Origin of the sequence: Rugamonas brunnea (assembly GCF_014042345.1) — a bacterium.
GTDB lineage: Bacteria > Pseudomonadota > Gammaproteobacteria > Burkholderiales > Burkholderiaceae_D > Rugamonas > Rugamonas brunnea.
The window spans coordinates 226,979-277,884 of record NZ_JACEZT010000008.1 but is presented as its reverse complement, the minus strand read 5'-3'; the positions used below and the strand labels follow the sequence as shown (position 1 = coordinate 277,884).

The following is a 50,906-nucleotide window of genomic DNA, read 5'->3' as shown; positions in this document are numbered from 1 at the left end:
GTGATCGGTCCGATACCAGGGACAGTCATCAGGCGTTGGCCCAGATCGTCCTCGGTTACCTGCCGTGTCAATTCCCTTTCAATGTCGGCGATTTGCGACTCAAGGTACTTGAAATGGGTCTGCAGCCTCTCCAGCACTTGTACCAGTCTTGGTGGCAACGCCTGTTCCGCCAGGATGGCGGGCAGGCGGCGGATCGCCGCGTGGCCAATAGGCAGACTGATGCCAAACTCCAGCAGAAAACCATGGATCTGGTTGCTGGCCTTGACTCGGTCGCGCACCAGGGAATCACGCACCCGGTGCAGCGCCGCTAAAGTTTGTTGGGCCTCATTTTTGGGCGTGACGAAGCGCATTGCAGGGCGGCACGCAGCCTCGCAAATCGCTTCTGCATCAATAAAATCATTCTTGTTGCTCTTAACAAAAGGACGCACAAACTGCGGCGAAATTAGCTTAGGCTGGTGTCCCAGCGCTGCCAGCTGCCGCGCCATGTGATGGGCGCCGGCGCATGCCTCCATCACAATGGTACAGGGTGGGAACTGGGCGAGAAATTCCATGAGCTGCTTGCGCCCGAACTTCTTGCGCAGCAGTGCTTTGCCCTGACGATCCTGTCCGTGGAGATGGAAACTGTGTTTGCCAAGGTCGATACCGATCAACGTTACGCTGTCCATGATGGCGCCCTCCAGAAATGAAAACACCCTATAAGATTAGGACTTATAGGGTGAGGGTGACCATCTCATTAACCGGGGTCAGGTCATGAAAAAAGGCAACATGCGCGCATGTTGCCTTTTTTCATGACCTGACCCCGGTTCTTTTGGACGGCGGTGTTAGCTGATGTAGTTGAACAGCGACAGGCCCGACAAGGTCTTGAACGATTTTTGCGCCGCGTCCAGGTTGATCTGCTGCTGGGTGAACGAGGAGATGGCCTTGACCGTGTCCACATCCTGCAGGTCCGACAGCGTGCTCGCGTATTGCAGGTTCAGGTCGTCGCCGGCGCTGTCGAGGTAATCGAGCTCCTTCAGCCGCGAGCCGACCGAGGCGCGCACCGACAGCACGTTGTCGAGCGAGTTGTCGATGCTGGCGTTGGCCTGGTTGAGCTTGTTGGTCAGGCTGGCCTGGCCGGCCGGGCCGTCGCCGGGCGCGCGCAACGCACCGATCAGGTCGGTCAGCGTGGTGAAGATCGATTCGCGCGTGGACGGCTGGATCGTGAACTTGTCCTGGTCGGCGGGCGCGCCCTTAATGTCGAACTGCATGCCGTCGAAGGTGATGTTCTGCCCGCTCACATACGGGATCGGCGTGGCCGGCACCGGCGCCGGCGGCACCGGCTGGCCCAGCGTCACGTCGGTGACGGTGTAGGTGGTCACGCTGGGGGTACCGGGCGTGGCCGGCGTGACGGCGAAGTCGATCTGGTACTGGTGGCCCGTGAGCTGGGTCGGGTCCTTGACCGAGCCGGGCGAAATGATGCCGCTGCCGCCGCGCGCATAGTTGCCCGGATCGGCGCCCGTGACGAAGGTGCCGTTGCCGTTCACGTTGTTCTCGAACACGGACGAGCCCGAATCGCTGACGGCCAGCTTGCGGGTCGAACCGACCTGCAGCTCGCGCTGGCCCTGGTCACCCTGGTAGGCGGCGCCGGTGGCCGTCTGGGTGAAGGGCAAGGTGGTCGACTTGTAGCCGGAGAACAAATAGCCGCCGGCGCCATCGGCCGTGTTGGCGATGCCCAGCAGGTCGGTCAGCCGGCCCTCCAGTTCCACGGCCAGCGATTCGCGGTCCTTCTGCGTCATCGAGCCATTGCCGGCGTTCACGGTCAGCGTCTTGACGTCCTGCAGCAGGCTGGTGGTGCTGGCCAGCGCCACCTCCTCCTGGCCCAGGCCGCTCTTGGCGTTCTGGCGGTTGGTCACCAGCTGGGTGTTGATCGCTTGCGACTGCGTCACCTCCAGCGCGCGCGCGGTGGCGATCGGGTCGTCGGCCGCCGTCAGGTTCTTGCGGCCGGTGGACAGTTGCTGCTGGGTGCGCGCCAGCGCCGTCTGCAGGGTGCCGATCTGGTTGACCCCGATGTCGTAGATCGTCTTGGAACTGATGCGCATGTTCATGATGCTATCCCGTCAAAAATACTTTAGCCGCCAATGTTCATCAGCACGTCGAACAGCTGGCTGGCCACCTGCATCACCTTGCCGCAAGCCTGGTAGGCCTGCTGGTAACGCAGCAGGTTGGCCGCTTCCTCGTCCAGGTTGACGCCCGACACGCTTTGCTGGGCCGCCGTGGCCTGCTGCACGGCCGCGTCGCTGGCCTGGCCGCTGATCTGGGCTTCGCGCGTCTTGTTGCCGACGAAGTTGACCATTTGCGCGTACGACGACTGGAACGTGGCGTTGCCGCCATCGAGCACGTTCTTGGTTTGCAGGCCGGCCAGCAACTGGCCGTTGCGGTTGTCGCCCACGCCGGCCGTGTTGGGGCCGACCGTGAAGGTGTCGTTGTCGGCCGGTGCGCCGCTGATGGAAAAACTGATGCCGCCGAAACTGATGCTGGCGCCATCGGTGTAGGGTATCGATGGCGTGCCGGCCGGATACACGGTGGGCACGCCGTTGACGGTCACCGTCACGTCCTGGGTGGCTGGAAAACCGGACAGCGAATTGGCCGCCTTGTTGTAGGTCAGCGTCAGCGGCGCCGTCAGCGCGTTGCCCGGCGTCAGGTAGTTGACGTCCACGCTGCCGGCGCTGATCTTGGCCGTGCCGGCGTTGGTGGTGGGCGCGGCCGTGGCGATGGGCGCGGCCAGCGCCACCTTGGTACGGTCGCTCAGCACCACCTTGACGCTGGCGGCCGCGTTGACCGTGGGCCGCACCAGGAAATCGTCGCCCGGCTGCGGCGCGCCCGTGATGGTGTAATCGACGCCGTCGATGGTTTGCGGCCCCGTCTGCGGGAACGGGTTGATCTGGGTCTTGGTGCCGTCGGACTGGCGGGTCACGTAGAAATTGGTGCCATCGTAATCGACGCTGTAGTCGCTGGCCGTGAGCGCGCTGGCGTCCGTCACCACGGCCGTCACGTTGGCCGTGCTGAGCGGCGAATTGCGGGTGCTGGCCGCCACCGAGGCCTGGATAGGCGCGAAGAAGTCGCCGCCCATGGCGCCGTTCTGGTCCTGGCCCAGGTGGTGCTGCTGGTTGAACGCGGTGACCAGGCCGGCCGCCACCTGGCCCAGTTCGTTTTGCGCCTTGTCCAGCGCGCCGCTGCGGAAATCAAGCAAACCACCCAGCTGGCCGCCGGCGAACACGCTCTCGGGCAAGGCGTTGACCACGCTGCCGGTCTGGTAACCGACGGTCACGCGGGTCACGTCGGTGGGCGAGGTGGTAGTGGCCAGGTTGTAATTATGGTTACCCACCACCAGCGGCTGGCCGGTGCCGATCGACACGGTCAGCATGTGGTTGTCGCCGGGGATGACGGTGGTCTTGACCAGCTTGTTCAATTCCGTCAACAACTGGTCGCGGTGGTCGAGCAAGTCGTTGGGCGCCTTGGATGGATCGCTGCTGAGGCCGGAAATGCTGTCGTTCAACTGCGCGATCTGGCTGGCGTAGGAGTTGATCTGGGTGACGGTGGACGTGATCTGGCTGTTGACCCCGTCGCCAATCTCCGACAACCGCGCGCTCAGGCCCTGGAAGCGCCCCGCCAGCGAATCGGCGCTCGACAGCATGGCCTGGCGCGAGGCGGCCGAAGCCGGATTGGAGGCGGCGTCGTGCACGCCGTTGAAGAAATCCTGCATGGCCGGCGACAGGCCGGCCGTGGGATCGGCCAGCAGGTTGTCGATCTGGCTGATCTGCGAATAATAGGTGTCCAGCGACGCCTTGTTGGTTTCCGCGCCGCGCAGCTGGTTGTTCAGGAAGTCGTCGTAATAGCGCTTGACCTGGACCACGTCGGTGCCGGTGCCGACGAAGCCAAAGCCCATGTCCTGCGTGCCGGTGTCGGACTGGATCGCCACCTGGCGGCTGTAGCCGGCCACGCTGGCGTTGGTAATATTGTTGCCAGTCGTCGACAAACCGACCTGGGCCGCCAATAAACCGCTTTTTCCGATGCTCAGTAGGGACATGATGTGTTCTAACGCTCTGTGTGGTTAATTTACGGCGGCATGGGCCAAAACTTGAACCGGGCCATGCCGTCCCCGTCAGCCGACCAGCGAATGCTTGATGATGTTGGTCAGCTTGCGGGCGTAATGGGGGTCGGTGGCGTAGCCGGCCCGTTGCAAGCCCTGGGCGAAGCTGCTGGCGTCACCCGCGCTGGCCAGCACTTTCTCGTAGCGGGGATTGCTGGCCAACAATTTGGCGTAATCCTTGAAGCTGTCGGCGTAGCTGTCGTACGCGCGGAAGCGCTCGACCCGGGTCTGGGCCTTGCCATTCACATATTCCGTGGTGACGGCCTCGGCCACCTTGCCCTTCCAGTCGGGGCCGGCCTTGATGCCGAACAGGTTGTGGCTGTTGCTGCCATCGCGGCCCTTGATCTCGCGCTTGCCCCAGCCGCTTTCGAGCGCCGCCTGGCCCAGCATGAACTTGGCCGGGATGCCGGTGGCGCGGCTGGCCTCCTCCGCGTGCGCGCCCAGCTTGGCCTGGAAACTGCGCACGTGGGCGGGGCCGCCCTTGGCCGCGTCAGCCGTGCTGGCCGTGCCCGCGGCGCCGTCGGTGGCGCTGGTGCCGCTGGCGCCGCCGGCGGCCGCGATGGCCCGCTGCAGCAGGGCCGGGTCGAAGCGGCTGGTGGCGGCGGGCGCGGCCGTGGCGGACGGGTCGGTGGCGGCGCCGTCGCCGCCGAGGGCCAGCGCCTGGGCGTTGGTCGTCTGCTGCGACAGTTGACGGATCAGCACGTCGGCCAGGCCGATGCCTTTCTTGGCGATGCTCTGGCTGGATTGCTGGTCCAGCATGGTGGTGAACATCTTGGTCTGCTGGCTGTCGAGCATGCCGTCCTGCGGCGTGGCGTCGCGCATGCTCTTCATCATCATGTTGACGAACATGGCCTCGAACTGGGTGGCTGCGCTTTTCAGCGCCTCGGGCGAGCCGGCCTTGGCCGACTGGCGCAGCGCGCCCATGCCCTGCACGTCGAGCGCGAGCTTGCCGGTCAGGTCGTTCTGGGTGTTCATGGGCGTGTCCTTAAATGATTTCCAGCTCGGCCCGCAGGGCGCCGGCCGCCTTCATCGCCTGCAGGATGGCCAGCAAGTCTTGCGGCGTGGCGCCGATGGCGTTGAGCGCCTTGACCACGTCGGCCAGCGAGGCGCCGCCCTTGACCAGCATCACCTTGCCGCTGTCCTTCTTGATGTCGACCTGGGTGTTCTGGGTCACGGTGGTGCGCCCGCCCGACAGGGCGTTGGGCTGGCTCACCTGCGGCTCGGCCGAGACGGCGATCGACAGGTTGCCGTGCGAGATGGCGCAGGTGTCGAGCGTGACGGCGCGGTTCATCACCACCGAACCGGTGCGGGCGTTCATGATCACCTTGGCCGGTTGCTCGGCCGGGTTGACCTGCATGTCCTGCAGGGTGCCGATGAAGGTCACGCGCTGGTCGCTGCTGCTGGGCGCCTGCACCCGGATCACGCGGCCGTCGAGCGCGTAGGCGATGCCGGGGCCGTACTTGTCGTTGATGGCTTCGACGATGCGGCTGGCGGTCGAGAAGTCCGTGTTGTTGAGTTCGAGCTTGATGATGTTGTTCTCGCCCAGCGACGAGGCCACGGCCCGCTCCACGGTGGCGCCGCCGGAAATCTTGCCCACGCTCAGGTGGTTGACCTGCAGCGAATTGCCGCCGGCGGCCACGCCCACGCCGCCCACCAGCACATTGCCCTGGGCCATGCCGTAGACCTGGCCATCGGCGCCCTTGAGCGGCGTCATCAGCAAGGTGCCGCCGCGCAAGCTCTTGGCGTTACCCATGGACGAGACCGTGATGTCGAGCGTCTGGCCCGGCTGGGCGAACGGCGGCAGCGAGGCCGTCACCATCACGGCCGCCACGTTCTTCAGTTGCAGGCTGGAAGCGGCCGGCAGGTTCACGCCCAGCTGCTGCAGCATGGACACCACGCTTTGCACCGTGAACGGGGTCTGCGTGGTCTGGTCGCCGCTGCCGTCGAGGCCGACGACCAGGCCGTAGCCGATCAACTGGTTCTGGCGCACGCCGGCGATGCTGACCAGGTCCTTCAGGCGTTCGGCGCTGGCCAGCGGCGCGGCCAGCAAGGTCATGGCGACGCCGAGGCCCAGCACGGTGGCGGCGCGGCGGAGGAAAGAGGTCGTGTTCATGATCAGAAAGGCAGCAAGCTCTGGAAGAAGCGCGACGCCATCGACGTCATCTCGGCGCGGTCGATCTGGCTGTTGGTGCGGTACTCGACGCGCGCGTCGGCCACGGCGGTGGAGGCCACCGTGTTGCCGGTGGCAATGTTGTCGGGATTGACCATGCCGGAGAAGCGGATGAATTCCGTGCCCTTGTTCATGGCGATCTGCTTCTCGCCGGCCACGATCAGGTTGCCGTTGGCCAGCACCTCGACCACCGTCACGCCCATCGTGCCGGTGAAGGTGTTGCTGGCCGACTGGTTGTCGCCATCGGCGTACTTGCTGGCGCTGTTGGCGGACGCGGTGGCGCCGAAGGTGCCCTGCAGCGGATGGGGAATGCTGGCGCTGACGCTGCCGGACTTGTTGCCCGAGCTGGCGCCGGCCTTCACGGCCGAGGTCTTCTCCGTGATGACCAGGGTCAGCACATCGCCCACGTGGCGCGCGCGGCGGTCCTCGAAGATGGGGCGGAACGCGGCCGGCTGGTAGATGGCGCCGTTGTTGCCGGCCAGTTGCTCGGACGCCAGCGGGCGCGCCGTCAGCGGCGTCTGCACGATGGTGGTGGGGATGGCCGTGCAGCCGGTGAGCGCGGCCGCGCTCAGCAGCAGGGCCAGGGTAGCGAAGGTTTTCATGGCGCGTCCTTACATCTGCGTCAGTTTTTGCAGCATCTGGTCGGAGGTGGTGATGGCCTTGCTGTTGATCTCGTAGGCCCGCTGGGTCTGGATCATATTGACCATCTCCTCCACCACGCTCACGTTCGACGTTTCCACGTAGCCTTGCATGATGGAGCCGGTGCCGTTGGTGCCGGGCGTGTTGGTCTGGGCATTGCCGGAGGCGCCCGTCTCCACGTACAGGTTCTCGCCCTTCGATTCCAGCCCGGTCGGGTTGATGAAGGTCGACAACTGGATCGAGCCGATCTGCGACGGCGCCGTCTGCCCCGGCAGCGTGACGGACACGGTGCCGTCGCGGCCGACGGTGATGCTGGTGGCGTTGACGGGGATGGTGATGGCCGGCTGCAGCACGTAGCCGCTGGAGGTGACCATCTGGCCGTTGTTATCGCGCTGGAACGAACCGTCGCGCGTGTAGGCGGTGGTGCCGTCGGGCAGCAGCACGTTGAAGAAACCGTTGCCGTTGACCATCAGGTCCTTGTCGTTGCCCGTCGATTGCGGATTGCCCTGGGTGAAGATACGCTCCACGGCCACGGGGCGCACACCGGTGCCGATCTGCATGCCCGACGGCAAATTGGTCTGCTGGGACGACTGGGCGCCCGGCTGGCGCACGTTCTGGTACAGCAAGTCCTCGAACACGGCGCGCGATTTCTTGAAACCGTTGGTGCTGACGTTGGCCAGATTGTTGGACACCACGTCCATCTGCGTCTGCTGCGCCTCCATGCCAGTCTTGGCAATCCAAAGTGAACGTATCATTTGCTTCTCCCAGTCGCTTGGAGCGCGGCGGCCGGTACGACCACTGCTTATCCCATGCCACCATTATGGAGGAGCAACACTCAACTCAAAGCGAGGATCTGGGTGGCTTTTGCGGCGTTATTCTCGGCGTTCTTCAGCAAGCTCATTTGCATCTCGAACTGGCGCGCCAGGCTGATCATGTTGACCATGGAATCGACAGCGTTCACGTTGCTGCCTTCGAGCGCGCCGTCGACCAGGCGCACGGACGGGTCGTTGTCGGCCGGCGTGCCGCTGTTCAGGCGGAACAGGCCGTCGTCGCCGCGCACCAGGGACTTGGGGTCGGGATTGACCAGCTTGATGCGGCCCAGCACGTTCGACGGGCCCGGCTTGAATTCGGTCGAGATGGTGCTGACCGTGCCGTCGCTGGCGATGGCCACGGTGGTGTCGGGCGGCACGGCGATCGGGCCGCCCTCGCCTTGCAGGGTCTGGCCGGCCGACGTTTGCAGCAAGCCGTTCTCGCTCACCTTCAGGCTGCCGTTGCGGGTGTAGGCTTCCGAACCGTCGGCCGACTGCACGGCGATCCAGCCGTCGCCGCGCAGCGCCACGTCGAGCGCGCGGCCGGTGGTCTGGATCGGGCCGGCGCGCATGTCGGCGCCGGCCGTCGTGTCGACCACGAAGGTGCGGGTGGGCAAGCCCTCCGACATCACGGGCACGGCGCGGAATGCGTCGAGCTGGGCCCGGAAGCCCGTGGTGGTGGCGTTGGCCAGGTTGTTCGACACGGTGGCCTGCTGGTCCAGCACGTGGCGCGCGCCTGTCATGGCGGTATAGACGAGACGGTCCATGGTGTTCGGTGACTCCGGTAAGGGGACGGGCGCGGCCGGCTGGCCGCGCCCTACGCGTCAAACCAGCTTTAACGCAGGTTGACCAGGGTCTGCAGCACCGAGTCCTCGGTCTTGATGGTCTGGGCGTTGGCCTGGTACACGCGCTGCGCCGTGATCATGTTGACCAGCTCGGCCGTCAGGTCCACGTTCGAGGTTTCCACCGAACTGGCGCGCAACTGGCCCAGGCTGCCCGTTCCCGGCACGCCGATCTGCGGCACGCCCGAGTTCGAACTTTCAGCCCAGGCATTGTTGCCCAGCGGCGTAAGGCCGTTGACGTTGGAGAAATTGGCCAGCACCACCTGCGCCAGCGGACGCGACTTGCCGTTGCTGTACTGGCCCAGGATCACGCCGTCGGAACCGGCCGCGAAACGCTCCAGGTGACCCGACGAGTAACCGTCCTGGGTCGAGGCCTTCTCGCTGGTGCTGCTGCCGTATTGCGTGGTGCCGACCCAGTTGGCCTTGATGGTCAGCGGCTGCAGGGAACCGGTGTCCGGGAAGATCGGCAGGCTGATGGTCAGCGGCAGCGTCTGCGGCGTGGGCAGGTTGGCCATGGCGGCCGCGCTCAGCGCGCCGTTGTTGTTGAACACCAGGCTGCCCACCTTGACGGCCGGCACGCTGACGGCGGCCGCCAGCGCGGCGTCGATCTGGTCCAGGTTGGTGCCAGTCTTGGTGCCGGCGCCATTGACAGGGTCGAACGCGGCGGTCAGCGCGTCGAGCTGGGCCTGGCTGGCGCCGGCGGCAGCGGCGGCGGCCAGCATCACGGGACCGGCGGCCTGGGCATAGGCCAGCGCGTCGGCGTCGATGGTGGCCTGCACGGGCGGCAAGGCGTTCACGTCGGCCTGGTATTGGGCCCGCGCGGCCTGCACGCCGGGGTCGGCCAGGATGGAGGTGGCCACGGCCTTGGCGGTGATCTCGGTGCCGTCCACGCCCGCGTACACGTCCCAGTTGTTGGCGCTGGTCTTGACGTAGTAGGTCGACATGGTGTGCGCGTTGCCCAGGCTGTCGTACACGTCGAGCACGGTCTGCTTGTTGTAGGTCTGCGGATCGTTGGCGTCGAACGGCACCTTGGTGGGCGCCAGCGTGTTGGAATTGAGGTTGAGCGAGAAGTTGGCCTGGGTGGTGGCCACCGGCGTCAGGTCGGACGAATCGATGGTGATGGGCACCGGCGCGCCCTGCAGGATCACGCCCGAGGAATTGGTCAGGTAGCCCGTCACCTGCGCGCCCTGGGCATTGATCAGGGTGCCGTTCTTGTCCATCTGGAACTGGCCGTTGCGCGAATACTGGATCGCGCCATCGGGGGTGGTGGTGCGGAAGAAGCCGCCGCCGTTGATGGAGATGTCGAGCGGGTTGTTGCTCGTTTCGATATTGCCCTGGGTGAACTGCTGGGCGATCTGCGACACGGACACGCCGATACCGGCGTTGTTGCCGCTCACCCCGTTGAGCGAATTGGCGTACAGGTCGGCGAACTGGGCCTGCGAGCCTTTGAAGCCCACCGTGCTGGCGTTGGCGATGTTGTTGCCGATCACGTCGAGCGATTTAGACGCGCCGTTCAGGCCGCTGAGTCCTTGTTGGAACATGGTATTCCCCTATCTGATGAGGTGGCTTACGAGGTGAGTTACAGTACTTGCTTACAGTACTTGCTTAATGTCGGCCATGGTCAGCTGGCCGATCGCGGGTACGTTCAGTTTGACGCCGGCGCTGCCGGTGGACACGCTGGCCACCGTGCCGAAGGTGAGCGCGGTGGCGTCCGTGAGCGCCTTGCCGCCCGTGGTGGCCGTGACGGAGAACGAGTAATTGCCGTCCGGCGCGACGGTGGTGCCATCGTCGAGCTTGCCGTCCCACACCAGCGGCAGGGTGCCCACGTCCACGCCTTTCATGGCGATGCTGTGCACCACGGCGCCGCTGCCATTCTTGACATCGATCTGCACGGTGTCGGCGGCCGTGGCCAGGTCCACGCCGAACACGGCCTTACCGCCGGCCAGGGTGATCTGGTTGCCGGCCGCCAGCACGCCGTGGTTGATCAGGCCGGTGGCCTGCATGGCTTCGCCGGACTGGTAACTGGACTTGAGCGATTCCAGCGTCGTGTTGAGCTTGTTCACGCCCGTCACCGTCGAGAGCTGGGCCAGCTGGCTGGTCACTTGCGCGTTGTCGAGCGGATTGAGCGGGTCCTGGTTCTTCAGCTGCGTCACCAGCAGGGTCATGAACTTATCGGTGTCGGCCTGGGTGGCGTCCGTGGCGGCCGGTTTCTGCGGGTTGACGGCGTTGAGCAGCGCGGACGACGGCGCGGCGGTGGAACTGGTTACGGTGGACATGGGAGCCTCGGATTAAATGGCGAATGGGCGACCGGCTTACTGGCCGATGGTCAGGGTTTTCAGCAACAGCGTCTTGGCCGCGTTCATGGTTTCCACGTTGGTCTGGTAGGAACGCGAGGCCGACAGCATGTTGACCATTTCATCGACCACATTGACGTTGGGCATGGTCACATAGCCCTTCTCGTCGGCCAGCGGATTCTTGGGGTCGTACTTGAGCTTCATCGGCGACTGGTCCTCGACCACCTGGCGCACCCGCACGCCGGTGGAGGCGCCGCCCTCGGTGGACGGGGTGGCTTCGAACACCACCTGCTTGGCGCGGTAGGCTTCGCCGCTGGCGCTGGTGGCGCTGTCGGCGTTGGCCAGGTTACTGGCCACCACGTTCAGGCGCTGGGCCTGGGCGCTCATGGCCGAACCGGAAACATTAAAAATACTGAACAGCGACGACATGATTAGTTACCTCCCTGAATGGCCGCCATCATTTCCTTGATCTGGGCGTTGATCATCGTGATGCCGGCCTCGTAGCGCAGGCCGTTGTCGGCGAACTGGTTGCGCTCGACGTCCATGTCGACCGTGTTGCCGTCCACGGCGCCCTGCACCACGCCGCGGTACAGCAGCGGCGTGCCGTCGGGCAAGGCCGCGCCATCCTTGGGTGGGTTGGGAAAGTGCTGCGCGGCCGTGGTGCGCAGCGGCGCCGGGGCGCTGGCGGCCAGCGCGTTCTGCAGCGCGCTGGAAAAATCGATGTCGCGGGCCTTGTAGTTAGGGGTGTCGCCATTGGCGATGTTGGACGCGAGCACCGTCTGGCGCTGCGAGCGCAAGCTCAGCGCGGCTTCGTGAAAGCGCAGGTAATCGTCGAGTTTCCCTAACATGACAGGCTCCAAAGTGTGCGTCCGGCCCGTGGGGCATGGACGAACTGGTGATGACAGGAGCCATCATACGGCCGCTTGCCCGGCGGCAATCGAACGATAAGGCTGTGCTTTTCCGTCCTATTCCGGGCTTGCTCGCTGGCGGGCCGGACTATCATGGCATCATTCCAGGGACACCCACACCATGAAACGACCATTGACCACTACCTTGCTGCTGACCTTACTCGCCGCCGGCGCCAGCGCCGCCGAGGGCAACGGCGCACGCCAGGACGCCGCCGTCCTCCGGCAAAGCGTGGAACAATTCCTGCAGACGCAGACGGCCGGCCTGCCGGGCCAGGCCAAGGTGAGCGTGGGCGCGATCGACGCCCGCATGGCCCTGCCCGCCTGTCCGGCGCCGCAAGCGTTCCTGATGCCGGGCAGCCGGGCCTGGGGCAAGACCACGGTGGGTGTGCGCTGCACGGCGCCGCAATGGACGATTTATGTGCAAGCCAACGTCAGCGTGGTGGCCGACTACATCGCCAGCGCCGTGCCGCTGGCCCAGGGCCAGACCATCGAGGCCGGCCAGCTGGTGGCCGTGCAGGGCGACCTGACCACCATGCCGCCTGGCATCGCCACCGACATGGCCCAGGTGGTGGGCCGCTACCCCAACGCCTCGCTGCCGTCGGGCACGCCGCTGCGGCTGGACACGCTCAAGAGCCGCCCCGTGGTGCAACAGGGCCAGCTGGTGCGCCTGGTATCGAGCGGCAACGGCTTTTCCGTCTCGGCCGAGGCGCGCGCCGTGAGCACGGCCGGCGATGGCCAGGTGGTGCAGGTGAGAACTGCCGGTGGGCAACAAATTAGCGGGATCGCCAAAGCGGGCGGCCTGGTGGAAGTCGCGTTCTGAAGAAATATGGGTTCTTTGCGGCAAGACGCGCTAAAGTTTATTCAAGCGGCGCCGTTATAGACTCATATCCCGGAGTCCAGGACTTCGATCAGACGAGGATGATGCTGTGAAAATCAACGATACGCTCAAGAGCACCCCCGGCTTGCCGACCTCGCCTGCGGGCGCGTCCAACGCCCGCGGTGCCGACAAGACGGCCGCCACCCCGGCCGCGACGGACAATGTACGCCTGTCGCCGCAAGGCCAGGCATTGGCGGCCAGTGCGGCCGGCGGCGGCAGCGCCGTGTTCGACACCAAGAAAGTCGAACGCATCAAGCTGGCCATCGCCGACGGCCAGTTCCAGGTCAATTCGGAAAAAGTGGCGGACGGACTGCTGGACACGGTCAAGGATCTGCTGCACTCCAGGAAACGTTAGGACTACCCCATGCAAACCGTCGACCCGATGCAGCTGCTGCGCGAAGAACAGCGCCTGATGACTTCCCTGCTGGACGTGCTCAAGCAGGAACAGCAGCATCTGGTGGCGGCCCACATCGACGCGTTGACGGCCTTGACGCCGGAAAAATCGGCGCTGGTCGGCCAGATGGCCAGCCTGGCCAAGCAGCGCCACAGCGCGCTGGGCGCGGCCGGCTTCGCGCCGCAGGAAGCGGGCATGACGCAATGGATCGCCGCCCGCGGCGACAGCGGCGCCGACGCCCTGTGGCAAACCCTGCTGGACCAGACGCGCGAAGCGAAAGAACTGAACCGCATCAACGGCATGCTGATCAACAAGCACATGAGCCACACCCAGGGCGCGCTGCAAGCGCTGCGCCCGCGCGCGGCCGCCAGCAGCAGCTTCTACGGCCCCAGCGGCCACGCCACCACCTCCACCACCAGCCGCGGCTTCTTCGCCGGCTAAACAACAATCGCAAAAAACCGGGGTCAGGTCATACGATCAGGCAACTTGCGCGCAAGTTGCCTGATCGTATGACCTGACCCCGGTGTTGATGCTGATTCCTGTTGCTTATTGCGGCTTGACGGCCGGCGTCGGCAATTCCGTCACCGTGTCCGGCAGGCCGGACAGGATGGTCACGGCCACGCGCCGGTTGCGGGCCCGGCCCTCGGACGAGGCGTTCGAGGCCACCGGATGATTGGCGGCATGGCCCACCGCCGTCAGCCGCGCGGGCGCCACGCCGGCGTCGATGAACAGCCGCACCACGCTGGCCGCCCGCACCGACGACAGTTCCCAGTTCGACGGATACAAGGTGTTGCGGATCGGCTGGTTGTCGGTGTGCCCTTCCACCTGCACGTCGTGGCCGTCGTCCTTGAGCAGCACGGCCACGGCCCGCAGCGCTTCCGTCGACGCGGCCGTCAGGCGCGCCTCGCCCGGGTCGAACAGCACGCTGGCGTTGATTTCGACGCTGACCCCGCGGCTGTTCTGCGTCACCCGCACCTTGCCTTCCTTGACCAGCGGCGCCAGCGTGGACAGCAGGTCCTGCGCCAGCTTGGTCATGTGTTCCTTTTCCTTGCGCAGCAATTCGGTGCGGCGGCGCAGGCCGGGATTGGGGATGGGCAGGTTCTGCACCTGGGTAGTGACGGGCTTGGCCGCGCCGGCCCCGCCGAAGGCGTCGCCCAGCGCGTCCGAAAACACCTGGTACTTGCCGATGTTGACCGAGGACACGGCGTACATGACGACGAAGAAGGCGAACAGCAGCGTGATGAAATCGGAATACGAGATCAGCCAGCGCTCGGGGTTCTCCACCTCCTCGTCGAACTTCCTGCGCGCGCGCCGGTATTGCATGTCAGTGTTCCCGCAGCAGCGTGGCCACGCGCTCGTCGATCACGCGCGTGTGGTCGCCGGTGGCGATGTCGTGGAACACGGCGGCCGCGATCTCCTGCTGGTGCACGGCCTGGGTGACGATGGCCTTGAGCTTGTTGGCCACCGGGTACAGGAACAGGTTGGCCAAGCCCACGCCATAGATGGTGGACACGAAGGCGACGGCGATGCCCGCGCCCAGCTTGCTGGGGTCGGTCAGGTTTTCCATCACGTGGATCAGGCCCAGCACGGCGCCCAGGATGCCGATGGTGGGCGAATAGCCGGCCGCCGATTCCCAGATCCGCACGGCTTGCCGCTGCTCGGTTTCGTAGGCCGTGATTTCCGTGTCGAGGATGTGGCGCAGCTTGTCGGGCGCGATGCCGTCGACGATCAGGCGCAAGCCCTTGGCGTTGAACTTGTCCTTGGAGGCCAGCATGTAGCGCTCCAGCGCCAGCAAGCCATCGCGCCGGGCCGCCAGGTTCCAGGCGTTGATCTCGCGCGCCAGCGCGGCGCGGTTGTCGGGCGGCGGCGAGAACACCAGGCGCAGCATGCGCAGCCCGCGCCAGAAAGTGGGCGGCCGGGTCTGCAGCAGCACGGCGCCGAAGGTGCCGACGATGACGATGGCGAACGCGGCCGGCTGGATCAGCGAACCGAGCTTGCCCCCTTCCAGTCCCTGGCCGATGATGATGCCGGCCAGCGCCAGCAGCACGCCGGCTACGCTGGCCCAGTCCAAGACCGCTCCCGTAAGCTGGCGCGCAGCCGCGCCACGGCCTGCGTGTGCAATTGCGACACGCGCGATTCCGATACGCCCATGACGGCGCCGATTTCCTTCAAGTTCAGTTCCTCTTCGTAGTACAAGCCCATCAGGATCTTCTCGCGCGGCGGCAAGGCGTCGATGGCGTCGATCACGGCCTGGCGGAAGTCGCCGTCGAGCAAGGAGCGCAGCGGGTCGCTGTCTTCGTCAGAGCAATAGCGGTCGAGGAAGCTGTCGTTGCCGTCGTCGTCGTGGAAATCCTCGTAGTAGACCAGCTGGTGGCCACCGCCGTCGGACAGCATTTCCTGGTACTCGGCCAGCGACAGCTTGAGCATCTTGGCCACTTCCGATTCCGTGGGCGGATGGCCGAGGCGTTGTTGCAGCGTGCTCATGGCCGTCTCGATCTTGCGCATGTTCTGGCGCATGGAACGGGGCAGCCAGTCGCTGTTGCGCAACTCGTCGAGCATGGCGCCGCGGATGCGCAGCACGGCGTAGGTTTCAAACTGGGCGCCATGGGTTTCCTCGTAACGGCTGATGGCGTCGAGCAAGCCTATCATGCCGGCCTGGACCAGATCGTCCACCTCCACGCTGGGCGGCAGCTTGGCCTTCATATGGTGGGCGAGACGCTTGACCAGCGGCATGTGCTCTGTCAGCAAGCTATCTCTGCTCGGTTTCCCTTTGACCGTGTACATAAATTCTTGTTATTCGTTAGGCGCTGAATTGGTGCTGGCTCCCCGCGCGCATGGAGGGCGAGCCGGCCAGCGCAAACCGCCCCGCCAGTTGACGAAACGCGACCGAGGCGCCGGCCAGCGGGAAGGCGTCGACCACGGCCCGCCCCAGGCGCGCGGCCCGCTGCAGGTATTCGTCGGCCGGCACCGAACCCATCGATACCAGGTTGACCGCCAGGTAGCGGCTCGCCGCTTGCGCCATGTTATCGTATACCACCTTTGCTTCCGTTTCGGAAGCCCCGGTGACGAGAATTCCGAATGGGCGCCGGCCCAGTTCGTGGTTCAGGCGCTTGATCATGGCGTAGGCGGCCGTAATGGAACGGGCGTTGTTGGATACCTGCACCACGATCTCGGCGCTGGCCATGACGGGCACCGGGAAAGCGCCGCCATCGAATTCGCCATCGACCAGCACCATGCCGGTCTGGCGCACCAGCACGTCGAAGGCCTTGGCCAGCCGGCGCGCCTCGTCGGGGCCGCGGCGCGCTTCGCCGCGCGTCATCGAGGCCACCGTGAAACCTTGCGGCGCTTCATACAACACCTGGTTCAGCGCGCATTCCTGGCGCGCCACGTTGAGCAGGCTGGCGCCATCGTCCAGTCCCAGGCGCGAGGCCACGCCATGGGCGCTGGCGCAGGCATCCATCAGCAGCACGTCGTTGCCGGCCCGGGCCAGCGAGGCGCCCAGGTTGACCAGCATGGCGGCCTTGTCGTCCTGCGGCGTGGCCGACAGAAAAGTGACGATGCGTGGCGTGGGGCCGGCCAGCATCCGGCGCAGGCCTTCGGCCTGGTCGAAATCGAAGTTAGCCAAGGTGCACCTCGCGCAGCGAGCCGTCGGCGCCGGCGTTGGACATCAACAGCGGCAATTCCGCGTCCAGGTACTGGCCGGGGATGGCGTCGCGCTTGAGCTTGAAGGCGCGGTCGATCAGCCAGGCCGGGTCGGCCAGGTGCAGGTCTTCCGGCACGCGCTGGCCGTTGGACACATAGAACAGGTTCAGTTTCTGGCGGATCACCACGTCGAGCACATTGCCGATGGCGGCCGCCTCGTCCAGCTTGGTCATGATGCAGCCGGCCAGGCCGCTGCCCTGGTAGGCGCGCACCACTTCGTTCAGGGTTTCCTGGGTGGCCGTGGCGTTCAGGCACAGCACGCGCTTGACGTCGGCGCCGGCGCCTTGCAGCATGGCCACCTGCTCCGTCACCATCTGGTCGCGCTGGCTCACGCCGACCGTGTCGATCAGCACCGTGTGCTTGTTCTTCAGTTCTTTCAGCGCGATGCGCAGGTCGGCCTCGTCCTTCACCGAGTGCACCATCACGCCCAGGATCTTGCCGTAGATGCGCAGTTGCTCGTGGGCGCCGATACGGTAGGCGTCCGTCGTGATCAGGGCCAGCTTGTCGGCGCCGTGGCGCATCACGCAGCGCGCGGCCAGCTTGGCGGTGCTGGTGGTCTTGCCCACGCCGGTCGGGCCCACCAGGGCGAACACGCCGCCCTGGTCGATCAGGGCGTCCTCGTTGGCCATGGTGCTCAGGTTGCGGGTCAACACGGTCTTGATCCAGCGCATGCTGTCGGCCGCGTCGCGGCTGGCCGGCAGTTTTTCGATCAGGTAGCGCGCCAGGCTGGCGGAGAAACCGGCGGCCAGCATCTCGCGCAACACGGCGGCCTTGTGCGGTTCGCGCTGCTGGGTCGACCCCCAGGCGATCTCGGCCAACTGGGTTTCCATCATGCCGCGCATGGCGCGGATCTCGTTCATCATGCCGGTCATTTCAGCGGCCGCGTTCTGCTTGGCGCTGGCGACGGCGGCGGCCACCATTTCCGAAATGCGTTCCATGTCGAGCGCGGCGGCGCGCGGCTGGGCCGGCGCGGCTGCTGCGGCGGCGGTGGCCGATGCATACGACGAGGGCGACGCCACCACGCGGCGGGCCGGTTGCGCCGGCATCATGGGCGCCGGCGCGGCCGGCGGCAGCTCCAGTTGCGGACGCGGGGCGGCCATCGGCGATTGCGGCGCGGGCGACGCGAGCGAGGCGGCGTCGTCATTGGCCAGGGCCAGGATCTCGACCTCGCCGTCAGCCTGGCGGTTGGACAGGATCACGGCGTCGGGGCCGAGCGCCTCGCGCACCTTGCGCAGCGCCTCGCGCGACGTGGGCGCAGTGAATTTCTTGACGTTCATGGCCGGCTCCCCTGGGCAAGGGCAGCACGTGGTTGGGAAAGTGGTTTGGCCATCATCATCGACTCCTGTTACTTGAGCGCTGCGCCTTCGACATGAGGCGCCTTTGCTCTGACAGTGTCATTATTGACGATGCACCATGGAAACGATCCGATGAACAACGGTGGAAATGGGCCGTATTTCACGGTTGCGTCCGGCGTACCGGATGCGGGCACCGCAAGCGGCAGAAACGGCACGGCCCCCTGCGCGCGCGCAAGGGGCCGTGCGACGGCCTGGCCGGCGTCAGGCTGGCTGGCCGCCCACCAGCGAGGTCACGCGGATGGTCTTGGTTTCCGGGATCTCCGCGTGCGACAGCACCTTCAGCTGCGGCAAGGCGCGGCGCAGGAAGCGCGACAGCAAGGCGCGCAGCGGACCCGGCACCAGCAGCACCGGCGTCAGGCCCAGCGCTTCCTGCTGGGTGGCGGCCGCCTGCGCCTGCTGGGCGATGGTGTCGGCCAGGCCCGGCTCGATGCCGGCGCCATCCGGACCGCTGGCCGACAGCGCCTGCATCAGCAAACGTTCAAGGCGGTTATCGAGCGTCATCACGGACAGCTCGCCCGCGCCGGGGAACAGTTGCTGCACGATGGCCCGACCCAGCGCGATGCGCACCAGCGCCGTCAAGTCGTTCGGGTCCTGCGTGTGCACGGCGTGCTCGGCCAGCGTCTCGATGATGGTGCGCATATCGCGGATGTGCACGCCTTCGACGAGCAGGTTCTGCAGCACCTTCTGCAGGGTCGACAGCGACACCATCTTCGGCACCAGGTCCTCGACCAGCCGTGGCGCTTCCTTGCCCAGGTGATCGAGCAAGGCTTGCACCTCGGCCCGGCCCAGCAGTTCCGACGCGTGGGTGGTGATCAGGTGGTTCAAATGGGTGGCCACCACCGTGCCGGCGTCGACCACCGTGTAGCCCATGGTCTGGGCCTGGTCGCGCAAGCCGGCGTCGATCCAGGTGGCCGGCAGGCCGAATGCGGGATCGGTGGTCACCAGGCCCGGCAGCGTGCCGCTGGCCATGCCGGGATTGATGGCCAGGAACTGGCCGTTGAACGCTTCGCCCGTGCCCACTTCCACGCCCTTGAGCGTGATGCGGTAGGCCGACGGCTTCAATTCCAGGTTGTCGCGGATGTGCACGGGCGGCGCCAGGAAACCGACTTCCTGCGCGAACTTCTTGCGGATGCCCTTGATGCGCTTGAGCAGTTCGCCGCCCTGGGTCTTGTCCACCAGCGGGATCAGGCGGTAGCCCACTTCCAGGCCCAGCGTGTCGACCGGCATGATGTCCTGCCAGGTCGCCTCTTCCTGCTCGGGCGCGGTGGGCGGCGGCGCTTCGGGCGCGGCCTCGGCGGCCGTGGCGGCGCTGCTGGCGCGGCGCGACAACAGCCAGCCGGCGCCGATCAGGATGCTGGCCAGCAGCAGGAACACCAGGTTGGGCATGCCGGGAATCAGGCCCATGCCGCCGATGATGCCGCCCGTGATGTAGAGCACCTGGGGCTTGGCGAACAACTGGCCGATCACCTGGCCGCCGATGTCCTGCTCGCTGGCCACGCGCGAGACGACGATACCGGCCGCCGTCGAAATCACCAGCGAGGGGATCTGCGCCACCAGGCCGTCACCGATGGCCAGCAGCGTGTAGTTCTTGATCGCGTCGCCGAACGACATATCATGCTGCAGCAAGCCCACCAGCAGGCCGCCCACCACGTTGATGACGGTCACCAGGATGCCGGCCACGGCATCGCCGCGCACATACTTACTGGCACCGTCCATGGCGCCGTAGAATTCCGCTTCCTGCGCCACTTCGCTGCGGCGCTTGCGCGCTTCCGCTTCGCCGATCAGGCCGGCGTTGAGGTCGGCGTCGATCGCCATCTGCTTGCCGGGCATGGCGTCCAATGCGAAACGGGCGCCCACCTCGGCGATACGGCCCGCGCCCTTGGTGACGACGGTGAAGTTGATGATGGTGAGGATGATGAACACGACGATACCGACCGCGTAGTTGCCGCCGATCAGGAAGTGGCCGAACGCTTCGATCACCTTGCCGGCCGCGTCGGCACCGGTGTGGCCTTCCGTCAGCACCACGCGGGTGGAGGCCACGTTCAGCGACAGGCGCAGCATGGTCGACACCAGCAGGATGGTGGGGAAAGCCATGAAGTCCAGCGGCTTGACCGTGTACAGGCTGGTCAGCAGCACGATGATGGCCAGCGCGATGTTGAAGCTGAAGAACAGGTCGAGCACGAAGGCCGGCAGCGGCAGCACCATCATCGCCAGCAGCATGACGATCAGGATGGGCGCGGCCAGGCTCTTGTTGGCGCCCTTGGCCAAGCCCTGCATCCAGGCAGGCAGTTTCAGATTGCTCAAGGCGTTCATGCAGGTGCTCCGTTATTCGTATCGTTAAGCTTGCCACGGCCGGCGTAGGCGGGGTTGAGCGGGTCCAGCTCGGGTGGCACATCCAGCTTGGTCGGGGTGTCGGGACGGTGGCCGCCCTGCTTGCTGAACATGCGCAGCTGGAACACGTAGGCCAGCACTTCGGCCACGGCCGCGTACAGCGCCTCGGGGATCTCGTCGCCGATTTCCGTGTGCTTGTGCAGCGCACGGGCCAGCGGCGGCGCTTCCAGGATGGCGACCTTGTTTTCCTTGGCGATCTCGCGGATCTTGGCCGCCACCTCATCGGTGCCCTTGGCTACCACGCGCGGCGCGCCGCGCGAACCGTCGGCGTATTTCAGCGCCACCGCATAGTGGGTCGGGTTGGTCACCACCACGTCGGCGGTCGGCACGTCGGCCATCATGCGGCGCTTGGCCATCTCGCGCTGCATCTGGCGGATCTTGGCCTTGATCTGCGGATTACCGTCGGACTCCTTGGACTCCTGGATCATTTCCTGGCGCGTCATCTTGAGCTTGTTGGCGTAGTGCCACATCTGGTACGGGCCATCGACGGCGGCGATCAGGCCCAGCGCGCCGACGATGAACAGGAAACTCATGGCGATCATGTCGAGCAAATGCACGCTGCCGAGCTTGAGCGGCTCCACGGCCAGGCCCAGCACGGCATCCTTTTGCTTCATCACCACCAGCCAGGCCACAAAGCCCACCAGCAGCGTCTTGGCTATGGCCTTGAGCAACTCCACCAGGGCGTTGGGCGAGACCAGGTTGGACAGGCCCTTGATCGGGTTGAGCTTACCGAAATTGGGGGTGATGGCCTTGCCGCTGAACAGCCAGCCGCCCACCAGCAACGGCGAGGCCAGCGCCACCACCATCACGGCCAGGCCCAGCGGCAAGCAGGCCAGCAGCACGCGGCCGACATCCATGCCGATGCGGGTGAGCAGCACGTCGGCATGGAAAATCTGCTCCTGGTCCAGCGCCAGGCCCGACACCATGGCCGAGCGCAGCTGGCGCACCAGCGAGGAACCGGTCAGCCACAGGCCGGCGCCGGCCACCATCAGCACGGTGAACGTCGCCACTTCACGCGATCGGGGAACGTCGCCTTCTTCTCGCGCCTGCTCGAGGCGCTTCGCTGACGCCGGTTCTGTCTTTTCTGCGTCGCTTTCTTCAGCCATCGCCTGCTCCTGTGGATACGCTAGCCATCATAGGCGATATTGCCCTATGGCTATTCGCGGAACAGGATGGAAAAAGGGGCCTTATTTCCCGCCCCCGGCCGCATCAGCCCGCGTCACGGTCTGCTCGATGGCGCCGAACACGGACTTGCCGTCGCCATTGAGCATCTCGATGCGGATGGTGTCGCCGAACGCCATGTACGGGGTGACGGGCGCGCCGCCGGCGATGGTTTCCAGGCAACGTTGCTCGGCGATACAGGAATAACCGCGCTTGCTGTCCTTGTTCGACACGGTGCCCGAGCCGATGATGCTGCCGGCCCGGATATTGCGCGACTTGGCCAGGTGGGCCAGCAACTGGGGAAAGTTGAAGATCATGTCCACGCCCGCGTGGGGCTGGCCCACCAGCTTGCCGTTCCATGTCGAGCGCAGCGGCAGGTGCACCTTGCCGCCCTTCCAGGCATCGTCGAGCTCGTCGGGGGTGACGGCCACGGGCGAGAAGCTGGTGGCCGGCTTGCTCTGCAGGAAGCCGAAGCCCTTGGCCAGCTCGTCGGGAATCAGGTTGCGCAGCGACACGTCGTTGACCAGCGCCAGCAAACGGATCTGCTGGTAAGCCTGGTCCGGCGTCGCCCCCATGGCGATATCGTCGGTGATCACGGCCACTTCCGCTTCGAAATCGATGCCCCACTCTTCGTGGAACAAGGCAATGTCGTCGCGCGGGCCGAGGAAATCGTCGCTGCCGCCCTGGTACATCAGCGGCTCTTCCCAGAACGAGGCCGGCAACTCGGCGCCGCGCGCCTTGCGCACCAGCTCCACGTGGTTGACGTAGGCCGAACCGTCGGCCCACTGGTAGGCGCGCGGCAGCGGCGCCATGCACTGCGCCGGATCGAAGTCGAACGTGCGGCGGCCCCGGCCATTGCTCAAGTCCTGGTACAGCTGCTGCAACTGGGGCGCGATGAAGGCCCAGTCGTCCAGCGCGCGCTGCAAGGTGGGCGCGATGCCGTCGGCCAGCTGGGCCGTTTTCAGGTCGCGCGCGACGACGGCCAGCTGGCCGTCGCGCGTGCCGTCTTTAAGAGTGGCAAGTTTCATGGCGATGCGAGAGAAAGTGGGCGCGCCGGTGCCGCACGGTGGCGGCGCCGGTGACGGGGATGCGGTTCAGACGGGGGCCAGCAAGGCCAGCTGTTCAGGCGTCAGGTAGCACCATTCGCCCTCGGCGATGCCCAGCGTGTCGAGCTGCAGGGTGCCGATGGCCGAACGGTGCAGCGCGCTGCAATGATTGCCGGCGGCCGCCAGCATGCGCTTGACCTGGTGATACTTGCCCTGCTCCAGCACGATTTCCAGCTGATGCTCGCCGCGCTGTTCGCACACGAGGGCGGCCAGCGGCGCGGGCTCGTCATGCAACTGCACGCCGGCCAGCAATTGCGCGATCAGGGCCGGCGTCACCGGATCCTGGGTGGTGGCCTGGTAGACCTTGGGCACATGGCGCTTGGGCGAGGATTGCGCATGGATGAACGGGCCATCGTCCGACATCAGCAGCATGCCCGTGGTGTCATGGTCGAGCCGGCCCACGGGCTGCACTTCGCGCCACGTGAACTGCTCGGGCAGCAAGGTCAGCACGCCCGGATGGTGGCTGGGCTTGCGCGAACATTCGAAATTGGCGGGCTTGTTGAGCGCGATGTACACGTGTTCGCGGTATACCCACTCTTCGTCGAACACCGTCAGCACCAGGCCATCGGTTTCGACGGTGGTGCGGTAATTGTCCTGCACCTGGCCGGCGATGCTCACTTCGCCGTCCTCGATCAGGGAGCGGCAGTACTTGCGGGTTCCAAAACCCTGCGATTGCAGGATGCGGTCTAGGGATAATTTACTCATGGCGAGACTTTAACAGATGCGGCTGCGAGCGTGAAGGCAAGCGCCGCCGCGCCGGATTGATGCCGCACGCGTCGCATCATTGATGCAAATCAATAAGTCCCCGTCTGGCGTTGATACACTGAAACTTCATTAGGAATCGGCCTAACACCGATTGGGAATAATGGAAGAGGTTGTTAGAACGGAGCGGCTGCCCGCAGAAGGATGGATCATGTTAAAACGCGCCCCACCCCGCCCGCGTCCCCCTGGCGACCAGGACACGCCCGCCACTCCCCATCGGCAGGCAGCCGCCGAGGCCGCCGCCGCGCACCGCACCGCGCTGGCCATGTCGCGCTGGCGCAGTGGCGACACGGCAGCCGACCTGCGCACCGCCGCCGCGCTCCACCCGGGCCCCCAGGCCCAATGGCAAGCGGCCCTGCAACGCCAGTTCTGCGCATGGCTGGACGCGGGCGGCTTCGCGGCCCCGGAACCGGCACAGGAACAAAAACAGGCAACGGCGCAGCCGGCGCCACCAATGAAAACAGCGGCATTGCGCCGCTGTTCTCAGCCCCATTGCGGGACTATTGACGAGGAATTGAAATTCTCTCTACTCCGCATTCGCGATGCGGTTGAGTAGTTCCATCAACTGCTGAGCAAGACAGTGCTGACAACAATGTGAACTGTTAATCTGGCCTCCCTTGGAAAGAACTACAACACCACTATAGACCAAGGTGAGCGATATACAAGGCTATTCCCGACCAGATTAATAATGTTAATCGTCGTGCCATAGTCGCTCAATGGAGCAGTGGGCGCGCCCCCGCGTAGACGGATTTGACGGCGCCGGCCCCCATGGCCGCGCCGAATTTCTTCAGCACCCGCTCGGGCAAGCCTTCATGCTGGGTATAGTCGATGATGTCTTCCGCCTTGACCACATCGCGCGCCACGCTGTCGACCGTGCCCAGGCCATCGGCCAGGCCCATGTCGATGGCGCGCGCACCGCTCCAGAACAGGCCGGAGAACATGTCCGGCGTTTCCTTCAGGCGCTTGCCGCGGCCGCTGCGCACCACCTCAATGAACTGCTGGTGGATCTCGTTCAACATGGCCTGGGCGTGCTGCTTGTGCTTTTCCGTCAGGGGACTGAAGGGGTCCATGAAGCCCTTGTTCTCGCCGGCCGTCAGCAGGCGCCGCTCGACGCCCGCCTTTTCCATGATGCCCGTGAAGCCGAATCCATCCATCAACACGCCGATCGACCCGACGATGGACGCCTTGTCCACATAGATACGGTCGGCGGCAGCCGCGATGTAATAGCCGCCCGAGGCGCAGATCTCGTCGACCACCACGTACAGCGGCTTGGCCGGATAACCCTTGCGCAGGCGCCGGATCTCGTCGACGATCATGCCGGCCTGCACCGGGCTGCCGCCGGGGCTGTTGATGTGCAACACGACGGCCACCGAGCCATCGTCGGAAAACGCCTTGTTCAGGGCCGGGATCACGACGGCGGCCGAACCGCTGCCTTCGCTGTCGATCTCGCCCTCGATCTCGATCAGGGCCGTATGGCGTCCCAGCGCCTCGCCGTCCACGCCGGGCCAGCTGAAATCGAAATAGGCGGCCAGCCCCACCAGCACCACCAGCAGGAACAGGAACTTGAAGAAGATGCCCCAGCGACGGTGCGCGCGCTGCTCCTTGAGCGTGGCGAACACCAGCTTTTCCAGCACCTCGCGCTCCCAGTTGGTGGGCGGGGCGGCCGGCTTGGCCGGCGCGGCCGGCGGGATGGGCGCGCGTTCGGATGCGCTATCGCTTGTGTTTTCGCTCATGGTTGCTGCCAGGTGGATGACATGGAGGGGGAAGTTGACGGCGCTCAGGCGCGGGCCGGCCGCACATAGTCGTCAGGTTGCCAGTAGATATGCTGGTCGCGTTCGACCACGGTGATCGGGCGCAGCCGCCCGCCCCGACAGGGTCCGCCGGCGCAAAAGCCGCTGTCGGGCACATAGATGGCGCCGTGCGTGGAACACATCAGGTACAGGCCGCTGGACTCGAAGAACTCGCCCTCGGCCCAGTCGAGTTCGATGGGCACGTGGGCACAGCGGTTCAGGTAGCCGTACACGATGCCCTGGTAGCGCACCACGAAGCCGGTGCCATCGTCGCCGCCGGCCGTGACGGGAAAGCGCACGCCCTTGCCGCCTTCCTGCACGGCATCGGCCGCGCACACCAGGATCTGGGTCGCGTTCGCGTCGCTGCTGCTGGCGTCGGTACTCATGCGTGCTCGTTCAGCCAATGGTGGAGCTCGGCCACGGAAGCGGCCGAGAACAGCGGCTGGCAGGCGGCCAGCTGGTCGACCGGATGGGCACCATACTGGACGGCGATGGCCGCCGCCCCCGCGTTGTTGGCCATCAGCAAGTCGTGGGTGGTGTCGCCTATCATCACCGTGCGCTTCATGTCCTGCCCCAGTTCCCGCGTCAGCTCCTGCAGCATGGCTGGGTGTGGCTTGGAAAATGTTTCATCTGCGCAACGCGTGGCGTCGAACATGGACAGCAGGCCGGCGTCGTTCAGGGCGCGGTTCAGGCCGACCCGGCTCTTGCCGGTGGCCACGGCCAGGAAATACGCCTGCTGCGACAATTCCTCCAGCATGTCGCGCGCGCCCTTGAACAGGGTCAGCTCGTGGTCGCGCGACAGGTAGTGGTAGCGGTAGCGCTCCACCAGCCGCGGATAGTATTTGGGATCGATGCCGGGCATGGCCGCCTGCATCGCTTCGGACAAGCCGAGGCCGATCACGTGGGCGGCCGCGTCATCCTTCGGGATCGGCAAGCCAAGATCCTTGGCCGCCGCCTGTATGCATTTCACGATCGCTGACGTGGAATCCATCAGCGTGCCATCCCAATCGAATACGATTAAGTCAAATTGCTTTCTTGCCATGTCTCCCGGCTGCGGTCGCTGCCGGCTCCTTGAGTCCGTGCCCGGCGACGACGGATTGCCGTGCCCGACTATATATTAGGTTGATGCGTTAAGCGGTTTCCCCAAGCTTAACAAGAAACGCTCGCATTCGGCGGCCAATGGCGCATTTAATGTTAACAATTTGCCAGTTTCCGGATGGGTGAACGTGATTTGATGGGCGTGCAGGAACATGCGCTTGAGCGCGCCGCGCGTGGCGTCGGCCTTCAGCAAGGCGCGGTTGAGGGCAAAATCGCCGTACTTGTCATCACCTGCGATCGCGAAGCCCGACGATGCCAGATGAACGCGGATCTGGTGGGTACGCCCCGTTTTCAGCTCGGCCTCCAGCAGCGCGAAATCCTTGAATTTGCGCAGCAAGGTGAACACCGTGTGCGACGGCAAGCCGTCGGCCTGCACCGCCACCCGGCGTTCGCCGTCGGCCGTCGTGTATTTATGCAATGGCAACTTCACATGCTGGCGCGCGTTCTTCCAGTCGCCGGCCACCAGGGTCAGGTAACGCTTGTCCGTGTGGCCTTCGCGCATCTGCTCGTGCAGATTGGTCAGCGCCGAACGTTTCTTGGCGAGCAACAACAGGCCGGACGTGTCGCGGTCCAGCCGGTGCACCAGCTCCAGGAATTTCGCTTGCGGACGGGCGGCCCGCAACTGCTCGATCACGCCGAACGACACGCCCGAGCCGCCATGCACGGCCACGCCGGCCGGCTTGTCGATCACCAGCAACTGGCTGTCTTCATAGATGATGTCGAATTCGGCCGCCGGCACCGTGTTGGTGTCGGCCTTCTCGGCCACCCGCACCGGCGGGATGCGGACGATATCACCCTGTACCAATCGATACAATTGGTCGATACGGCCCTTGTTGACCCGCACCTCACCCGAGCGCAGGATGCGGTAGATATGGCTTTTCGGCACGCCTTTGCATACGCGCAACAGGTAGTTATCGATGCGCTGACCGGCCTCTTCTTCAGTGATTGTGACGAATTGTGCTTGCGGCGGAACCTGTGTTGAAGGGGGAACAACATCGTTTTGCATCTTCATTTGCTCTGTCTTCCCAGAAAATCTCTCTAAGTCCTTCATTTTGAATATATAATCATTTAGCGGCGGTTCTAGCTGCTGCAAGTGTAAGAATAAAAGCACATTTTACACAGGGGCGTCTCCACTGGCCTCGCCAAATTGCAAATTCAGAGGAAAAAATGTATATGCACCACCCCTGCGCGGATCAAGGTTGCACCGTCGTTGTAATCGGATGGCGCGCAAGAGTGCTGAATTAGGATGGTTGGATAGTAAGGATAACGCCGGCAAGCATGATCAAGAGTTGTGCTCGCTGGTTAATGAAGTTGATAACGCTTGCCGTTTTCGCCAGACCCCATGCTTAGTAGCAAGCTAATGACGGAAGGCTGAAACAAGCCTAATAGGAAGTTGTAGTACTTGTCATGTAAGCAAGGCCAGGATCTGGCTCATCGACGCTGCCCACCGCCTGCGTTCTCTGCCCCCCGCCCACGCGGGCCGCATGGAAGAATCGCAGGCGACGCGGGTACTCGGCATGTCGATCGACTTCATGCGCCCAGTGGCGGCCGCAACCCACGTTGCTGCGCCGCCCCTCAGGGCATACCCACCGCAACCATGTTAATTCTCGCGTATATCCCTGTAGCTTCGCTGTTCCACGGAACAGCATTGAGATGGCCCATAGGGTCGCGGAGTTAATAAAAATGAAACGCATGTTGTTTAATGCTACGCAACAAGAGGAGCTGCGTGTCGCAATCGTCGACGGTCAGAAACTGATCGACATCGACATCGAGACGGCCGGACGCGAGCAACGCAAGTCCAATATTTACAAAGGCGTGATCACCCGCATCGAGCCGTCGCTGGAAGCGTGCTTCGTCAGCTACGGCGAGGACCGCCACGGCTTCCTGCCGTTCAAGGAAGTGGCCCGTACCTACTTCCGCGAAGGCGTGGACGTGCGCAACGCTTCCGTCAAGGAAGCCCTGCGCGAAGGCCAGGAAATCATGGTGCAGGTCGAGAAGGAAGAGCGCGGCAACAAGGGCGCGGCCCTGACCTCGTTCGTCTCGCTGGCCGGCCGCTACCTGGTGCTGATGCCCAACAACCCGCGCGGCGGCGGCGTGTCGCGCCGCGTCGAAGGCGAAGAACGCCAGGAACTGCGCGAAACCATGGACAAGCTGGACTTGCCGCCAGGCATGTCCGTGATCGCCCGCACGGCCGGCATCGGCCGCAATGTGGAAGAGCTGCAGTGGGACTTGAATTACCTGATGCAACTGTGGCGCGCGATCGAGGGCGCCGGCAAGTCGGCCTCGGGCGCGTTCCTGATCTACCAGGAATCGTCGCTGGTGATCCGCGCCATCCGCGATTACTTCCAGCCCGACATCGGTGAGATCCTGATCGACACCGACGAGATCTACGAGCAGGCCCACCAGTTCATGAGCCACGTGATGCCCGACATGGTGCACCGCGTGAAACGTTACAGCGACGACGTGCCGCTGTTCTCGCGCTTCCAGATCGAACACCAGATCGAGACGGCCTACTCGCGCACCGTGCCGCTGCCATCGGGCGGCGCCATCGTGATCGACCACACCGAAGCGCTGGTGTCGGTGGACGTCAACTCGGCCCGCGCCACCCGCGGTTCCGACATCGAGACCACCGCCTTCAACACCAACTGCGAAGCGGCCGAGGAAGTGGCCCGCCAGCTGCGCCTGCGCGACCTGGGCGGCCTGATCGTGATCGACTTCATCGACATGGAAGTGGCCAAGAACCAGCGCGAAGTGGAACAGCGCCTGAAGGACGCGCTGCACCACGACCGTGCGCGCGTGCAGATGGGCAAGATTTCGCGCTTCGGCCTGATGGAACTGTCGCGCCAGCGCCTGCGCCCTTCGCTGTCCGAAGGTTCGCACGTGACCTGCCCGCGCTGCTCGGGCACCGGCCACATCCGCGATACGGAATCGTCGGCCCTGCAGGTGCTGCGCATCATCCAGGAAGAGGCCATGAAGGAAAACTCGGCCACCATCCACGTGCAAGTGCCGGTGGACGTGGCAGCCTTCCTGCTCAATGAGAAGCGCGGCGAAGTGCTGAAGATCGAGAACCGTCACCGCATCGCCGTGATCCTGATCCCGAACAAGCACCTCGACACCCCGCACTACAAGCTCGAACGCATCAAGCACGACGACCCGCGCCTGGAAGACAGCCAGGCCAGCTACACGCTGGCCGAGCAGGCTGAAACCGACATGGCCTACAGCAAGCGCCAGAAGGAAGAAGCCAAGCCGCGCCAGGAAGCCGTGGTCAAGACCATCACCCCGGACCAGCCGGCGCCGATGGTCGAGCGCACCGCCAAGCCGGCCGAGACGGTCAAGGCCGCCGCCGCGCCAGCGCAGCCCGTGGCCGAGCCAGGCTTCTTCGAGAAACTGTTCAGCTTCTTCCGCGCCAAGCCGGCAGCGCCGGTCATGCCGGTGGCCCCGACCATCGTGGTCAAGCCCGTGCCGACCGACCGTGGCGAGCGCAACGCCCGTGGCCCGCGCGGCCGCAGCCGTAACGGCAAGCCAGGCAGCCGCGAGCGCGACGAGCGCGAACCGGGCGCCCGTCCAGGCCAGGAGGAAGGCGCCAAGGCCGCCGACAACGGCCGCCCAGCCCGTCCGCCACGCCCACCACGCGAAGGCCGTGAAGGCCGCGAGGGTCGTGAACCACGTGAAAACCAGGCGACCGAAGGCCAGCGCGAGCGCGGCGAACGGGGCGAGCGCGCCGAGCGCCCACCACGTCCACCGCGTGAGCCACGCGGCGAGAAGCCACAGGTAACGGAAGCGAAGGTCGAGGAACTGGCGCTGACGGCCGCCGCCGTACCGGCAGCCGCCGGCACCGGCCCGGTCGTGGAAGCAACGGCTATCGTGAAAACGGCCCCGCAGGCCGGTCCGGAAGGCGAAGAAGTGGAAGCGGCTGAAGGCGAAGAGCCACGCCGCCGCCGCCGCCGTGGCGGTCGCAACCGTAACCGCCGCGAACGCGAAGGCGGCGAAGGCATGGAAGCGGGCGCCAACGAAGGCGAAGCACCTGTCGTGACCTTCACCGTGGCGCCGGAAACGAGCGCTGAAACGGTCGCCGCCGTGGCACCTGTTGCCGAGGCCGCACCAGTGGTGGAAGCCGTCGCCGCACCAGCCGTTGCCGCCGAGCCGGCAGCGCCAGTGGCAGCCGTCGCTGAAACGGCCGCTCCGGTGGTGGAAGCAGCGCCGGTCGCTGAAACCGCCCCGGTCGCTGCGCCTGTGGCTGAAGTGGCAGCGGCAGAACCGGCGCCTGTGGTGGAAGCCGCCGCCCCTGCCGTGGCTGAAACCGCCGCGCCTGTCGCAGTGGAAGTCGCCGCCCCGGCCGCCGTCGAGGTTGTTGCACCAGTGGCAGAAGCCATCGTCGCTGCACCAGTCGCCGCGCCCGTCGTCGCCGAGCCTGTGGCCGCCGCGCCAGTCGTAGCTGCACCAGCACCTGCGCCTGCCGCCGCACCGGCACCAGTAGCCGCCGCCCCGGCCGCGCCTATCGACCTGCAAGCCGTGCTCGGCTCCGCCGGCCTGACGCTGGCCGCGACCGACCCGGCCAAGCTGCGTGCCGCCCAGGAAGCAGCCGCCAAGGTGGTGGCGCCGGTGCGTGTGCCACGCGAGCGCAAGCCGCTGCCACCGCAAGTGGACGAGCCGCTGGTGCAAGTCGACACCCGCCGCTGATGCCAGCGTAGTGCGCCGCGCGGGTCCGCCCGCGCCGGCCACAAGCAAAAAGGGAAGCTGCGTGCTTCCCTTTTTTTCGCCCTTCCCAAGCCAGCCAATTACAGGCAGACTTGGAGGCGCATTGATTTCCTGCCAACCACAATCCCCCCCACGCCCATGAGCTTGCCCGACCTGACCCGCCCCGCGCCCGTGAGCCTGCGCACCGCATTCTGGTACTGGCTCAAGCTCGGCTTCATCAGCTTTGGCGGACCGGCCGGCCAGATCGCCATGATGCACGCGGAACTGGTGGAGCGGCGGCGCTGGATTTCCGAACAACGCTTCCTGCATGCACTGAACTACTGCATGCTGCTGCCCGGCCCGGAGGCGACCCAACTGGCCATCTACATCGGCTGGCTACTCCACAAGACCCGTGGCGGCATCGTGGCGGGCATCCTGTTCGTGCTGCCCTCGCTGGTGTTCCTGATCGCCTTGTCATGGATCTACATGGCCTATGGCAGCGTGCCGGCGGTCGCGGCCGTGCTGTACGGCATCAAGCCGGCCGTGGTCGCCATCGTGCTGGCGGCCGCCTGGCGCATCGGCAAACGGTCGCTGAAAAACGGTGCGCTGATCGCCCTGGCCGCCGCCGCTTTTATCGCCATCACCGTATTTCATCTGCCATTTCCGCTCATCGTCGCCGGCGCGGCATTGGTCGGCCTGCTGGGCGGCCGCTACTGGCCAGCCTTGTTCCAGGTCGGCGGCGGCCACCCCGGCCAGGCGGCCAGCTATGGTCCTGCCCTGATCGACGACGACACGCCCACGCCCGGGCACGCGCGCTTTTCCTGGCCCGGCCTGGCGCGCGTGGCAGTGTTCGGCTGCACGCTGGGCGTGGTTGCTTGGCTGGCGCTGGCCCTGGCGACAGGCGCGCACCAGCCGCTGGCGCAAATGGGCTGGTTCTTCACCAAGGCCGCCATGCTGACCTTCGGCGGCGCCTATGCGGTGTTGCCCTACGTCTACCAAGGCGCCGTGACCGGCTTCCACTGGCTGCTGCCGGCGCAGATGATCGACGGGCTGGCGCTGGGCGAGACGACACCGGGCCCGTTGATCATGGTGGTGGCCTTCGTGGGCTTTGTCGGCGCGTGGAGCAAGGCCGTGTTCGGCGGCAGCCTGCTGGCGGCCGGCGCGGCGGGCGCCAGCGTGGCCACCTTCTTCACCTTCCTGCCGTCGTTCCTGTTCATCCTGGCCGGCGGCCCGCTGGTGGAAGCGACGCGCGACAACATCCGCATGACGGCGCCGCTGACGGCCATTTCCGCCGCCGTGGTGGGGGTGATCGTCAGCCTGGCCGTGTTCTTCGGCATGCATGTATTCTGGCAAGAGACGCCGGCGCCCCACCTCGACCTGCGCGCGGTATTGCTGGGTGTGATGGCCAGTATTGCCCTGCTGCGCTACCAGGTGGGCACGATCAAGCTGATACTGGCCTGTGCGATCTCCGGCCTCGTGCTATCGTATCCCGGTTAGCGCGCATCTTGACGCGCGTGTTTGTGCCATGACTTTATGCTGTGCCCGGTAGTAACTCATCATTCATGACTGAAAAAATCATTTTCGTGGCGGACCAGCGCCAGCGTGCGCCGGCCATCCCCGCCGTGCCGGAGGCCCCCACCGGCCGCGTGACGGACCAGCTCGCCCGCCCCCTGCACGACCTGCGCATCTCCGTCACCGACCGCTGCAACTTCCGCTGCGTGTACTGCATGCCCAAGGCCGTGTTCGACCAGAACTACAGCTATTTGCCGCACAGTTCGCTGCTATCGTTCGAGGAAATCACGCGCGTGGCGCGCCTGTTCGTGGCCCACGGCGTCGAAAAAATCCGGCTCACGGGCGGCGAACCGCTGTTGCGCAAGAATGTGGAACGGCTGGTCGGCATGCTCAGCGAAATCCCCACTCCCAGCGGCCGGCCGCTGGACCTGACGCTGACCACCAATGGCTCGCTGCTGGCCAAAAAGGCCCAGTCGCTCAAGGATGCCGGCCTGCAACGCGTCACCGTGTCGCTGGACGCGCTCGACGACGCCATCTTCAAGCGCATGAACGACGTCGATTTCGCCGTCGAGGATGTGCTCAAGGGCATCGATGTGGCCCACCAGGTGGGCCTGGGTCCGATCAAGGTCAACATGGTGGTCAAGGGCGGCATGAACGACAGCCAGATCCTGCCCATGGCGCGCCATTTCAAGAACACGCCCTACATCCTGCGCTTCATCGAGTACATGGACGTGGGCGCCTCGAACGGCTGGAACCTCGATGAAGTAATTCCCTCGGCCGAGGTGCAGCGGCGCATCCACGCCGAACTGCCGCTGGTGGCGGCCGACGCCAACTACACGGGCGAAACGGCGGCGCGCTGGCGCTACGCCGATGGCGGCGGCGAGATCGGCCTGATATCAAGCGTGAGCCAGGCTTTTTGCCGCGATTGCACGCGCGCCCGCCTGTCGACGGAAGGCAAGCTGTATACTTGCTTGTTCGCCAGCCATGGCCACGACTTGCGCGCCCTGCTGCGCGGCGGCCACAGCGACGACGACATCGCCGGCGCCATCGCCTTGCTGTGGCGCGCGCGCGGCGACCGCTACTCGGAAACGCGCACGCAGCACACCAGCGGCCTGGTCGAGCGGGCCAAGAAAGTTGAAATGTCTTATATCGGGGGGTAGTTTGTCTGTGAACAGCAAGGTAAGTGGCCTGATCCTGGCCGGTGGCCGTGGCACCCGCATGGGCCGCGTGGACAAGGGCCTGCAGCCGTTCCGGGGCGCCACGCTGGTGGCCCATGTGCTGCAACGGCTGGCGCCGCAAGTGGCCAGCGTGGCCATCAATGCCAACCGCAACCTGCCCCAGTACGAGGCTTACGGCTGCCCGGTGCTGGGCGACGAGCTGGGCGGCTTCGAAGGCCCGCTGGCCGGCCTGCAAACCGGCTTGCGCCACTGCGCCACGGAACTGCTGCTGACCGCCCCTTGCGACTCACCGTTCCTGCCGCCCGACCTGGCCCAGCGCCTGGCCGGCGCGCTGGACTCGCAAGATGCCGACGTGGCCGTCGCCGTCACACTGGAAGCAGACGAGCACGGTGTGGTCCAGCGCCAGCTCCATCCCGTGTTCTCGCTGCTGCGCGCCAGCCTGCTGCCGCAACTCGATGCCTACCTGGCCACCGGCGCGCGCCGCATGGAGGGCTGGTACAAGACGCTGCGCCTGGCCGAAGTGGTGTTCGAGGACGCGGCCGCGTTCCGCAACATCAACACGCTGGGCGAGCTGCAACAACTGGAACATGCGGGCGCCCAGCCCGAGCAACCGCTCACGCTGGCCGCCGTGGCCAGCTGCCTCTCTGCCTACGACCCCGAAGCCATGTCCGTGCGCGACGCCCAGCGCATCATCGGCGACTTCATCACGCCGATCCAGTCGTCCGAAAAAGTGGCGCTGCGCAGCGCGCTCGACCGCGTGCTGGCCCAGGACGTGATCTCCCCCATCAACGTGCCGGCCTATGACAACTCGGCCATGGACGGCTATGCCCTGCGCGGCGCCGACCTGCCCGCGGAAGGCACGGTCACGCTGGAAGTGATCGGCATCGTCTACGCGGGCCGCCCCACGGCGCTGGCCTGCGGCCCCGGCCAGTGCGTGCGCATCATGACGGGCGGCGCCATGCCGGCAGGCTGCGACACCGTGCTGCCGCAGGAGCTGGCGGCCGCCATCGGCGACGGCAGCGTCACCATCGCGGCCGGCGTGCTGCGCGCGGGCGACAACCGCCGCTTCAAGGGCGAAGACCTGGCCGAAGGCGGCGTGGCCATCGCGCGCGGCAAGGTGGTGCGCCCGGCCGACCTGGGCCTGATCGCCTCGCTCGGCCTGGCGGAGGTGGCCGTGCAGCGCCGCCTGCGCGTGGCCTTCTTCTCCACCGGCGACGAGCTGCGCTCGGTCGGCGAACCGCTCGACACGGGCTGCGTCTACGACAGCAACCGCTACACGCTGTTCGGCATGCTGCAGCGCTTGGGCTGCGACGTGATCGACATGGGCATCGTCAAGGATGACACGGTAGCACTGGAAGCGGCGCTGCGCAGCGGCTGCGAAAACGCCGACGCCATCATCACCTCCGGCGGCGTGTCCGACGGCGCGGCCGACTACACGCGCGCCATGATGGCGCGCCTGGGGGACGTGGCGTTCTGGAAGCTCAACATGCGCCCCGGCCGCCCGCTGGCCTTCGGCAAGATCCACTCCAACGGCCGCAGCGCCTGGCTGTTCGGGCTGCCCGGCAACCCGGTGGCGACCATGGTGTCGTTCTACTTCTTCGCCCGCGCGGCGCTGCTGCACATGATGGGCGCCAACGCCCCGCTGCCGCTGCTGCGCGCGCGCGCGCAGGCCGGCATCCGCAAGCGTCCCGGCCGCAGCGAATTCCAGCGCGGTGTGCTCAGCACGGACGCGGACGGCCAGCCCCAGGTGCGCCTGACGGGCGCCCAGGGCTCGGGCATCCTGCGCTCCATGTCGGAGGCCAATTGCATGGTGGTGCTGCGCGACGACCAGGGCAACGTGGCCCAGGGCGATCTGGTCGAGGTGCTGCCGTTCGAAGGCTTGCTGTAAGCGGCGCCGCTGTTCGTCCCTATTTCTCCCTATTCGTCCTTCTGCAGGCGCGCCAGCGCCTCGGCCGGGTCGGCGTACAGCGCCGGCTCGGTGGCCGCGCGCCGGAACGCCCGTCCCAGGCTGGCGCGCATAAAGGTGCTGTGGGCGAAGCGCGTCACCTTGCTGTAATAGCGCTCGTGCAGGCCGTTCACCATGGCCACGTAATCATCCATCAAATCCGGCGCGATCGAGAAGTTGTCGTAGTTGATCACGGCCGGCACCTTGCGCCCCAGTCCTTCCAGCCGCTGCGCCACCAGGGCCCGTATCGCCTCGATGGTGGCCCGGTCGGCCACTTCGTAGCCCTCGAAATTGGCGAAGAACAGTTGCTGCTGCGGGTCGTAGACCAGGCGTTCCTCCAGCGGCCGCGCCAGGAAATCGGCGCGCCAGCCCATCGCCTGCGTGCCGAAGATACGCGCATCCATGGTCTTCAGGCCGGCGCTGATGGCGGGCCGGAAGCTCATGTGGGCCAAAATGTCACGCTCCAGGTCGATGCCGGGCGCGATCTCGATCAGCTCCAGTCCCTGCGGCTGCAAGCGGAACACGCAGCGCTCCGTCACGTACAGCGCGCTCTGGCCGCGCCGCAGCGCGTATTCCCCGCTGTAGGTGCGGTGCTCGACCTCGTCAACGAACTTGCGCGCCTGCCCTTCGCGCAGGATGCACAACTGCCCGTCGCGCACGGCCACCTGCAGCGCGCCGGCCGTGAACGTGCCCACGAACACCACCTTCTTGGCATTCTGGCTGATGTTGATGAAGCCCCCGGCGCCGGCCAGCCGCGCGCCGAATTTGCTCACGTTCAGGTTGCCATGGCGGTCGGCCTGCGCCAGCCCAAGGAAGGCCACATCGAGCCCGCCGCCGTCGTAGAAATCGAACTGGTAGGGCTGGTCGATGATGGCGTCCGCATTGGTGGCCGCGCCGAAATTGAGGCCGCCGGCCGGCAAGCCGCCGATCACGCCCGGCTCCGCCGTCAGCGTCACCAGGTCGAACACCTTTTCCTCGGCGGCCACGGCCGCCACACCTTCGGGCATGCCAATGCCGAGGTTGACGACGTGGTTGGGCTTGAGCTCCATCAGCGCGCGGCGCGCGATGATCTTGCGCTCGGACAGCGCCATAGTGGCCAGCGTCCCCAATGGCACCCGCAATTCGCCCGCGAACGCGGCGCTGTACGGCTCGGCGAAGGTCTGCATGTGGTAGTCGGGCTGCTCGGCCACCACCACACAATCGACGAGGATGCCGGGGATCTTGACCTCGCGGGGCGGCAGCGTGCCCCGCTCCGCGATGCGCTCCACCTGCACGATCACGATGCCGCCCGAATTGTGGGCCGCCATGGCGATGGCCAGCGCCTCCAGCGTGAGCGCCTCGCGCTCCATGGTCACGTTGCCGTTGGCGTCGGCCGTGGTGCCGCGGATGATGCCCACGTGGATGGGCTGGGCCTTGTAGAACAGATGCTCCTTGCCGCCCACCGTCAGCAGCTCCACCAATTCTTCCGTGGTGCGCTCGTTGATCTTGCCGCCGCCGTGGCGCGGATCGACAAAGGTACCCAGGCCCACGTGCGTGAGCAGGCCGGGTTTGCCGGCCGCCGTGTCGCGGAACAGCTGGCTGATCACGCCCTGCGGTAGGTTGTACGCTTCGATCTTGTTGGACGTGGCCAGTTGCTGCAGCTTGGGCACCAGTCCCCAATGCCCGCCCACCACACGCTTGAGCATGCCCTCGTGGGCCAGGTGGTTGAGCCCGCGCTCCTTGCCGTCGCCCTGCCCGGCCGCGTACACCAGCGTCAGGTCGCGCGGATGGCCACCGCCATCGGGCGAGAGGAAGCGCCGCTCCAGCGCCACCGCGATGTTCTCCGCGAAGCCCACGCCGACAAAGCCGCCGCTGGCGATGGTGTCGCCGTCGCGGATCAAACCGACAGCGTCGGCCGCGCTCACGATCTTGTTGCGCCGCACGGCCGGCATGGCCAGCGACGAGAAATCCGGGCTACGAACAGGCATGACAGTCTCCGTTCAGAAAAACATCGGGGGATACGTCCCCTCTGGTGATCCTTACCGCTGTACTCTCAGCGCAGCTACTACGCCTGCTACGCCACTTCCGATTCGTTCACATCCTGGTCCGGCCCCAGCAGCAGCTGGGCCGCCTCGCTGGGCAAGGCCTCCACCGACTTGAGCTTGCGCGCCATCTGGCGGCTGCGCGTCTCGGCCGATTCGATGTTCTTGGCGGCCCGCTCCAGCGTCAGCTTGGTGGCCGACAGCACGTCGCCGAACTTGGCGAACTCCGTCTTCACGGCGCCCAGCACCTGCCACACCTCCGACGAGCGCTTTTCCAGCGCCAGCGTGCGGAAGCCCATCTGCAGGCTGTTGAGCAGGGCCGACAGCGTGGACGGGCCGGCGATGCTCACGCGGTTCACGCGCTGCAGTTCGTCGGCCAGGCCGGGACGGCGCATCACTTCCGCGTACAAGCCTTCGGTGGGCAGGAACAGAATGGCGAAGTCCGTCGTGTGCGGCGGCGCCAGGTATTTGTCGGCGATGGTCTTCGCTTCGCCGCGCACGGCCCGTTCCAGTTCGCGCCCGGCCGCCGCCACACCGTCGGCGTCGGCCCGGTCGGCCGCTTCCAGCAGCCGCTCGTACTGCTCCTTGGGGAACTTGGCGTCGATCGGCATCCATACCGGCGGGCCGCCCTCCACGTGGCCCGGCAGGCGCAGCGCGAACTCCACGCGCGCGCCGCTGCCGGCGATGGTCTCCACGTTGCGCGCATACTGCTCGGGTGTGAGCACCTGCTCCAGCAGCATCTCCAGCTGCACCTCGCCCCAGGTGCCGCGCGTCTTCACGTTGGTCAGCACCCGCTTCAAGTCGCCCACGCCCAGCGCCAGCTGCTGCATCTCGCCCAAGCCCTGGTGCACCCGCTCCAGCCGCTCCGACACTTGCTGGAACGAGGCCGACAAACGCGATTCCAGCGTCGCGTGCAGCTTCTCATCGACCGTCTTGCGCATCTCCTCCAGCCGGGCGCCGTTGTCGGCTTGCAGGTCGCGGATCTTCTCTTCCAGCGTGGCGCGCACTTCCAGCATGCGCTGCGCGTTCGATTCCGTGAGCCGGATCAGGGCCAGGTTCATGCTCTCGCCAAAGCGCTTCAGGCTTTGCGCCTGTTCCTCGCGCCCGCTCTGCCCCTGGTTGTCGATCTGGCGCCGCATCGCCTCCAGTTGCTGGGCGCTGGCGGCCTGCGCCTGCGCCAGCAACTGCGCCATGTCCTGGCGGCTGGCCTGGGCCGTGGCCTGCAATTGCATGCGCACTTCCCGTTCCACGCGCTCGATGCGTTCAGCCAGTCCGGCCTCACCCGGCCCTGCGCCCGCCCCTGCGCGCGCGCGCAGCAGCGCCAGCACCTGCAGCGCCAGCACGACGAGGCCCACGGCCAGCAGCACGGCAAATTCGATGGTGGTCATGGTCAATCCGGCTTGTTGCGCATCCAGTCGGCCGTCTGGTAGAACGACTCCATCAACCGCAGCCGCAGGTCTTCGGGAATGCCCACGTCCTCCATGGCCCACGCCATGGCGCGCAGCCACTGGTCGCGTTCCTGGGTGCCGATGGCGAACGGCATGTGGCGGGCCCGCAGGCGCGGGTGGCCGAAGCGTTCGATGTAGGCGTCCGGCCCGCCCATCCAGCCGGACAGGAACCAGAACAGGCGGTCGCGCGCGTTGTCCAGCGATGGCGGGTGCGTGGCGCGCAGCAGCGCGAACTCCGGCTCCAGTTCCATTAGGTCGTAAAACCGGTCGACCATCTCGCGCACGCGCGTTTCGCCGCCGATCACTTCGTAGAGAGTTTGAGGTTCAGTCATACCGCCATCATAGCGCACCGCAGCCATGGCCGGTTGCGGTGCGCGATGGGGTGGGCGATGGTCTTAGACCAGCGCCAGCCGGCGCGAGCGGCGGCTGGACGACCAGCTCTCCAGTTCCACCTGCTCGCGGATGGCGGCGCAGCCGGCCAGTATCCGCGCCTCCTGCGCCGCGTCCAGTTGCGCGTTCAGGGTCAGCCGCACCAGCGCGCGGTTCTTGGCCGTGGCCGGGGCACAGAACATGGCGCCGTACACGCCCTGGCGCTCCAGCGCCTTGCGCAGCGCCAGCGTGCGCGGTTCGGTGCCCGGTTCGAGCGCGATGATCTGCTCGGTGCCGTCGCTGACGTTGTAGCCCAGCGCATCGAGCCCGCTGCGCACGCGCGCGGCGATGCCGGCCAGCGCGGCGCGCCGGTCGTCGGCCGCCGCCACGAAGTCAATGGCCGCGTCGAACCAGGCCAATTCATGCTCCAGCAGGCAGGAACTGAAAATAGCCGGGCGCGACTCGGACAGGAAATAGCCCTTGAATTTGCTGGAGCAGGTGATGATGCCGGCGCGGCCCGCAAACGCCTTGGCCAGCGACGCGGTGCGGAAGTGCACGCGCTCGGCCAGGTCCAGTTGCGCCACCAGCCCGGCCCCGCGCGGGCCATGGGTACCGAGCGAGTGCGACTCGTCGACCACCAGCAGGCAGCCGGTGCGCTCGGCCAGCTCCACCAGCCCGGCCAGCGGGGCCACGCTGCCGTTTGTGCTGTACAGCGCATCGACAGCGATGATGCCCGGCCCGTGCCGGCTCACCTGGCGCCGCAGGTGCTCCAGGTCGTTGTGCAGGAAGGAGATGGCTTCGGCGCCGGCCGATTGCACGCCTTCCCATAGCGAGGCATGGGCTTGCATGTCCAGGAACACGGGTACACCGGGACCGGCCAGGCATTGCACCAGCCCCACGTTGGCGGCCCAGCCGGACTGGGTCAGGATGCCGTCCTCGGCCCCCATCAGGCGCGCGAACTTGTGTTCCAGCCGGTGCTGCGGGCTGCCCTCTTGCAGGTAAACGGCCGACATCAGCAGCGCGGCGCCGCCGGCCAGCCGGTTGGCCTGGGCCCGCACCAGGGCGGGCTCGCCCCCCAGGCACAGATAGTCATTCCCGGCCAGGAAGATAGCGCCGGCCGGCGTCGGTTGCCAGGCGTGCGGATGCTCGCCACCCAGCAGTTGTTCGATGCGGGTCACATAGTGGGCATCCATACGGCAGGTGACGTAGTCGGGCAAATTGTGTTCGGCGGCAGCCAGGCGCGCACGGGCGGGGGCTGAGGCCGGGGCGATAGCAGTGGACATAATTTTCCTCTTTGAAATGGTTGTTTTATTTGCACTACGCCCAAGACATTGCCGTTTTGTTACAAAATAGGGTTGATGCGGATCAACCGTACGGTCAAAAGCCCCTGCGCCGTTGTAATTTTGGAGGAAGATGAAATTTTGATAAAAATCAAACGGCCATGACCCTCTCTCCGTATGCGCACTGGAAGCAATGGCGCCACCGCCTGCTGCTGTCGCTGCGCCGTTACCACTGCCACCAGGAGCACGCCACCGCGCGCGTGCTGGTGCTGGCGGCCATGGGCACGGTGGGCATGCCGCTGTATTACGTCATCTGGCACAACTTCTTTCCGCAGGAGTACGACAGCCTGCCCTTGCGCGGAATCGGCCTCGTGCTGTGCGCATTGGGGCTGTGGGCACGCCATTTCAGCCGGCGCTGGCTGGAGCGCTACCTGCTGCTGACGCTGAGCTACGTGTTTTCCTTCTTCTTCAGCTATATGTTTCTGATGAACCATGCCTCGGGTGTGTGGGGCGAATCGCTGCTGATCGCGCTGGTGGTGCTGTTCCACTTCGACACGGGCCTGGCCTGCCGCGCCTACGTGGCCGGCACAGTGGCCGCCTGCCTGGCCGTGGTGGTGCCCGGCCACGGCGACATCCTGCTGAGCCGCAGCGTGCTGCAGCAATTGCCTATCCACTGGTTCACCATCGCCGTGCTGTCGGTCGCCAAGGTCAGCCGCGACGTGCTGGAGCAGGAAAAGCTGGCCGGCCTGGGGGCTGGCCTGGCCACGGTGGCGCACGAATTGCGCACCCCGCTGGCCAGCGTGGACGCCAACGTGCGCGGCCTGGGCCGGCTGGCGCGCAGCGCGGCCGGCGCCGATCGCGCCCACCGCCTGGACGCGCTGGGCCGCATCCAGTTCGAAGTGCGCCATATGCACCACATGATCGACCTGTTCCTGCTCAGCGCCACGGCCGTCAACCGCAACCTGCGGCCCACGGAATCCGTGTGCATGGGCGATGCGGTGGAAGCGGTGCTGGCGCGCTATCCGTTCACCAGCGCGGCCCAGCGCCAGGCCGTGGTGTGCGAGCTGCGGCACAATTTCCGTTTTCCCGGGCAAAGCGAGCTGACCGTGGTGATCCTGCTCAACTTATTGCGCAACGCCCTCAAGGCCATCCACCGCGCCGGCAAGGGCCGGGTGCGCATCGTGATCGACGGCGCCCGACCCACGCCGCGCCTGCTGTTCATCGACACGGCCTGCGGCGTGGCGCCACGCCAGCTGCCGCTGATCTTCCGCCGCTTTTATTCCTATCCCGCGCATAACGGCACCGGCATCGGACTTGCGTTATGTAAAGAAATCATGGAGGCTTGGGATGCTACTATTCGTTGTGTCTCGCGGGAAACCGCCTACGCGATCTTTGTCCTGGAATTTCCCACGTCTAGCGGACTGTAAAACTTAGGTGAACCATGCAACTGCCCGTTTATGCCCATCCCACCCTGACCGTCCTGGTGGACGACAGCGACTCGTTCCTGAAAAGCCTGTCGTTCCAGCTCGACCCCATGCTCGCCAGCAAGACCTTCCATGACACCAGCGTGGCGCTGGACTGGCTGACCCAAAGCCAGCCCCACGACGACGTGCCGCTGCACGTCAATTTCGACACCCAAAACCAGCCGCCCGACCAGTGCAACGTGGCGCTGGACCTGGAGCGCATCTACCGCATCAGCGAGCAGCGCCAGCGCTTCGCCACCCCGTCCGTGCTGGTGGTCGATTATTCGATGCCGCAGATGAACGGGCTGGAATTCTGCCAGGCCGTGCAGCACCTGCCGTGCAAGAAGATCCTGTTCACCGGCGCGGCCGACGAGAAGATCGCCGTCACCGCCTTCAACCGCGGCCTGATCGACCGCTACATCAAAAAGAGCGACGACAACGCGCTCGACATCCTGGAAATCGAGATCGCCGCCCTGCAGAAGGCCTACTTCGCGGAGCAGTCGGAAACGCTGCGCGAGCTGGTGGTGCTGCACAACTACCAGTTCCTGGGCGACCCGGCGCTGGTGCAGCTGGTCGAGGAACTGAGCCGCAGCAAGGGCTTCGTCGAACACTACATCTTCCCCAACCCGACCGGCATCCTGTTCTTCGACAAGGCCGGCCGTCCGACGCTGATGATGATCGAGACGGAACAGGGCATGAGCGCCCAGTACGAGATCGCGCGCGACAGCGAGGCGCCGCCCTCGCTGCTGAACGCGCTGGAGGAACGGCGCGTGATCCCGTTCTTCTGCGACGCCGACGGCGACGGCATGTATTCGAGCGCCGTGGGCGAGCACTGGCACCGCTACTGCCAGCCGGCCCAGGTCTGCCATGGCAGGGAAGCCTATTACTGGGCGCTGTTCCCGCTGCCCCAGCATTACTTCGACGGTCCGCTGTTCTCCTACGCGCAGTTCCTGCAGGAGCAGCACGAGACGGCCTGAGCGCTGCGCCGTCGTTCTCGCTTACATCGCCGGCCTGACGCGCCTCACGCCGCCTCGCGCAGCGTCAGCAGCGGCGGCCGGCGCAACACCCGGCGCAAGCCCAGCCAGCCGCCGGCCATGGCGCACAGCGCCCCGGCCAGCAGACCCGCCAGCCACACGGTGGGATCAAACGTCCAGTCGAACTTGAACTGGTAGGTGGCCAGCCCCCAGCCCATGACAGCCGCGCCGCTGGCCGCCAGCAGGCCGGCCAGGCCGCCCACCAGCGCGAACTCGATCAACTGCGCCTGCGACAACTGGCGCCGCGTGGCGCCCAGCGCCCGCAGCAAGCCCGCCTCGCGGCTGCGCTCATCCTGCGATCCCATCAGCGCCGCATACAGCACCAGCACGCCCGACGCCAGCGTGAACGCGAACAGGAACTCCACGGCCGCCACCACCTGATCCAGCACGGCCTGCAACTGGCGCAGCAAGCCGCCCACGTCGACGATGGTCAGGTTGGGATAGTCGCGCGTGAACGCGTTCATCAGCGCGCCCTGCCCGGCCGGCAGATGGAAAGCCGTGATCCAGCTTTGCGACGTGCCTTGCAGCGCATGCGGATTGAGGATGACAAAGAAGTTGACCCGCATCGAACCCCATTCGAGCTTGCGCAAGCTGGTGATGGTCGCTTCCACGGGCGCGCCGGCGATGTCGAAGGTCAGCTTGTCGCCCAGCTTCCAGCGCAACGTCTTTGCAATGCCCTCCTCGACCGACGCCTCGGCCGTGCCGGCCCGGTCGCTGAACCAGGCGCCGGCGCTGATGCGGTTGCCCTGCTGGAGCTGGGTCATGGTGGACAGGTTGAATTCGCGGTCGGCCAGGCTTTTCGCGCGGTCTTCCGTGTAGGTGTCGGCCGTCACCGGCTGGCCGTTCACGGCCGTCAGCCGGCCCCGTATCATGGGGAACTGCGGCGCCTCCCGCACGCCCGCGCGCGTCAGGCGGGCCGCCAGCTCGTCGCGCTGCTCGGGCTGGATGTTGATGATGAAGCGGTTGGGCGCGTCGGCCGGGGTGGCATTGCGCCAGGCCGTCATCAGGTCGCCGCGCACCACCGTCAACAGCAGCAGCGCCATCAGGCCCAGCGCAAGCGACACGATCTGCACCAGCGTGGCGCCGGGCCGGCGCTGCAGCGAGGTGATGGCGAAGCGCCAGCTTTGATGGTCGATGAGGCCGCGCAGCGGCTTGAGCGCGGCCAGGCCCAGCCAGCCGGCCAGGCCGAACACGGCAAACGCGCCCACGAAGCCCAGCGCCGTGTACAGCGCCAGTTGCGTATCGCCGGCCTGCCACAACAGCAGCACGATGAAGCTGGCCAGTCCCAGGCCATAGGTGACCAGCGCCAGCGGCTGGGGCGCCGCCTGCTCGCGCCGGATCACGCGGTTGTGCGGCACGTTGCGCAACTGGAGCACGGGCGGCAGCGCGAAGCCGACCAGCAGCAGCATGCCGGCCGCCAGTCCCTGCAGGGCCGGCGCCAGGGTGGGCGGCGGCAGCGCCACGGCCACCAGGCTGCCCAGCGCCTGCAGCAGCACGTGGTGGGCAGCGTAGCCCACGGCCACGCCCAGCGCGCTGCCGGCCAGGCCCACCAGCAGGAATTCGGTCAGGTACAGCGCCGTCACCTGGTTCTGGCTCAGGCCCAGGCAGCGCAGCATGGCGCAGGCGTCCAGGTGGCGCAGCATGAAGCGGCGCGCGGCCATCGCCACGGCCACGGCGGCCAGCAGCGCCGACAGCAGGCCCACCAGCGCCAGGAAGCGCTCGGCCCGGTCCAGCGTGGCCCGCATCTCGGGTCGTCCCGTTTCCAGCGATTCGATCCGCACGCCCTTCACGTTGCGGGCCTGGATCTGCTGCTGCAGCCACTGGCCGTAAGCGGCAGCCACCTCGGACTGGGCCGGCGTGGGCGCCGCCACCAGCAGCCGGTAGGTGACGCGCGAGCCGGGCTGGATCAGATGGGTGGCCTCCAGGTCGGACAGGGCCAGCATCACGCGCGGTGCGAAATTGAGGAAGCCGGCGCCACGGTCCGGCTCCGAGGCGATCAGCCGCGCCACCGTGAACGCGCGGTCGCCCAGGCGCAGCGTGCCGCCCAGGTCCACGTTCAGTGCGCCCATAAGACCGGGATCGATCCAAACGGTGCCGGCGGCCGGGATGCCGGCGGCCGGCTGCCCGATGCTTTGCTCGGCCTGGGCCGGATCGTCGCTGAGTTTGAGTTGCCCGCGCAGCGGGTAGCCGGGGCCGACGGCCTTCAGCGCCGCCAGCTGCGATTGCGACCGTTCGCCCTCCCCGGCCTGCGCCATGCTGGCGAAACCGACCGTGTCGGCCAGCGTCAGGCCGCGGCGCAGCGCTTCGGCGCGCCAGGCCGGGTCCACCGGCAGGTCGGCGTTGATGACCACGTCCGCGCCCAGCAACTGGTGCGCGTCGCGCTCCATGCCCGTGCGCAGGCGGTCGATGAAAAAGCCGGACGCGGCCAGCGCCGCCACCGCCACCGTCAGCGCCACCAGCAGGAAGCGCAACTGGCCGGCGCGCCAGTCGCGCGCCGTCATCTTCAGGGCCAGGGTCAGCATGCCGCGTCCGCCCGTGTCACAGCTGGGCGAAGAAGGCGTCCACCTCGTCCAGGTAGCGCTGCTTGACGTCGGCCGGCAGGAAGGCGGCCGCGAAGCTGTTGCGCGCCAGCCGCTGCGCGTGCGACAGGCCCAGCGGCAGCGCCTCGAACGTGGCTTCGAAATTGGCGTTCATGTAGCCGCCGAAGTAGGCCGGGTCGTCGGAGTTGATGGTGGCCATCAGGCCGGCGTCCAGCAACTGCACCATGTTGTGCTGCTCCATGCGGTCGAACACGCACAGCTTGACGTTCGACAGCGGGCACACCGTCAGCGCCACCTGCTCGCGCGCCAGGCGGGCCGTCAGGGCCGCGTCCTCCAGGCAGCGCACGCCGTGGTCGATGCGCTCCACGTGCAGCACGTCGAGCGCCGTCTCGATGTAGGCTGGCGGACCTTCCTCGCCCGCGTGCGCCACCAGGTGGAAGCCCAGCTCGCGGCAACGCGCGAACACGCGCGCGAACTTCTCGGGCGGATTGCCCACTTCGGACGAATCGAGGCCGATGCCGATGAACTTGTCGCGGAACGGCAGCGCCGCCTCCAGCGTGGCGAACGCGTCCTCCTCCGACAGGTGGCGAAGGAACGACAGGATCAGCGTGGCGCTAACGGGGCTGTCCTGGCAGGCGCGGTAGATGCCATCGATCACGGTCTGCATCGGCACGCCGCGCGCCGTGTGGGTCTGCGGGTCGAAGAAGATTTCCGTGTGGCGCACGTTGTCGGCCTCGGCGCGGCGCAGGTAGGCCGCCGTCATGTCGTAAAAGTCCTGCTCCTTGAGCAGCACGCTGGCGCCGGCGTAGTAGATGTCGAGGAACGATTGCAGGTCCGTAAAGGCATAGGCGGCGCGCAGCGCCTCCACCGAGGGATAGGCCAGCGCCACGCCGTTGCGCTCGGCCAGCGCGAAGATCAGTTCCGGCTCCAGCGAGCCTTCGATGTGGATGTGCAGTTCGGCCTTGGGCATCTGCCGCAGCGCGGCGCGCAATTGGTCGTTCATCATGGTTTGTTCCTTGTTCTGATAGGGCTGACGCGGTGGTCGGACAGCCATCTTAGCGCATGCGCGCCGCGGCCGTGGCGCGGCGGCGCTGTTGCTGCCCCATTTCACATTTTGCGGCGCGTGATGCGCGCTCTCGGCAGCCGTGATAAGGTGCTATCCATGGGTGGGAAATATGCACGAAAAGCCATTGAAAATAGCATAAAGTAGTCATTTTTATCTTTTAAAATCAATGACTTACAAAGTATTTTTAAGAATGTAATGACATAGCGCTTGACTTCCTGAACCAATAGAGCAATGATCAATTTCATCAACGTAAGATGCGTTACGACGAACTAACATAAAGCCGGCCAACATCCATCGCGCGGCGACAATAAACGTGCGCTCCAAGGTCCGGGCAATCCGGACCGCCACAGGGAAGCGGACGAACACAACAACAAAAACCATCAGGAGTAAGTAAAGACAAAAACACCAGGCAGAGACCACGACACCGACTGCCGAGATACACGACTAGCAGGCTTACATTAAAGGACATTCAAATGACCATTTTTGACAACTACGCCGCACGGTACGAACGGACTCGCGAAGAGGAAATGTCGATGTCGGAATATCTTGCCTTGTGCAAGAAGGACCGCCTGACCTACGCCAGCGCCCCTGAGCGCATGCTCGCCGCGATCGGCGAGCCCACCTTGGTCGACACCCGTAACGATACCCGGCTGTCGCGCATTTTCGCCAACAAGGTCATCAAGATTTATCCCGCGTTCCGCGAGTTCTACGGCACCGAGGAAGTGATCGAGCAAGTGGTGTCCTACTTCCGCCACGCCGCGCAAGGCCTGGAGGAACGCAAGCAGATCCTGTATCTGCTCGGCCCCGTGGGCGGCGGTAAGTCGTCGATCGCGGAAAAGCTCAAGTCGCTGATGGAACACGTGCCCTTCTATTGCCTGAAAGGGTCGCCCGTCAACGAATCGCCGCTGGGCCTGTTCAACGAGGAAGAGGACGGCACCATCCTGGAAGAGGATTACGGCATCCCGCGCCGCTACCTGCGCAGCATCCCCAGCCCGTGGGCCGTCAAGCGCCTGCACGAGTTCAATGGCGACATCAACCAGTTCCGCGTCGTCAAGCGCTACCCGTCCGTGCTGAAACAGGTGGCCATTTCCAAGACCGAGCCGGGCGACGAGAACAACCAGGATATTTCCTCGCTGGTGGGCAAGGTCGACATCCGCAAGCTGGAAGACTACGCCCAGGACGATCCGGACGCCTACAGCTATTCGGGCGGCCTGTGCCTGGCCAACCAGGGCCTGATGGAATTCGTGGAAATGTTCAAGGCCCCGATCAAGGTGCTGCACCCCTTGCTGACGGCCACCCAGGAAGGCAATTACAAGGGCACGGAAGGCTTCGGCGCGATCCCCTTCGACGGCATCATCCTGGCCCACTCGAACGAATCGGAATGGAAGTCGTTCAAGAACAACCGCAACAACGAGGCTTTCCTCGACCGGATCTACATCGTCAAGGTCCCGTACTGCCTGCGCGTGACGGACGAGATCAAGATCTACGACAAGCTGGTGGCCAACTCCTCGCTGTACCAGGCCCCGTGCGCGCCCGGCACGCTGAAGATGATGGCCCAGTTCGCAATCCTGTCGCGCCTGAAGGAGCCCGAGAACTCCAGCATCTACAGCAAGATGCTGGTGTACGACGGCGAAAACCTCAAGGACACCGATCCCAAGGCCAAGTCCATCCATGAATACATGGACTACGCGGGCGTGGACGAGGGCATGAGCGGCCTGTCGACGCGCTTCGCGTTCAAGATCCTGTCCAAGGTGTTCAACTTCGACACGACGGAAGTGGCGGCCAACCCCGTGCACCTGCTGTACGTGCTTGAACAGCAGGTCGAGCGCGAACAGTTCCCGCCCGAGACGGAGCAGAAGTACTTCTCCTACATCAAGGAGTACCTGGCGCAGAAGTACGTGGAATTCATCGGCAAGGAAATCCAGACCGCCTACCTGGAAAGCTATTCCGAATATGGCCAGAACATCTTCGACCGTTACGTGACGTTCGCCGACTTCTGGATCCAGGACCAGGAATACCGCGATCCGGACACGGGCGAGAGCTTCGACCGCGAGTCGCTCAACAACGAGCTCGAAAAGATCGAGAAGCCGGCCGGCATTTCCAATCCCAAGGACTTCCGCAACGAGATCGTCAACTTCGGTTTGCGGGCCCGGGCCAACAACGGCGGCAAGAACCCGGCCTGGACCAGCTACGAGAAGTTCCGCACCGTGATCGAGAAGAAGATGTTCTCCAACACGGAGGAACTGCTGCCCGTGATCTCCTTCAACGCCAAGGCCAGCGCCGAGGATGCCAACAAGCACGCCGACTTCGTGGCGCGCATGGTGGAGAAGGGTTACACGGCCAAGCAGGTGCGGCTGCTGTGCGAATGGTACTTGCGCGTGAGGAAGTCGTCGTAAGACGGTTGTGGGCTTAGCCGGCACGGACGCCACGCGCGTCCGCGCCGCCCCGACCGCCGCATCAATAGCAGCAGGAGGCATCTTTTGACTTACCTCATCGACCGTCGTTTGCAGGGCAAGAACAAGTCCGCCGTCAACCGCGAGCGGTTCCTACGCCGTTACAAGGCCCAGATCAAGGACGCCGTCGGGCGCGCCATCAAGGGCCGTTCCATCACCGACATCGAGAACGGTGAAAAAGTCTCCATTCCCGTCAAGGACGTGGGCGAACCGTCGTTCGGCCACGCCCATGGCGGCGTGTGGGAAACCATCAACCCCGGCAACGAGGAATACCAGAAGGGCGACCTGATCAACCGGCCCAAGGGCGGCGGCGGGGCCGGGCGCGGCAAGGCCGGCAACAGCGACCAGATCACCGAGGATGACTTCATCTTCGAACTGTCGCGCGAAGAATTCATGAATTACTTCTTCGAAGACCTGGAATTGCCGCACATGGTCAAGACCCAGCTGACGGCCACCACGGAATTCAAGAACCAGCGGGCCGGCTACACGGTGTCGGGCACGCCATCGAACATCCACGTGCTGCGCTCGCTGCGCGGCGCCCTGGGACGGCGCATCGCCGTGGGCGGCTCGTCGCGCAAGCGGCTGATCGAAGCCGAGCGCGAACTCGAGGAATTGCTGCTGGCCGGCGCCCCGCTGGAAGACCCGCAAGTGGTGGAGCTGAAGAAACTGATCCACCACCTGCACACGCGCCTGCTGGCCATCCCCTACATCGACCCGTTCGACTTGCGCTACAGCAACCGCATCAAGGTGCCCAAGCCCATGACCCAGGCCGTGATGTTCTGCATCATGGACGTGTCGGGCTCCATGGACGAGACGCGCAAGGACACGGCCAAGCGCTTCTTCATCCTGCTCTACCTGTTCCTCAAGCGGGCCTACGACAAGATCGACGTGGTCTTCATCCGCCACCACACGGCTGCGGCCGAGGTGGACGAGGATGAGTTCTTCCACTCGCGCGAGTCGGGCGGCACCGTGGTGTCGTCGGCCCTGCACCTGCTCAACAAGATCATCGACGAGCGCTACGGCGGCGGCCAGTGGAACAGCTACGTGGCCCAGGCCTCGGACGGCGACAACTGGGACAACGATTCCGTGCTGTGCCGCCAGCTGCTGATCAACACCATCATGCCCAAGGTGCAGTACTACACCTATGTCGAGATCACGGACGGGCCGCCGCAGAACCTGTGGGAGCAGTATGCCCAGGTGCCGGACCACCATCCCAACTTCGCCATGCAGAAAATCGTCACGCCGGCCGACATTTATCCGGTGTTCCGTGAACTCTTCAAGAAGCAGCCGAAATAATGAACCAGATGCTGAAGAAGCCGCGCCACCCGAACGCCCTGCCCGAACAATCGGAATGGACGTTCGACCTGATCGAGCAGGCGCACGAGGAAATCCGCCGGGTGGCCGAGAATTTCGGGCTGGACACCTATCCCAACCAGCTGGAGATCATCACGGCCGAGCAGATGATGGACGCCTACACGTCCGTTGGCATGCCC

At 65.7% G+C, this 50,906-nt stretch carries 44 protein-coding genes (1 of these 44 cut by a window edge); 13 read left to right on the top strand and 31 right to left on the bottom strand.

The genetic code is table 11. The features are described from left to right. The 12 genes from H3H37_RS14420 to flgB all read right to left on the bottom strand — a co-directional run. Positions 1-665 (bottom strand): IS110 family RNA-guided transposase (locus tag H3H37_RS14420; protein ID WP_182163597.1); only part of this gene is annotated, 665 nt, incomplete at its 3' end. A 156-nt stretch (positions 666-821) separates the two neighbouring features. Next, positions 822-2,084 (bottom strand): flagellar hook-associated protein FlgL, encoded by a 1,263-nt coding sequence (gene flgL, locus H3H37_RS14415; RefSeq protein ID WP_229218835.1) that lies wholly within the window; start codon positions 2,082-2,084, stop codon positions 822-824. 23 nt (positions 2,085-2,107) lie between these two features. Beyond that, positions 2,108-4,066: a flagellar hook-associated protein FlgK gene (flgK, locus tag H3H37_RS14410; RefSeq protein WP_182163595.1), complete on the bottom strand. Its 1,959-nt coding sequence runs from the start codon at positions 4,064-4,066 to the stop codon at positions 2,108-2,110. Between the two features lie 75 nt (positions 4,067-4,141). Continuing rightward, positions 4,142-5,104 carry a flagellar assembly peptidoglycan hydrolase FlgJ gene (flgJ, locus tag H3H37_RS14405; RefSeq protein WP_182163593.1) on the bottom strand — a complete coding sequence of 321 codons (963 nt, stop codon included), beginning with the start codon at positions 5,102-5,104 and terminating at the stop codon, positions 4,142-4,144. A 10-nt stretch (positions 5,105-5,114) separates the two neighbouring features. Then, on the bottom strand, positions 5,115-6,242 hold the full coding sequence (locus tag H3H37_RS14400) for a flagellar basal body P-ring protein FlgI (protein WP_375540001.1): 1,128 nt from the start codon (positions 6,240-6,242) through the stop codon (positions 5,115-5,117). A gap of 2 nt (positions 6,243-6,244) precedes the next feature. After that, a complete protein-coding gene (locus H3H37_RS14395; RefSeq protein ID WP_182163591.1) occupies positions 6,245-6,901 on the bottom strand; it encodes a flagellar basal body L-ring protein FlgH in 657 nt (218 codons plus the stop codon). 9 nt (positions 6,902-6,910) lie between these two features. Beyond that, on the bottom strand, positions 6,911-7,693 hold the full coding sequence (gene flgG / locus H3H37_RS14390; RefSeq protein ID WP_182163589.1) for a flagellar basal-body rod protein FlgG: 783 nt from the start codon (positions 7,691-7,693) through the stop codon (positions 6,911-6,913). 80 nt (positions 7,694-7,773) lie between these two features. Beyond that, on the bottom strand, positions 7,774-8,514 hold the full coding sequence (gene flgF, locus H3H37_RS14385) for a flagellar basal-body rod protein FlgF (protein ID WP_182163587.1): 741 nt from the start codon (positions 8,512-8,514) through the stop codon (positions 7,774-7,776). A 68-nt stretch (positions 8,515-8,582) separates the two neighbouring features. After that, positions 8,583-10,130, bottom strand: coding sequence for a flagellar hook protein FlgE (locus H3H37_RS14380; RefSeq protein WP_182163585.1), 1,548 nt, complete (start codon positions 10,128-10,130; stop codon positions 8,583-8,585). Between the two features lie 51 nt (positions 10,131-10,181). Then, positions 10,182-10,865, bottom strand: coding sequence for a flagellar hook assembly protein FlgD (locus H3H37_RS14375; protein WP_182163583.1), 684 nt, complete (start codon positions 10,863-10,865; stop codon positions 10,182-10,184). A 36-nt stretch (positions 10,866-10,901) separates the two neighbouring features. After that, complete coding sequence (flgC, locus tag H3H37_RS14370) at positions 10,902-11,312, bottom strand: flagellar basal body rod protein FlgC (protein ID WP_182163581.1); 411 nt, start codon at positions 11,310-11,312, stop codon at positions 10,902-10,904. A 2-nt stretch (positions 11,313-11,314) separates the two neighbouring features. Continuing rightward, positions 11,315-11,731, bottom strand: a complete 417-nt coding sequence (flgB, locus tag H3H37_RS14365) for a flagellar basal body rod protein FlgB (protein WP_182163579.1) — start codon at positions 11,729-11,731, stop codon at positions 11,315-11,317. 181 nt (positions 11,732-11,912) lie between these two features. Between flgB and flgA the strand changes: the two genes are divergently transcribed. From flgA to H3H37_RS14350, 3 genes are all read left to right on the top strand, one after another. Beyond that, positions 11,913-12,611, top strand: coding sequence for a flagellar basal body P-ring formation chaperone FlgA (gene flgA / locus H3H37_RS14360; RefSeq protein ID WP_182163577.1), 699 nt, complete (start codon positions 11,913-11,915; stop codon positions 12,609-12,611). Positions 12,612-12,717: 106 nt separating this feature from the next. Further along, positions 12,718-13,023, top strand: a complete 306-nt coding sequence (flgM, locus tag H3H37_RS14355; protein ID WP_182163575.1) for a flagellar biosynthesis anti-sigma factor FlgM — start codon at positions 12,718-12,720, stop codon at positions 13,021-13,023. A gap of 9 nt (positions 13,024-13,032) precedes the next feature. Beyond that, on the top strand, positions 13,033-13,503 hold the full coding sequence (locus H3H37_RS14350; RefSeq protein ID WP_182163573.1) for a flagellar protein FlgN: 471 nt from the start codon (positions 13,033-13,035) through the stop codon (positions 13,501-13,503). 105 nt (positions 13,504-13,608) lie between these two features. Here H3H37_RS14350 and motD read toward each other — a convergent pair whose 3' ends face one another. From motD to H3H37_RS14305, 9 genes are all read right to left on the bottom strand, one after another. Further along, the gene (gene motD, locus H3H37_RS14345; RefSeq protein ID WP_182163571.1) at positions 13,609-14,385 is read right to left on the bottom strand and encodes a flagellar motor protein MotD; all 777 of its coding nucleotides are present in this window, start codon (positions 14,383-14,385) and stop codon (positions 13,609-13,611) included. Position 14,386: 1 nt separating this feature from the next. Continuing rightward, positions 14,387-15,133: a flagellar motor protein gene (locus H3H37_RS14340; protein WP_182163569.1), complete on the bottom strand. Its 747-nt coding sequence runs from the start codon at positions 15,131-15,133 to the stop codon at positions 14,387-14,389. Continuing rightward, complete coding sequence (locus tag H3H37_RS14335) at positions 15,115-15,846, bottom strand: RNA polymerase sigma factor FliA (RefSeq protein ID WP_182163567.1); 732 nt, start codon at positions 15,844-15,846, stop codon at positions 15,115-15,117. The genes H3H37_RS14340 and H3H37_RS14335 overlap by 19 nt, the downstream gene beginning before the upstream one ends. Before the next feature lie 16 nt (positions 15,847-15,862). Then, on the bottom strand, positions 15,863-16,687 hold the full coding sequence (locus tag H3H37_RS14330; RefSeq protein ID WP_182163565.1) for a MinD/ParA family ATP-binding protein: 825 nt from the start codon (positions 16,685-16,687) through the stop codon (positions 15,863-15,865). Beyond that, the gene (flhF, locus tag H3H37_RS14325) at positions 16,680-18,041 is read right to left on the bottom strand and encodes a flagellar biosynthesis GTPase FlhF (protein ID WP_182163563.1); all 1,362 of its coding nucleotides are present in this window, start codon (positions 18,039-18,041) and stop codon (positions 16,680-16,682) included. The genes H3H37_RS14330 and flhF overlap by 8 nt, the downstream gene beginning before the upstream one ends. Positions 18,042-18,320: 279 nt before the next feature. Beyond that, positions 18,321-20,432 (bottom strand): flagellar biosynthesis protein FlhA, encoded by a 2,112-nt coding sequence (gene flhA, locus H3H37_RS14320; RefSeq protein WP_311197498.1) that lies wholly within the window; start codon positions 20,430-20,432, stop codon positions 18,321-18,323. Further along, positions 20,429-21,616, bottom strand: a complete 1,188-nt coding sequence (flhB, locus tag H3H37_RS14315) for a flagellar biosynthesis protein FlhB (RefSeq protein WP_182163561.1) — start codon at positions 21,614-21,616, stop codon at positions 20,429-20,431. The genes flhA and flhB overlap by 4 nt, the downstream gene beginning before the upstream one ends. Before the next feature lie 81 nt (positions 21,617-21,697). Beyond that, positions 21,698-22,699, bottom strand: coding sequence for a fumarylacetoacetate hydrolase family protein (locus tag H3H37_RS14310; protein ID WP_182163559.1), 1,002 nt, complete (start codon positions 22,697-22,699; stop codon positions 21,698-21,700). A gap of 66 nt (positions 22,700-22,765) precedes the next feature. Then, entirely contained in the window at positions 22,766-23,482 is a 717-nt protein-coding gene (locus H3H37_RS14305) for a pseudouridine synthase (protein ID WP_182163557.1), read from the bottom strand. A 208-nt stretch (positions 23,483-23,690) separates the two neighbouring features. Between H3H37_RS14305 and H3H37_RS14300 the strand changes: the two genes are divergently transcribed. Continuing rightward, positions 23,691-24,095: a hypothetical protein gene (locus tag H3H37_RS14300; RefSeq protein WP_182163555.1), complete on the top strand. Its 405-nt coding sequence runs from the start codon at positions 23,691-23,693 to the stop codon at positions 24,093-24,095. Between the two features lie 157 nt (positions 24,096-24,252). Here the strand turns inward: H3H37_RS14300 and H3H37_RS14295 are convergent, their stop codons facing one another. The 4 genes from H3H37_RS14295 to H3H37_RS14280 all read right to left on the bottom strand — a co-directional run bounded on the left by H3H37_RS14295 (position 24,253) and on the right by H3H37_RS14280 (position 27,439). Next, positions 24,253-25,272, bottom strand: a complete 1,020-nt coding sequence (locus H3H37_RS14295) for a S49 family peptidase (protein ID WP_182163553.1) — start codon at positions 25,270-25,272, stop codon at positions 24,253-24,255. Between the two features lie 44 nt (positions 25,273-25,316). Beyond that, a complete protein-coding gene (locus H3H37_RS14290; protein WP_182163551.1) occupies positions 25,317-25,715 on the bottom strand; it encodes a Rieske (2Fe-2S) protein in 399 nt (132 codons plus the stop codon). Next, a complete protein-coding gene (locus tag H3H37_RS14285; protein WP_182163549.1) occupies positions 25,712-26,371 on the bottom strand; it encodes an HAD-IIIA family hydrolase in 660 nt (219 codons plus the stop codon). The genes H3H37_RS14290 and H3H37_RS14285 overlap by 4 nt, the downstream gene beginning before the upstream one ends. Positions 26,372-26,446: 75 nt before the next feature. Next, positions 26,447-27,439 (bottom strand): RluA family pseudouridine synthase, encoded by a 993-nt coding sequence (locus tag H3H37_RS14280; RefSeq protein WP_182163635.1) that lies wholly within the window; start codon positions 27,437-27,439, stop codon positions 26,447-26,449. A gap of 671 nt (positions 27,440-28,110) precedes the next feature. Here H3H37_RS14280 and H3H37_RS14275 point away from each other — a divergent pair. The 4 genes from H3H37_RS14275 (at position 28,111) to moeA (ending at position 35,682) form a co-directional block, all read left to right on the top strand. Next, positions 28,111-31,107, top strand: coding sequence for an Rne/Rng family ribonuclease (locus H3H37_RS14275; protein ID WP_182163547.1), 2,997 nt, complete (start codon positions 28,111-28,113; stop codon positions 31,105-31,107). Positions 31,108-31,263: 156 nt separating this feature from the next. Next, positions 31,264-32,601 (top strand): chromate efflux transporter, encoded by a 1,338-nt coding sequence (chrA, locus tag H3H37_RS14270; protein WP_182163545.1) that lies wholly within the window; start codon positions 31,264-31,266, stop codon positions 32,599-32,601. Between the two features lie 65 nt (positions 32,602-32,666). Continuing rightward, the gene (gene moaA / locus H3H37_RS14265; RefSeq protein ID WP_182163543.1) at positions 32,667-33,776 is read left to right on the top strand and encodes a GTP 3',8-cyclase MoaA; all 1,110 of its coding nucleotides are present in this window, start codon (positions 32,667-32,669) and stop codon (positions 33,774-33,776) included. Positions 33,777-33,783: 7 nt separating this feature from the next. Beyond that, complete coding sequence (gene moeA / locus H3H37_RS14260) at positions 33,784-35,682, top strand: molybdopterin molybdotransferase MoeA (protein WP_311197500.1); 1,899 nt, start codon at positions 33,784-33,786, stop codon at positions 35,680-35,682. A 29-nt stretch (positions 35,683-35,711) separates the two neighbouring features. On the opposite strand, the gene H3H37_RS14255 is transcribed toward moeA, so the two are convergent. The 4 genes from H3H37_RS14255 to cqsA form a co-directional block, all read right to left on the bottom strand. Continuing rightward, positions 35,712-37,706, bottom strand: coding sequence for an acyl CoA:acetate/3-ketoacid CoA transferase (locus H3H37_RS14255; RefSeq protein WP_182163539.1), 1,995 nt, complete (start codon positions 37,704-37,706; stop codon positions 35,712-35,714). An 86-nt stretch (positions 37,707-37,792) separates the two neighbouring features. Next, complete coding sequence (locus H3H37_RS14250) at positions 37,793-39,148, bottom strand: DNA recombination protein RmuC (RefSeq protein ID WP_182163537.1); 1,356 nt, start codon at positions 39,146-39,148, stop codon at positions 37,793-37,795. A gap of 2 nt (positions 39,149-39,150) precedes the next feature. After that, positions 39,151-39,540, bottom strand: coding sequence for a group II truncated hemoglobin (locus H3H37_RS14245; protein ID WP_182163536.1), 390 nt, complete (start codon positions 39,538-39,540; stop codon positions 39,151-39,153). 63 nt (positions 39,541-39,603) lie between these two features. Then, entirely contained in the window at positions 39,604-40,860 is a 1,257-nt protein-coding gene (gene cqsA, locus H3H37_RS14240; protein ID WP_182163534.1) for an alpha-hydroxyketone-type quorum-sensing autoinducer synthase, read from the bottom strand. A gap of 158 nt (positions 40,861-41,018) precedes the next feature. Between cqsA and H3H37_RS14235 the strand changes: the two genes are divergently transcribed. After that, positions 41,019-42,284 carry a sensor histidine kinase gene (locus tag H3H37_RS14235; RefSeq protein ID WP_182163532.1) on the top strand — a complete coding sequence of 422 codons (1,266 nt, stop codon included), beginning with the start codon at positions 41,019-41,021 and terminating at the stop codon, positions 42,282-42,284. 14 nt (positions 42,285-42,298) lie between these two features. Continuing rightward, the gene (locus tag H3H37_RS14230) at positions 42,299-43,297 is read left to right on the top strand and encodes a response regulator (RefSeq protein ID WP_182163530.1); all 999 of its coding nucleotides are present in this window, start codon (positions 42,299-42,301) and stop codon (positions 43,295-43,297) included. A 44-nt stretch (positions 43,298-43,341) separates the two neighbouring features. Here H3H37_RS14230 and H3H37_RS14225 read toward each other — a convergent pair whose 3' ends face one another. Together H3H37_RS14225 and H3H37_RS14220 are read right to left on the bottom strand one after the other, a co-directional pair. Beyond that, positions 43,342-45,876 (bottom strand): ABC transporter permease, encoded by a 2,535-nt coding sequence (locus tag H3H37_RS14225; protein WP_182163528.1) that lies wholly within the window; start codon positions 45,874-45,876, stop codon positions 43,342-43,344. A gap of 16 nt (positions 45,877-45,892) precedes the next feature. Continuing rightward, on the bottom strand, positions 45,893-46,900 hold the full coding sequence (locus tag H3H37_RS14220) for an adenosine deaminase (RefSeq protein ID WP_182163526.1): 1,008 nt from the start codon (positions 46,898-46,900) through the stop codon (positions 45,893-45,895). Positions 46,901-47,433: 533 nt separating this feature from the next. Here H3H37_RS14220 and H3H37_RS14215 point away from each other — a divergent pair. The 3 genes from H3H37_RS14215 to H3H37_RS14205 all read left to right on the top strand — a co-directional run. Then, on the top strand, positions 47,434-49,356 hold the full coding sequence (locus H3H37_RS14215; protein ID WP_182163524.1) for a PrkA family serine protein kinase: 1,923 nt from the start codon (positions 47,434-47,436) through the stop codon (positions 49,354-49,356). An 84-nt stretch (positions 49,357-49,440) separates the two neighbouring features. Beyond that, a complete protein-coding gene (locus H3H37_RS14210) occupies positions 49,441-50,709 on the top strand; it encodes a YeaH/YhbH family protein (protein WP_182163522.1) in 1,269 nt (422 codons plus the stop codon). Continuing rightward, a protein-coding gene (locus H3H37_RS14205; RefSeq protein WP_375540000.1) for a SpoVR family protein crosses the window boundary here: on the top strand, positions 50,709-50,906 show its 5' portion. 1,341 nt of this gene lie beyond the right edge of the window; only the first 198 of its 1,539 coding nucleotides appear in the window; it begins with the start codon at positions 50,709-50,711; its stop codon lies off the right edge, out of view. The genes H3H37_RS14210 and H3H37_RS14205 overlap by 1 nt, the downstream gene beginning before the upstream one ends.

Excerpts from the sequence above, each read along its gene's own strand:
- H3H37_RS14285 (WP_182163549.1), bottom strand. The coding sequence starts at position 26,371 with ATGGCAAGAAAGCAATTTGACTTAATCGTATTCGATTGGGATGGCACG.
- flgK (WP_182163595.1), bottom strand. The coding sequence starts at position 4,066 with ATGTCCCTACTGAGCATCGGAAAAAGCGGTTTATTGGCGGCCCAGGTC.
- flgG (WP_182163589.1), bottom strand. The coding sequence starts at position 7,693 with ATGATACGTTCACTTTGGATTGCCAAGACTGGCATGGAGGCGCAGCAG.
- H3H37_RS14225 (WP_182163528.1), bottom strand. The coding sequence starts at position 45,876 with ATGCTGACCCTGGCCCTGAAGATGACGGCGCGCGACTGGCGCGCCGGC.
- H3H37_RS14375 (WP_182163583.1), bottom strand. The coding sequence starts at position 10,865 with ATGTCCACCGTAACCAGTTCCACCGCCGCGCCGTCGTCCGCGCTGCTC.
- H3H37_RS14215 (WP_182163524.1), top strand. The coding sequence starts at position 47,434 with ATGACCATTTTTGACAACTACGCCGCACGGTACGAACGGACTCGCGAA.
- H3H37_RS14380 (WP_182163585.1), bottom strand. The coding sequence starts at position 10,130 with ATGTTCCAACAAGGACTCAGCGGCCTGAACGGCGCGTCTAAATCGCTC.
- H3H37_RS14335 (WP_182163567.1), bottom strand. The coding sequence starts at position 15,846 with ATGTACACGGTCAAAGGGAAACCGAGCAGAGATAGCTTGCTGACAGAG.
- flgC (WP_182163581.1), bottom strand. The coding sequence starts at position 11,312 with ATGTCGTCGCTGTTCAGTATTTTTAATGTTTCCGGTTCGGCCATGAGC.
- H3H37_RS14230 (WP_182163530.1), top strand. The coding sequence starts at position 42,299 with ATGCAACTGCCCGTTTATGCCCATCCCACCCTGACCGTCCTGGTGGAC.
- flgB (WP_182163579.1), bottom strand. The coding sequence starts at position 11,731 with ATGTTAGGGAAACTCGACGATTACCTGCGCTTTCACGAAGCCGCGCTG.
- flgJ (WP_182163593.1), bottom strand. The coding sequence starts at position 5,104 with ATGAACACCCAGAACGACCTGACCGGCAAGCTCGCGCTCGACGTGCAG.
- H3H37_RS14400 (WP_375540001.1), bottom strand. The coding sequence starts at position 6,242 with ATGAACACGACCTCTTTCCTCCGCCGCGCCGCCACCGTGCTGGGCCTC.
- moaA (WP_182163543.1), top strand. The coding sequence starts at position 32,667 with ATGACTGAAAAAATCATTTTCGTGGCGGACCAGCGCCAGCGTGCGCCG.
- H3H37_RS14290 (WP_182163551.1), bottom strand. The coding sequence starts at position 25,715 with ATGAGTACCGACGCCAGCAGCAGCGACGCGAACGCGACCCAGATCCTG.
- flgA (WP_182163577.1), top strand. The coding sequence starts at position 11,913 with ATGAAACGACCATTGACCACTACCTTGCTGCTGACCTTACTCGCCGCC.
- chrA (WP_182163545.1), top strand. The coding sequence starts at position 31,264 with ATGAGCTTGCCCGACCTGACCCGCCCCGCGCCCGTGAGCCTGCGCACC.
- flgL (WP_229218835.1), bottom strand. The coding sequence starts at position 2,084 with ATGAACATGCGCATCAGTTCCAAGACGATCTACGACATCGGGGTCAAC.
- flhF (WP_182163563.1), bottom strand. The coding sequence starts at position 18,041 with ATGAACGTCAAGAAATTCACTGCGCCCACGTCGCGCGAGGCGCTGCGC.
- H3H37_RS14280 (WP_182163635.1), bottom strand. The coding sequence starts at position 27,439 with ATGAAGATGCAAAACGATGTTGTTCCCCCTTCAACACAGGTTCCGCCG.
- H3H37_RS14250 (WP_182163537.1), bottom strand. The coding sequence starts at position 39,148 with ATGACCACCATCGAATTTGCCGTGCTGCTGGCCGTGGGCCTCGTCGTG.
- H3H37_RS14275 (WP_182163547.1), top strand. The coding sequence starts at position 28,111 with ATGAAACGCATGTTGTTTAATGCTACGCAACAAGAGGAGCTGCGTGTC.
- flhB (WP_182163561.1), bottom strand. The coding sequence starts at position 21,616 with ATGGCTGAAGAAAGCGACGCAGAAAAGACAGAACCGGCGTCAGCGAAG.
- H3H37_RS14255 (WP_182163539.1), bottom strand. The coding sequence starts at position 37,706 with ATGCCTGTTCGTAGCCCGGATTTCTCGTCGCTGGCCATGCCGGCCGTG.
- flhA (WP_311197498.1), bottom strand. The coding sequence starts at position 20,432 with ATGAACGCCTTGAGCAATCTGAAACTGCCTGCCTGGATGCAGGGCTTG.
- cqsA (WP_182163534.1), bottom strand. The coding sequence starts at position 40,860 with ATGTCCACTGCTATCGCCCCGGCCTCAGCCCCCGCCCGTGCGCGCCTG.
- H3H37_RS14310 (WP_182163559.1), bottom strand. The coding sequence starts at position 22,699 with ATGAAACTTGCCACTCTTAAAGACGGCACGCGCGACGGCCAGCTGGCC.
- H3H37_RS14350 (WP_182163573.1), top strand. The coding sequence starts at position 13,033 with ATGCAAACCGTCGACCCGATGCAGCTGCTGCGCGAAGAACAGCGCCTG.
- H3H37_RS14295 (WP_182163553.1), bottom strand. The coding sequence starts at position 25,272 with ATGAGCGAAAACACAAGCGATAGCGCATCCGAACGCGCGCCCATCCCG.
- flgF (WP_182163587.1), bottom strand. The coding sequence starts at position 8,514 with ATGGACCGTCTCGTCTATACCGCCATGACAGGCGCGCGCCACGTGCTG.
- H3H37_RS14395 (WP_182163591.1), bottom strand. The coding sequence starts at position 6,901 with ATGAAAACCTTCGCTACCCTGGCCCTGCTGCTGAGCGCGGCCGCGCTC.
- motD (WP_182163571.1), bottom strand. The coding sequence starts at position 14,385 with ATGCAATACCGGCGCGCGCGCAGGAAGTTCGACGAGGAGGTGGAGAAC.
- H3H37_RS14220 (WP_182163526.1), bottom strand. The coding sequence starts at position 46,900 with ATGATGAACGACCAATTGCGCGCCGCGCTGCGGCAGATGCCCAAGGCC.
- H3H37_RS14235 (WP_182163532.1), top strand. The coding sequence starts at position 41,019 with ATGACCCTCTCTCCGTATGCGCACTGGAAGCAATGGCGCCACCGCCTG.
- H3H37_RS14300 (WP_182163555.1), top strand. The coding sequence starts at position 23,691 with ATGTTAAAACGCGCCCCACCCCGCCCGCGTCCCCCTGGCGACCAGGAC.
- H3H37_RS14305 (WP_182163557.1), bottom strand. The coding sequence starts at position 23,482 with ATGAGTAAATTATCCCTAGACCGCATCCTGCAATCGCAGGGTTTTGGA.
- H3H37_RS14245 (WP_182163536.1), bottom strand. The coding sequence starts at position 39,540 with ATGACTGAACCTCAAACTCTCTACGAAGTGATCGGCGGCGAAACGCGC.